Consider the following 57671-nt stretch of genomic DNA (forward strand, 5'->3'; position numbering starts at 1 on the left):
TTCGGTTGATTTCCGAAGCGCGCCACTCCGGCCGCGAGAAGGTGCTGGGTCCGGATTCCAAGAGCCAGGTCACCGTACAGTACGAGAACGGCAAGCCGGTCGGCGTGCGCGAGATCGTGGTCTCGCACCAGCATCTGGTCGAGGACCTCACCTCCAATCAGATTCGTGACATCGTCGAACCCTATGTCCGCGAGGCGCTGCCGAAGGAATGGATCAACGGCAAGACCATCTGGCACATCAATCCGACCGGAAAATTCTACATCGGCGGTCCCGACGGCGATTCCGGTCTTACCGGCCGAAAGATCATCGTCGATACGTATGGCGGCGCGGCCCCGCATGGCGGCGGCGCCTTCTCCGGCAAGGACCCGACCAAGGTCGACCGTTCGGCCGCCTATGCCGCGCGTTATGTCGCCAAGAACATCGTCGCCGCCGGTCTCGCCGACCGCTGCACCCTGCAGCTCGCTTACGCGATCGGTGTGGCGCGTCCGCTGTCGATCTATATCGATACCCACGGCACTGGAAAGGTGCCGGAAGACCAGCTCGAGCAGGCAGCCGCGAAGGCGATGGATTTGACGCCGCGCGGCATCCGCACCCATCTCGATCTCAATCGCCCGATTTACGCGCGTACCGCAGCCTACGGCCATTTCGGTCGCACGCCCGATAATGAAGGCGGCTTCTCCTGGGAGAAGACCGATCTGGTCGAACCGCTCAAGCGCGCGGTTTAGTCTTAACAGCATCATTCCGGGGCACCGCGATAGCGGTGAACCCGGAATCTTTTTCCATGATTTCGAGATTCCGGGTTCGCGGCTCACGCGCGCCCCGGAATGACGAGCTCAAACAGAGGGAAACTCCCCATGACCACCGCCGCCGCCAAGAAGCCCGCCTTCACCGACTACATCGTCAAGGACATTTCGCTCGCCGAATTCGGCCGCAAGGAAATCTCGCTGGCCGAGACCGAGATGCCGGGCCTGATGGCGACGCGCGAGGAATACGGTCCGAAGCAGCCGCTGAAGGGCGCTCGCATCGCCGGCTCCCTGCACATGACGATCCAGACCGCGGTCTTGATCGAGACGCTGGCCGCACTCGGCGCCGACATCCGCTGGGTGTCGTGCAACATCTATTCGACGCAGGACCATGCGGCTGCCGCGATCGCCGCCGCCGGCATTCCGGTGTTTGCGGTGAAGGGCGAGACGCTCGCCGAATACTGGGACTACACCGCAAAGCTGTTCGACTGGCACGGCGGCGGCACGCCCAACATGATCCTCGATGACGGCGGCGATGCCACCATGCTGGTGCATGCCGGCTTCCGCGCCGAGCAGGGCGATACCGCCTTCCTCGACAAGCCGACTTCGGAGGAGGAGGAAATCTTCTATGCGCTCGTCAAGCGCCTCCTGAAGGAGAAGCCGAAGGGTTACTTCGCCGAGATCGCCAAGAACATCAAGGGCGTCTCGGAGGAGACCACCACGGGCGTGCACCGCCTCTACGATATGGCGAACAAGGGTACGCTGTTGTTCCCCGCCATCAACGTCAACGACAGCGTGACGAAATCGAAATTCGACAATCTCTACGGTTGCCGCGAGTCGCTGGTCGACGGCATCCGCCGCGGCACCGACGTCATGATGTCCGGCAAGACCGCGATGGTGGCGGGCTTCGGCGATGTCGGCAAGGGCTCGGCGGCGTCGCTGCGCCAGGCCGGCTGCCGCGTCATGGTCTCCGAAGTCGATCCGATCTGCGCGCTCCAGGCGGCGATGGAAGGCTATGAAGTCACGACGATGGAAGACGCAGCGCCCCGCGCCGACATCTTCGTTACCGCGACCGGCAACAAGGACATCATCACCATCGACCACATGCGCGCGATGAAGGATCGCGCCATCGTCTGCAACATCGGTCACTTCGATAACGAAATCCAGATCGCTGGCTTGCGTAACCTGAAGTGGACCAACATCAAGCCGCAGGTCGACGAGATCGAATTCCCCGACAAGCACCGCATCATCCTGCTGTCGGAAGGTCGCCTCGTAAACCTCGGCAACGCCATGGGTCATCCGTCCTTCGTGATGTCGGCGTCCTTCACCAACCAGACGCTGGCGCAGATCGAACTGTTCGCCAACAACAAGGACGGCAAGTACGAGAAGAAGGTCTACGTGCTGCCGAAGACGCTCGACGAGAAGGTGGCGCGGCTGCATCTCGCCAAGATCGGCGTCAAGCTGACCGAACTGCGCAAGGACCAGGCCGACTATATCGGCGTCAAGCCGGAAGGCCCGTTCAAGTCGGATCATTACCGCTACTGACTTCTCGTCGCGGGCGACGTCCTGAAGCACTACCAAGCCCCGGAGCGATCCGGGGCTTTTTGCTGATCGGTCGCACAACCTGCGACGGTTGAAGTTCAACAGTAAATTCCGATACAGCCTGTATCGTCGCAGCAACCTGACAATGCGAGTTGCAATTTCTGCCTGCTGGCCATTACATCTGAAAGCAGGGAGATCGCCATGACCGATACGGCAGAGCATTTCGACGTCCTCATTGTCGGCGCGGGACTGTCCGGCATCGGCGCGGGCTATCATTTGCAGGAGAAGTGCCCCGGCAAGAGCTACGTCATCCTCGAGGGGCGCGACTGCATCGGCGGCACCTGGGATCTCTTCCGCTATCCCGGCATCCGCTCCGACTCGGACATGTACACGCTCGGCTATTCGTTTCGGCCGTGGACCGAACCGAAGGCGATCGCCGACGGACCGCGGATCCTGAACTACGTGCGCCAGACCGCTGCCGACAACGGCATCGACAAGCACGTCCGCTTCCACCACCGCGTCAAACGCGCCGCGTGGTCGTCGCCGGATTCGCGCTGGACGGTGGAGGCCGAACGCAACGTGGGCGAGGGCGCGGCGGAGACCGTGCGCTTTACCTGCAATTTCCTGTTCATGTGCTCGGGCTATTACAAATACGAGGAAGGCTACACGCCGGATTTTTCGGGCACGGCGGACTTCGCCGGCCAGATCGTGCATCCGCAGAAGTGGCCCGAGGACCTCGACTATGCGGGAAAACGCGTGGTGGTGATCGGCTCGGGCGCGACCGCCGTGACGCTGGTGCCTGAGATGGCCAAGACCGCTGCGCACGTCACGATGCTGCAGCGTTCGCCGACCTATGTGGTGGCGCGGCCGGCGGAGGATGCGCTCGCCAACAAGCTGCGCCAAAAGCTCTCCGCCAAGCTCGCCTATCACCTGATCCGCTGGCGCAACGTGCTGTTCGGCATGTATTTCTTTCAGCTCTGCCGCCGCAAGCCCGAGCGCGCCAAGCAGTTGATCCTCGGCGGCGTCAAGATGGCGCTGGGGCCGGAATACGATGTCGGAAAGCACTTTACGCCGCGCTACAATCCGTGGGAGCAGCGGCTCTGCCTGGTGCCGGACGGCGATCTGTTCAAGTCGATCCGCGACAAGCGCGCCTCCGTCGTCACCAACGAGATCGACACTTTTACCAGGAGCGGCATCAAGCTGAAGGATGGCAGCGAGCTTGAAGCCGATATCATCGTCACCGCGACCGGACTGGTTCTGCAGGTGCTCGGCGGGCTCGAAGTCAGCGTCGACGGCCGCACGGTCGATTTCGCGCGAACGCTGAACTACAAGGGCATGATGTATTCGGACATTCCGAACCTGGCGGCCGCGTTCGGCTACACCAACGCGTCGTGGACGCTGAAATGCGATCTGACCTGCGAATATGTCTGCCGGCTGATCAACTATATGGACCGCAACGGCCACAAACAGTGCATGCCGCATAATGTCGATCCTGACGTCACCGAACTGCCGTCGCTCGATTTTTCCTCCGGCTATGTGCAGCGCTCGATCGCCAAACTGCCCAAGCAGGGCTCGAAGCGGCCGTGGCGGCTGTACCAGAACTACGCACTCGACATCGTCACGCTTCGTTACGGCAAGGTCGATGATGGCGTGATGCAGTATTCGTGAGCGATGCACCTTGCGAGGGTGCGTCCGGCCGTCCGATGCGTCGTTTCGCGTATACGTAGATGGCTTCGAATCGTCCAACATGTCCTCACGGTTAACGCCGGATTAACCGGCGTGTCGCACGCTGTGTAGCTTGCGGCCCCTGACAGCACGAGGACGCCCATGGACGCCCAACGAATTGCCGTCGACGCCATCGTGGCGCTGACCGATTGCGACCGCGATGCGGCGATCGCCTTCATCCGCAAGTTCTATCTGGCCGGGGTCCGCGACCCGAAGCGGCTGACGTTCAAGGGACTGCAGGCGCTGCGGGGTTGACGGCAGGGCGCTCTCTCCTCCGTCTTCCCTGGCTCCGTGCGCAATCGCGCACTCGGCGCAGGGACCCATAACCACCGGCCTACATTGTTGAAACGCAGCCGTCCCCCGAGTGCCCATTTCGCCGGTCGCGGCGTATGGGCCCCTGCGTTCGCAGGGGCGACAAGTTGAAGGGTTCTCGCCTCTATTCCGTCGTCCCTGCGCCGAGTGCGCGATTGCGCACGGAGGCAGGGACGAAGCGCATCAGAGAAGTACGATCGCCGAGAGATGGTGGGCACGGCGCAAGCGCGCCTTTGCCCACCCTATATCATTGCGAGCCGCGGCTGCGCCATCAGCCTACGACGACTTCGCTGATCTGGATCACCGGAGACTGGTCGGTATAGTTCGGGATGTCTGCCATGATCTCCTTGGCATGCGGCCCGAAGCCGGTCTGGAACGCCTCGATCGAGTCGCAGAAGATGTGGCACATGCCGACATAGGTGGCGGGAGCGCCGGGCGCGCCGCCGGCTAGGCCCTTGTCGACCGTGTAGGACTTGCAGGCGTCGCCCATGCGCGCTTTCACGAGCGGCATATGCTTGTCGCGGTAGTAGTCGTGATCGAAGCGCCCGCCGGGCGTATTGGGATACATCACGCTTACCTTGATCATGGACGTGCCCTCCGATTCTCGCGTTCGCCGTTATTCTCCGGCAATGCCCGAAATCTGTGTCAGTTTTGCGGATCTTGCAACCGGAAGACGGCATACCTTCGCCTCATCTTGCCGCTGCCGCACGTCTGCGCCGATATTCAGCGCGGGCAGGCCGGCCGATCGTTTCATTTGTAGGCAAATATTCTGCTGATGCTGGCGGGCGTATTCCGCACGTTCACGCCATCGCGCGCTTTCAAGCACGACTTTTCAAATCGTGGTGAGAGCCGCCGCATGGCTATCCGCTTTTGCGCTGCGATACCCAATTGGATGGAGTGATTTCACGATAAGAGGATATCACCAATGACCAAGTCTATCCCAGCACTCGCCGCCGCGTTTCTGATGACCGCGATCGCAACGCCCGTGTTCGCGCAACCCGCGATCCAGGAGCCCGGTGCCTATTCCTTCTATCATCCCAATGCCGACGTGCTCGGCGGCCGGCCGTCATACCGGTCATTCAATCAATCCAATGCCTATTACAACGAGGCCGCACCCGCGCCGGCGCCGCGAATGCGGCAGAGGTCCGTCACGCCGAGGAATCATCGCAGGGCGCAGTAGCCGTTAGCAGTAGCAGGATGAGCCGTCGGGCGCATTGGCGCGACACGCTACCATATCTGGCTACTTGGCTATTTGGCCTAGACAAGGGAATCGGGCTTAGCGAACAACGACAGATTTGGGCCATGGTGGCGCTTCCCATACCGTGGTCCATTCGGTGTTTTCGCCACGGCAGGGCTTTTCCCTGACTTCGACGCGGACGACCACGAAACTTGCGGCCCGGCTGACCCAGCCTTCGCTCAAGCCCAATCGATAGGTGTGCCGGAGCTCCGAATTGGGACACATGTCCGATCCGGTTACGGCTTCAAATACGCCGGCACCTCTTTTCCAGGTGATCAGGCCCGGTTTGGTTGTCGTGCCGAAACCGTCCTTCTTTGCAATGAACGGAAGCTCTACCAGCTTTGGCCTTCGCCGGTCCACAAAGTCGAATACGTGATGCGATCCAACGATCCCGGAACAATACACCAATGCAAGTTGGCGGTTTTCGGCGCTGATGAAACGGATCGGGAGCTCTTTGATGTCGGTCTTGTACTGGCAGCCTGACTGTTCGGCGGCAAGCACGAGTTGTCTCGGCACCAAAGCCGGGTCCGAAATGTCAAAGTCTCCTCCAACAAACGAGATGGCGTCGTATTTCTGGCGGACATCTTGTTGAACGTCAGCTCCCGAGCGGTCATCTCCGGGGGCGGCTGCAATCGACGCGCACAGCAAAATCGCAGTGAGGAGTAGTGACAGAATGGTAGGCTGGAAACGCATGAATCGACTCTACTACAACGCGAAATAAACTCAACAATCGCGTCGGGGAATGAAAACTCCGCGCCACGTTCCATCGCGCAGCTATTTGCGCCCATCCTCCAGGATCATCGTCGCACCTTTCTCCGCGATCATCGCCGTCGGCGTGTTGGTGTTGCCCGACGTGATCGTCGGCATTACCGACGCGTCGGCGACGCGCAATCCGCCGATGCCGTAAAACCGCAACCGCTCGTCGACCACGGCCATCGGATCGTTGACCGTGCCCATCTTCGCGGTGCCGACGGGATGGAAGATCGTGGTGCCGATATCGCCGGCGGCCTTTGCCAATGACGCATCGTCGTCGCCGACCGAAGGACCGGGCAGGTATTCGACCGGGTGATAGCGTTCGAGCCGCTTCTGCTTCATCAGCCGGCGCGTGGTGCGGATAGCATCGGCCGCGACCTGGCGGTCGTCGTCGGTCGACAGATAATTTGGTGCGATCGACGGCGCTTCGTCAGGATTGGCCGAGCGGATGCGCACGGTGCCGCGCGAGGTCGGCTGCAGATTGCAGGCGCTCACGGTAATCGCGGGGAAGCGGTGCAGGGGATCGCCGAACTTGTCGAGCGACAGCGGCTGCACGTGAAACTGGATGTTGGCGCGCGCGCGGCGTGGATCGGAGCGCGTGAAGATGCCGAGCTGCGACGGCGCCATCGTCAGCGGTCCGCGGCGGCGGAAGGCATAGTCGAGTCCCATCATCCCGCGCCGGACCAGCGACCAGTAGGTTTCGTTCAGCGTGCGCACACCCTCGACCTTGTAGATCGCGCGCTGCTGCAGATGGTCCTGCAGATTGCGCCCCACACCCGGTCTGTCGAGCACAACATCGATGCCGAGCGGTGACAGCCAGTCGGCCGGCCCGATGCCGGAGCGGTGCAGCACCTGCGTCGAGCCGATCGATCCCGCACACAACACGACCTCGCCTTTGGTGCGGGCCTCGATCATCTCATTGCCCTGGATGAAGCGCACGCCGACGGCGCGGCCGTTCTCGATGATGAGCCGGTCGACCAGCACGTGCTTTTCCAGCCGCAGATTGGCGCGGTTCAGTACCGGCTTGAGAAAACCGCGCGCGGACGACCAGCGCCGGCCGCGCTTCTGGTTGACGTGAAAATAGCTGATGCCTTCGTTGTCGCCGGTGTTGAAATCCGCAATGCGTTTGATGCCCATCTCCTCGGCGGCATCGCCGACCGCGTCGAGAACCTCCCAGGACAGCCGCGGCGCCTCGATGCGCCAGCCGCCGCCAACGCCGTGATGTTCGCTCTCACCGAGGAAATGGTCCTCCAGCCGCTTGAACAGCGGCTTTACGTCGTCATAGCCCCAGCCGGTGAGGCCGAGCTGGCGCCAGTGATCGTAATCGGCGGATTGGCCCCGCATCGAGATCATCGCATTGATGGCGGAGCAGCCGCCGATCACCTTGCCGCGTGGATAGGCGAGCGACCGCCCATTGAGCCCGGGCTCCGGTTCGGTCCGAAACATCCAGTCCGAGCGGGGATTGCCGATCGCGAAGAGGTAGCCGACGGGGATGTGAAACCAGATCCAGTTGTCGTTGCCGCCGGCCTCCAGGATCAGCACGCGGTTTTTGGGATCGGCCGACAGCCGGTTGGCCATGATGCAGCCGGCGGTGCCCGCGCCCACCACGATATAATCGAAATCGCCTTCAAGCCTTTTCGGCATGCCCAGTTTCCGCCCATCACGCGCCCCTTGTGCCTAATAGTCAGACGTGGATGGCTCGGACAAGTCCCGGCCATGACGTCCGGGAATGGGCGGCGTCTCCAGGCTCTGTTGGGTGGACCGCCGCTTGCATGCTACAGAGGTCTAACGTTCCAACCTGAGGTTCGAGAATTCCCATGCCCATCGTCAACCGCGTCGCCGATCTGCAACCCGATATCCAGGCCTGGCGCCGCGTTATCCATCAAAATCCCGAGTTGCTGTACGACGTGCACCGCACTGCAGCATTCGTGGCCGATCGGCTGCGCGAATTCGGCTGCGACGAGGTCGCCACCGGCCTTGGCCGTACCGGCGTTGTTGGCGTCATCAAGGGCAAGCAGCCCGGCAAGGGCGAGATCAAGGTGATCGGGCTTCGCGCCGACATGGACGCGCTGCCGATCGAGGAGGCGACCAACCTTCCTCATGCGTCCAGGACGCCGGGCCTGATGCACGCCTGCGGCCATGACGGTCATACCGCGATGCTTTTGGGTGCAGCGCGGTACCTCGCCGAAACCCGCAATTTCGCCGGCGATGCGGTCGTGATTTTTCAGCCGGCCGAGGAGGGCGGCGCGGGCGCCGCCGCCATGATCCAGGACGGGCTGATGGACCGGTTCGGCATCGAGCAGGTCTACGGCATGCATAACGGTCCGGGCATTCCGGTCGGCCAGTTCGCCATCCGCTCCGGCCCGGTTATGGCGGCAACCGACTCGATCGACATCAAGATCGAGGGGCTCGGCGGGCACGCCGCGCGCCCCAACAAATGCATCGATTCCGTCTTCGTCGGCTCACAGCTCATTACTGCCCTGCAGTCGATCGTCTCGCGGACCATTGATCCGCTGGAGTCGGCGGTGATCTCGATCTGCGAGTTCCACGCCGGCAACGCCCGCAACGTGATCCCGCACACCGCGGAACTCCGGGGCACCGTGCGGACGCTAACGCCTGAAGTCCGCGAGACCGTCGAGAAGCGGGTGCGCGAGGTGTGTGAAGGCGTAGCCAGGATGACCGGGGCCAAGATCGACCTCGTCTATGAGCGCGGCTATCCCGTGACCAAGAACCACGCCGAGCAGACCGAGTTCGCCACGCAAGTGGCCAAGGAGGTGGCCGGTGCCCAGAACGTCCACGAGATGCCACCGCTGATGGGCGCGGAAGATTTTTCCTACATGCTGGAAGCGCGGCCGGGCGCGTTCATCTTCTGCGGCAACGGCGACAGCGCAGGGCTTCATCACCCCGCCTACGATTTCAACGACGAGGCGATCGTGTACGGCACCTCCTACTGGATCAAGCTGGTCGAGAACAAGCTGGCGGCGTCGTAACGCGCGCGACGCCACTTCAACTTCGATCGCACATGACGTGCGAGAGAGCATCAAGGAAGGCCTGTATCTCCAATACAGGCCTTCATTATTTGCCGTTCAGCCGCAACTTGAAGTGCGGGGAGGGCTCTCCGCCTTCAGTATGAGGACGGTGGTCACGCGGCGCTCAATAGCGCTCCGGTACGTACATTTCGCGGGGAATCGGCCCGCGGCTATATTCCGGATGGCGAACCCGCGGCGGCAGTACCACCGGTTCTAGCTTGATTTCATGGTAGGGAATTTGTTCGAGCAGATGCGCGATGCAGTTCAGCCGTGCCTTCTTCTTGTCGTCGGCTTCGACCAGCCACCAGGGAGCTTCCGGAATGTGGGTACGCTCCAGCATCGCTTCCTTGGCCTTGGTATATAGCTCCCAACGGCGGCGCGATTCCACATCCATCGGGCTGAGCTTCCACTGCTTGAGCGGATCGTGGATCCGCATCATGAAGCGCAAATGCTGCTCTTCGTCAGTGATGGAAAACCAGTACTTGATGAGGGTTATTCCGGAGCGCACGAGCATGCGCTCGAATTCCGGCACCGACCGGAAGAATTCCTCGACTTCGTCTTCAGTGCAGAAGCCCATCACACGCTCGACGCCGGCGCGGTTGTACCAGCTGCGGTCGAACAGCACGATCTCACCGCCGGCCGGCAAATGCGAAACGTAACGCTGGAAGTACCATTGGGTGCGCTCACGCTCGTTCGGTGCCGGCAGCGCCGCGACGCGGCATACCCGCGGATTGAGCCTCTGGGTGATGCGCTTGATGACGCCGCCCTTGCCGGCGGAATCGCGCCCCTCGAAAATCACCACCACCTTGAGCTGGTGGTGCTGCACCCAAGTCTGCAATTTTACCAATTCACCCTGCAGACGGAATAATTCCTTGAAGTATACGCGACGATCGATCGTCTCTTCTGCCGTATAGTCGGCAAATTCATTGGTCAGCGCATCGAGGCGATCGTCGTCGATCTCAAGTTCTAGTTCCTCATCGAAACTGTCCAGCATTTCCTCCCGAATCGGGTCGTGGATCAGCTTGGTGCCCTTCGGGTGCTTTTTGGTCATGGCGGGCTCCGGCTGCAGAGCTGTTGGGGTCGCGTGATGTGTGAATGTCGGTGTCCTTGCCGTATCATCCGTCACTTTGCTGAAAGTAGAAGGCCGCAGTTTGGTTCCGGTCTCCCGCCATCCGTCGGGGCCTGCCACGGCAGCGTCCCGGCCGCATCGCCGATGGCGTCAGGTTCGAGAACAGTACGTAGAGGCACCGACAGGCAGATGGCGGCCGGCAAGGTTCAAGGAAATTCCACAATATTTTTATTAGCCCCTGTCGGAACGCCGCCTCTCCCATCCGTCCTTGTCACAGGAGCGGCAGCGCGCCGGCCAGTAACTGATAGAGAAAGGCAGCGTCGATGAGGGTCACACAGCATCTCTGGTTCGAAAAGGATATGGAGGCCGCGATCGGCTTCTACACCTCGCTGATCCGCGGCTCATCAGTCCAGTGGGTCTCGTCGCTGCCTGCCGAGAGCCCGAGCGGCCCGCCCGGCAGCGTCAAGATCGCGGCCTTTACCCTGGGCGACCAGCGCTACATGGCGATCGAGGCGGGGCCCCTCGACCCGTTCAACCACAGTTTTTCGATCATGGTTGAATGCGACACGCAGGCCGAGATCGACCATTTGTGGGACGCTTTGAGGGAGGGCGGCAAGATCGAACAATGCGGCTGGCTGCAGGACCGCTGGGGCCTATCCTGGCAGATCGCGCCCAGACGGCTCGGCGAATTGATGAACGATCCCGATCCCGCGAAAGCCAAGCGCGTTGCCGAGGCCATGCTGAAGATGGTCAAGTTCGATATTGCTGAACTGGAGGCCGTGGCGAGAGGCTAAACGTATGACGGCCTTTTCGAAGCGCTATCGCATGTCCCGGACGCGGTGCAGCGTGTAACGCTGCGCCGCAGAGCCGGGACCCACAAGCGGTGGACCCCGGATCAGCAGCGCACCACGCCGCAAGTGCGGCGCGCTGCGCAGCATCCGGGGAACGTCGCCATGCGGTGCAACGCTAAGAGGTTCTTGAATGAAGAGGGTCGCGCGCTGCACGGCGCCGGGGCTGGAGGTAGGGAACCGCGCAGCGCGTCGACCATGTGGGAGCATCATCGCGTGAGCAGACGTCCCACATTCCCTTGCCACATTCCCTTGAGAATGCGATTGTGTCTTCTATCAATTAATAGTTGCAGGCGGGATTGTCAATTTTTCCCGTTATGTTTCACCAGAAATTGCGACTATCGGATTGGCGGAATTCAGGCCGCATGTGCCGATTTTCGCAGCACATCGGCGGCGATTTTGAGGTCCTGGACGAAGCGCCGGTATTCGCGCGCCTTGGCGTCGGCGTCCGGCAATCGCAGCAGATAGGACGGGTGCACCGTCACCAGCGCCGTGGTGCCGTCGTCGAGATCGATCGCGCGGCCGCGGTTCTTGTTGATCGGCGTAATTTTCCCGAACACGCTTTGCGCTGCGGTTGCGCCCATTGCCACCACCAGATCGGGTTTGATCGCGGCCAGCTCGCGCTCGTACCACTGCCGGCAGGCCTTGATCTCCGGCGTGTTCGGCTTCTGGTGCAGGCGGATTTTTCCGCGCGGCACGAACTTGAAATGCTTGACCGCATTGGTGACGTAGACCGTGCGGCGGTCGATGCCGGCTTCTTCCAGTGCGCGGTCGAGCATTTGCCCCGCGGGCCCGACGAACGGTTTGCCGGCGAGGTCTTCCTTGTCGCCGGGCTGCTCGCCAACCAGCATGATCCGCGCGGTTTGCCGGCCTTCGCCGAACACGGTCTGGGTGGCATTCTTGTAAAGATGACAGGCGCGGCAATCGGCGGCTTCTTCGCGCAGCGTCTCGATGTCGTCCTGAACTCTTCTGCGCACCATGGGCGGCTCCGGCCGTTTTGGCGCCTGGTGTGGTTCCGTAGCGTCGCGTTCCGCACGCTTGACTGCAGGCTTAATTATTGAACCCTCTTGCAGGTTCCTCGTCTTCACCGTCAGCCGCGCCGGGTTGAAGATGCTGGCTGAATAGCGCCGCCAGGTTTCCTCCAGCCGGTCGGCGCTGGGGGCTTCGCTTCTGCTGACGCCCGGCGTAAACGAGATGACATGGCCATCCCAATGCGCGCAGAGATCAGGCGTCAGGATCGACCAGGGCATGTCGGCGAAACGGCGCGCGAAGAACGGGGCGGCCAGTTCGACGATGTGATGCTCCGGCTCGAACCAGGCGACGAAGTGGGATTTCTGCTCGCGGCCTATTTCGCGGAAGCGGACAAGGACATGCATCCTGTGCTCGTCGCGGCGCACGGCCTTGGCCATCGCGGTGATCTCGGCCACGTCAGGATCGGTCGTGAGTTCAAGCAGATCGTGATGCGTCCGCAACCGCCATAGCAGGCGATAGAGCAGGGCGAAGCGCTCGGGGTTGCGGTGCAGGATCGCAACCTCCGCCAGTTCGACGAACCTGGCCGGCACGTTGAAGGTGCCCTGTGGCGGCTCGAGCGGCGGCGCGGTCGGTGCGAACAGTTCGGGCGCATCATCAGCCACGCGCCAGCTCACGTCGGACGGTTTCACGTCATTCAGCGCCAGCGCGCGGGCCGCTTTACGCCAGCCATCAAAATCAGTTTGGCTATCTAGGATGATGTGGTGCATGTGCTTACTCCACACTCTCTGCCCGCATCCCCGCGCAACGGCTTTGCGGTCGTCTGGAGGGGCCCGCGAATCCCTTTGATTCCGCTCATGAATCGCCAAAGCGTCGATCTCGATTGACTCTGCCGGCGCTGTTAGCTTTATATTAGAACATATCATGAACAAATGAGCCAGCCGCGCGTTCACTTAGGGAAAAAGCGGTAAAGGCCAATTTTCTGAAGGAACGGCGGATGAGCACCGCACGCACAAGCACGCTTGCGAGTTTGCGCGGAAGCATCGAGCGCCTGGAGGCGCATGGCGATGCGCATGACCTCAACAAGATTACGCTTGGCCATAAGGCGGCAGATACTGTGCTGCACGGCGGGCTTGCGCTCGCGGCGGTGCATGAAGTGTTCGCCGAGGGACACCAGAGCGCGACCGCAACCGGCTTCATCGCAGGGCTGGCGGGAAGGGTGTCGCAGCGCCGGCCGCTGGTCTGGGTACGGCAGGATTTTTCGGAAATTGAATCGGGCGCGCTGTCGATGAGCGGGCTCGCCGAACTCGGGCTCGATCCGCGATTGCTCGTCACCGTGCGCGCCACCGACACTGACGCTGCGCTGCGGACCGCCGCCGACGCGCTGGCCTGCGACGCGCTCGGCGCCGTCGTGCTGGAAGTCTGGGGGCAGGCGCGTCAGCTCGATCTCGTCGCCAGCCGCAAGCTCACGCTGGCCGCAGCAGCCTCCGGCGTCACCGCATTGCTGCTGCGGGTGGCGGCGGAGCCGCGCCCCTCGACCGCGGAGACCCGATGGATCGTGCGCGCGGCGCATTCGCCGCCGGGCGCGCCTCCAAAGCCTGCGGCGGCTCCAAAGCCTGCGGCGCCTTGGAGCGCCTGGGGCGCGCCGGTGTTCGACGCGCAACTCGTTCGTAACCGTCATGGCCCGGTCGGCCGCTGGATCATGGAATGGAATTGTGATGAGTGCCTATTCAGAGAACCGTCGGCGTATCCTCAGCCTCTGGCTGCCACGCCTGCCCATCGACCGCATCAAGCGCAAGCTTTCGCCGGCCAGCGCCGCGCAAGCTGAAAATTGCCAAGCGGTTTCAAGCGAAATCTCTAACCACACGAACAGTGGGCTCCCTCCCCCCTTGCGGGGGAGGGCGGGGGAGAGGGGTGGCGGCAACGGCAGTGCTCGTGGCTTACCCCTCTCCCTAACCCTCCCCCGCAAGGGGGGAGGGAACGGCACCGCCGCCCCGGTTGATATCTCTCACGACACGAACAGTCGGCTCCCTCTCCCGCTTGCGGGGGAGGGTTGGGGTGGGGGTCTCGCCGCGAGTGACACTGTTCGTATGGAGAGAGCTCCCACCCGGATCGCATCTTGCGATGCGATCCGACCTCAGAGCGAGCTTCGCTCGTCTCGACCCCCGCAAGCGGGAGAGGTGAAGTACCCCTCCGTCGTCGTTGCCAAGCAGCACAATGCCATCCTGATCCATTCCCTCGACGAGGCCGCTGTCCAGGCCGGCCTCTCGATCGGCCTGCCGCTCGCCAATGCGCGCGCGATCTGTCCCGAGCTGACGGTGTTCGACGCGGATGAAGTCGCCGATCGCAAAACGCTCGAAGACATCGCCGACTGGTGCGACCGCTTCACCCCGCTGGTGGCGCTCGATCCGCCGTACGGCTTGTTCCTCGACATCACCGGCTGCGCCCATCTGTTCGGCGGCGAGCGTGCGTTGCTGCAGATCGTCAGCGGCGCGCTGAGCCGCCGCGGCTTTGCCGTTAGCGCCGCGATCGCGAGCACCTCGATCTGCGCCCGCACGCTGACGCGCCAGACTTCCGGAAAAATCATTGCCGAGGGCGAGGAGGCGGAGGCCGTCAGTCCGTTGCCGGTATCTGCGCTCGGCGCCGGTGATGCCATCACCGCCGGCCTGCGCCGTGCTGGGTTGAAGACCATCGGCGATGTCGCCTCGCGAGGACGCCACGAAATCACGGCGCGGTTCGGTGCGCCCTTCACGACGCTGTTGCAGCAGGCGCTGGGGCAGGGCGATGCGCCGATCAGCCCGCGCAAACCGCCGCCGGATTATATCGTCGAGAAACGCTTTCCCGAACCGGTCACGACCGGCACCGTGATCGCGATGAACCTGTCCGCGCTCGCTCAAATGCTGGTTACGGCGATGGACAAGCAGGGCAAGGGCGCGCGGCGGTTGGAGGCGAGCTTCTTCCGCACCGACGGCGCGGTGCGCACGATCTCGGTCGATACCGGGCGTCCGGTGACAAAAGCTGAAGTGATCGACCGCCTGTTTCGCGAACGGCTCGATGCGCTCAACGATCCCCTCGACCCCGGCTTCGGTTTCGATCTCATTCGTCTCTCCGCCAGCCGCACCGAAATCGTGGTGCAGCAGCAGCGCGATCTCGATGCCAATGTCCATGACAATGACGAATTGTCCGCGCTGATCGACCGCATCGCCGCGCGCATCGGCGGAAAACGCGTCGTCGTGCATCTGCCGGAGGATACGCATATTCCCGAACGCGCGGTGCTGTCCGTGCCAGCGCAGCATCATCTGGCGGTCGCAGCGCAGGCGGCCTGGCCCGAGCGTATCGAGGGCGAGCCGCCGCTGCGCCCGTTGCGCCTGTTCGACAAGCCGGAGCCGATAAAAGTGCCGTTCGCAACCGTGCCCGACGGCCCGCCGCATCAATTCACCTGGCGGCGCGTCACGCACGCGGTGGTGCGGGTGGAGGGGCCCGAACGCATCGCGATGGAGTGGTGGAAGCCAAACGGCGGTGGCCCGACGCGGGATTATTTCCGCATCGAGGATGAAGCGGGCCTGCGTTTCTGGATCTTTCGCGACGGCCTGTATGAGAGCGAACCGGCGGATGCGGAGGGCGAGCCCGCTTCTATCAGATGGTTCGTGCATGGATTGTTCGCATGAAAAATCCTGTGCCCGACTATGCCGAAATCGGCATCACCACCAATTTTTCGTTCCTGCGCGGCGGCTCGGACCCGCGCGCCTATGTGCATCAGGCGAGCGAGCTTGGTATTCCCGTGATCGGCATCGCCGACCACAACACGCTGGCCGGCGTGGTGCGCGCCTGGAGCGAGCTCGACAACCCTGCCGTCACGCATAAGCCAAAGCTCCTGATCGGCGCGCGGCTCGTCTTCATCGACGGCACGCCTGACATTCTGGTCTATCCGCGCGACCGCGCGGCTTACGGCCGGCTCTGCCAGTTACTCACCCGCGGCAAACGCGGCGACGACATCACGCGGATCGAAAAGGGCGAATGCCACCTGAAATTCGACGACCTCCTCGATTTCGCCGAGGGTCAGCTTCTGGTGCTGGCGCTGCCGCATCGCTTTGACGTGGCGAGCGCGCAGGCAACGCTGGAGCGCCTGAAGAACTCTGATGCCGATGGCGTGTGGCTCGCCGCAAGCCTGCTTTACCGTGGTGACGACAGGCGCCGGCTGGCGCGGCTGCATCGCTTGGCGCTCGCGGCAAAGGTGCCGCTGTTGGCGACCAATGAAGTGCTGTACCACCATCCCGCGCGTCGGCCGCTGCAGGACGTACTGACCTGTATCCGAGAAAAAACCACGATCGATGCGATCGGCAGGCGGCTCGAGGCCAATGCCGAACGCTATCTCAAGCCTGTCAATGAAATGGCACGGCTGTTTTGCGATCTGCCCGAGGCGATTGCGGAAACCATGCGTTTTGCGAAACGCATTTCGTTTTCGCTCGACCAGCTCAAATACCAGTATCCGGACGAGCCGGTACCGCCAGGTAAGACCGCGCAACAGCACCTGGAAGACCTGACCTGGGCCGGTGTCGACAAATATTTCGGTGGCGTAATCGACGACAAGCTGCGTGCCACCTTGCGCAAGGAGCTCGATCTGATCGCCGAGCTGAAATACGCGCATTATTTTCTCACCGTGCACGACATCGTCCGCTACGCGCGTAGCCAGAACATCCTGTGCCAGGGCCGGGGATCGGCGGCCAACTCCGCCGTCTGCTACGTGCTCGGCATTACCTCGGTCGATCCGACCAAGGTCGACCTGCTGTTCGAGCGCTTCATTTCCAAGGAGCGGCTGGAGCCGCCCGACATCGACGTCGATTTCGAGCATTCGCGGCGCGAGGAGGTGATGCAATATGTCTACCGCCGCTACGGCCGCCACCGCGCCGCGATCATTGCGACCGTCATCCACTATCGCCCGCGCAGCGCGATCCGCGACGTCGGCAAGGCGCTGGGGCTGACCGAGGACGTTACCGCAGCCCTCGCCGACACCGTGTGGGGAAGCTGGGGCAAGGGCCTCAACGAGATGCAGGTCCGCCAGGCCGGGCTGGATCCCCAAAATGCGATGGTCGAACTCGCGGTAGCTCTGGCCTCCGAGCTGATCGAATTCCCCCGCCATCTGTCGCAGCATGTCGGTGGCTACGTGCTGACGCAGGATAGGCTCGACACCTATGTGCCGATCGGCAACGCCGCGATGGACGACCGCACCTTCATCGAATGGGACAAGGACGACGTCGACGCGCTCAGCATGATGAAGGTCGACGTGCTGGCGCTGGGCATGCTGACCTGCATCCGCAAGAGCTTTGATCTGATCGCCGACCACAAGGGGCGACGTTACGAGCTGGCCGACATCAAGTCGCAGGATGACGACGAAGTTTATCAAATGCTGCAGCGGGGCGAATCCCTCGGCGTGTTCCAGGTCGAGAGCCGCGCGCAGATGAACATGCTGCCGCGCCTGAAGCCGCGCACCTTCTACGACCTCGTTATCGAAGTCGCGATCGTGCGGCCAGGCCCGATCCAGGGCGACATGGTGCATCCCTATTTGCGGCGGCGAAACGGCCAGGAAAAGGTGAGCTATCCCTCGCCAGCGCCCGAGCACGGCCCTTCGGACGAACTGTACCGCGTGCTGCACAAGACGCTTGGCGTGCCGCTGTTCCAGGAACAGGCGATGCGGATCGCGATCGAGGCCGCAAAATTCACGCCCGAGGAAGCCAACGGCTTGCGCCGCGCGATGGCGACGTTTCGTAACGTCGGCACCATCGGCAAGTTCGAGGCCAAGCTGATCAACAACATGATCGCGCGCGGCTACGACCCGGAATTCGCCCAAAGCTGTTTTGACCAGATCAAGGGTTTTGGCTCTTACGGCTTTCCGGAAAGCCACGCCGCAAGTTTTGCGCAACTCGTCTACGTCTCGTCATGGCTGAAGCATTATCACCCGGATGCGTTCTGCTGCGGCCTGCTCAATTCGCAGCCGATGGGCTTTTACGCCCCCGCACAGATCGTCGGCGACGCCTGCAAGAACGGCGTCGAGGTCCGCGAGATCGACGTGTCCTACAGCTTTGCCCAGAACACGCTGGAGGAGGGGAGTGGGAAGTATTGCGCGGTGCGCTTGGGCTTTCGCCAGATCGATGGGTTTCATTGGCTTGATGAGGATGAAGAGCGGTTGAAGCGAATACAGTCGTCATTCCGGGGCATATCAGAGGCAGAATCCGATTTGGTCAGCCGCAAAGGGACTGTGCTCCCTCTCCCGCTTGCGGGGGAGGGTTGGGGTGGGGGTGCCGCCGCGAGTCCCACTGCCCGTATGGAGAGAGCTTCCCACACCCGGATCGCATCTATCGATGCGATCCGGCCTCAGAGCGAGCTTCGCTCGTCTCGACCCCCGCAAGCGGGAGAGGTGAGGCGTCCCCGCGGACCGGCCACTGTGGAAGCAGCAGACTGGGCCGACCGCATCGTCGCCGCCCGCCAACGCCGGCCCTTCACCTCGCTGGAGGAATTCGCCCGCGACACCGGCCTGCCGAAGCGCACGCTGATCCTGCTTGCCGACGCCGATGCCTTCCGCTCGATCGGTCTCGATCGCCGCGCAGCACTCTGGGCGGTGCGGCGGCTGCCTGACGACGTGCCGCTGCCGCTGTTTCAGGCCGCGATCGCCCGCGAGCAGCCCGACGAGAACGCCAAGCCGCTGCCCCAGATGCCGCTGCCGGAGCAGGTGGTCGCCGACTACCAGACGATCCGGTTGTCACTGAAAGGCCACCCGATGGAATTCTTGCGCGAGATGTTTACCAAAGAGCGTGTCGTTGCCTGCAAGGATGTCAATTACAAGAACGACAAGCGCCGTATCCGCTGCGCCGGCGTGGTGCTGGTGCGGCAGCGGCCGGGCAGCGCCAAGGGCGTCGTCTTCATGACGCTGGAGGACGAGACCGGCATCGCCAATATCGTGGTGTGGCCCAAGGTGATGGAGCAGTACCGGAAAGAGGTGATGGGCGCTCGCCTGATCCTGGTCGAAGGCTATATCCAGAGCAGCCCGGAGCAGGTGACGCATCTGGTGGCGCAGCGGATGTTCGACCGCTCCCACGATTTGATCGGCCTCGCCAATGATGCGCTGAGCCGCAAGCACCCGGTGCCCGCAGGGCCCGCGCTGGTCGAACCGCTCAACGACGACCGCCGCGACCACGCCGAAACGCCAGCGCAAAAAATCCGCCACCCGCGCGACGTCCGCATCCTGCCGCCGTCTCGCGATTTTCATTGAGGTTGCGGCGGCCCATCCAACGATCCTGAGGAACGCGCGTCTCGAAGGATGGGGCGCGGGTGAGAGCGGGGCTATTGCGGAACGTACTTCGTCGCTACAATCGATACGATTTTCATTAAAGTTCTAAACAACCTTAAAGAGACGATCGCTTACGATCATCGCGCAGCCGGGCCTGACGTAGCGGGGTGACACTTGCAGTACTTGGAATTGCCGCAAAAATCCCGCGGTCTCGTCGTGGCAAAAAAGCCGGACCGAAATCACTCCTACGCCGATCTCATTGGACTCTGGCTATCAACGAGCAGAGACGTTGATGGGCTCTGGGTGGGCTCCATGGAAGATGAGCCCTATCCGGGCTTGCGTCGCGTCGAGGATGCGCTTCAACTGATCAAGCGCCACGACCCGCTCAACTATTTACGAGTCACCCGCAATCTCGACCGAATATGGGTGCATCTGATTCCAAGCGCTGAAGCGCACTATGAAAGGACATTGAACGCTTGTATCCTTGATGAGCGTTACCTTCTCAAGGAAGAGATGACGCTCGATAGGATAGCTTCCACCATTGTCCATGAAGCGACTCATGCAAGGCTCGAACGATGGGGAATCATCTATGAAGAGGAGAGCCGCTATCGGATCGAAGCCATCTGTCTCCGGCGCGAACTGAACTGTCTCGCAAAGCTACCAGATAGCGGTCCTCTACAGGAGGAGATTGCACGCACACTGGAGTGGTGCGCCACGGATCAGGACTATCTCTCCGATGCAAGCTTTCGAGACCGCGACGACCAAGGTCAGGTTGAAACATTGCGCTACTTGAAAGCGCCGGATTGGATCGTCAGATTTGCGATGTGGCTTATCCGGAGACGAAGGGCACGCGCTTCCGGATGAGTTTCGCAAGGAGGTGATGGGCGCCCGCCTGATCCTGGTCGAGGGCTACATCCAGAGCAGCCCGGAGCAGGTGACGCATCTGGTTGCGCAGCGGATGTTCGACCGCTCCCACGATTTGATCGGCCTCGCCAATGATGCGCTGAGCCGCAAGCACTCGGTGCCCGCAGGGCCCGCGCTGGTCGAACCGCTCAACGACGACCGCAGCGACCACGTCGAAACGCCAGCGCAAAAAATCCGCCACCCGCGCGACGTCCGCATCCTGCCGCCGTCCCGCGATTTTCATTGAGCCGCTCTCTTCGGACGGCGGTGATCGCTGTGCATCATCCAGGTGTTGCCGGCACACCGAGATGAAATCCGTCCCGGAGACGTATGTTTGGGGAACCGGGATTTCGGATGTGCGTTCGCTTCACATGACCTGCGGAGCGCGCTTTGCGCATCAGGGCTCAGATATGTCACGCCCGCCCGGCACCGGATCCTGCGCTCCAGCCGTAACAGTCAGGTTCACCTGCGAATGGCCACCTGGTTCTGACTGTTTCGTCGCGCAAGCTTTTGAGCGACTTACCATGGTGCACTTTCTTTACAGGCTTATTACCGTAGCATTGCTCGTACTTGGCCCCGGAACAGCACTTGGACAAAGTAGCGAGCCGGCGAACGTCGCCATTCTGCTGGATGTGGATGGAGCGATTGGGCCAGCGACTTCTGAATATATCCGCGATGGATTTGAGGAGTCGCGTCGGCGACAGGCGAAGGTCATCGTGCTGAGGCTGAATACGCCTGGTGGTCTCGACCCCTCCATGCGCGAGATCGTAGGAGAAATACTCAGGTCTCCCATTCCTGTGGTCTCCTACGTGACCCCGAGCGGTGCGCGAGCCGCCAGCGCCGGCACCTACATTGTCTATGCGACCCACCTCGCCGCGATGGCGCCGAGCACGCATCTCGGTGCCGCCACGCCCGTCCAGCTCGGCGGTGGCTCCGGCTGGCGCACCGATGACAAGAAAGATGATGACAAGAAAGACGGTGACAAGAAAGAGGGTGACAAGAAAGGAGCCTCGTCGCCGACCAGTGCAGGCGAGGCGAAGGCGATCAACGATGCGGTTGCCTATATCAGGGGACTGGCCGAGCTTCGGGGACGAAATGTTTCCTGGGCGGAGAAAGCCGTCCGGGAAGCCGCCACGCTCACCGCGAGCGAGGCCCAGTCGCAGCGTGTCGTCGAGATCGTTGCGAAGGATTTACCCGATCTGTTGTCCCAGGCCGAGGGTCGAACCGTAACGATCAATGATCAACAGGTCGCGCTGCATACCCGGAGCCTGAACACAACGGCAATCGAGGCCAATTGGCGCAACCGCATTCTGGCCACGATTACCAATCCGAACATCGCATACATACTCATGCTGATCGGGCTCTACGGACTTCTATTCGAGTTCATCAGTCCAGGCGCCGTTTTCCCCGGGGTGATCGGCGGAATCGCTCTCCTGGTCGGCCTCTACGCCTTGAATCTCCTGCCGATCAGCTACGCCGGTGCCGGCCTGCTGCTGCTAGGCATCGCGATGATGATTGCAGAAGCGTTTCTGCCCTCGTTTGGCGTGCTCGGAATTGGCGGCGTCATCTCGTTCGCCGTTGGCTCGCTGTTCCTGTTTCGCGGCGACGTGCCGGGTTTCCATCTCTCATGGGCGGTGGTCGCCACGGCCACCATTGCCAGCGCGGGATTCCTGGTGATTGCGCTCGCGGCGGTCTGGCGGGCGCATCGGCGCGACGTGGTCACAGGCGAAGCGGCTCTGCTCCGCAGCGCGGGGCAGGTGCTGTGGTGGGCCGACGGCAAAGGCGAGGTCCTGGTCAGAGGAGAACGCTGGGCGGCGAAATCGGAAAGCGAGTTCACCCGGGGTGACCGCGTGCGTGTTCTCGAACGCCAAAACCTGAAGCTGCTCGTCGAGCCAGATCCTGACGCCCCACCGAAATCATGAGGAGTGAAACCATGCCAGCATTCATAACAGACACCCTCCCATATGTCGTGATCGGAGCCATAATTATTGCGGTGTTTCTGTCGGCGATTCACATCATGCGGGAATACGAGCGTGCGGTAGTCTTCACATTGGGGCGCTTTTCCGGCGTGAAAGGTCCCGGGCTCATCATATTGGTGCCGATCGTCCAGCAATTCGTTCGGGTAGATCTTCGTACGCTCGTGCTCGACGTACCAAGCCAGGACGTGATTTCTCGCGACAACGTCTCGGTAAAGGTCAACGCGGTTATCTACTTCCGCGTGGTGGATGCGGACAAATCCGTTATCCAGGTGGAAAACTTCATGGCGGCCACCAGCCAGCTAGCACAGACCACACTCCGGTCCGTGCTTGGCAAGCACGAGCTGGATGAAATGCTGGCAGAGCGGGACAAGCTCAATCGAGACATTCAGGAAATTCTCGACAGCCAAACCGATGCGTGGGGCATCAAGGTCGCGAATGTCGAAATCAAGCACGTCGATATCAACGAGAGCATGATTCGAGCCATTGCACGTCAAGCCGAGGCCGAGCGGTATCGCCGCGCAAGAATCATAGGCGCCGAAGCAGAGCAGCAGGCTGCCGAGAAACTGGTGGAAGCAGGCGAGATGCTCGCAAGGAGGCCGGAGTCCATGCAATTGCGTTACCTGTCGACGCTGCAGGATATCGCGGGTGAGAAGAATTCGACGATCGTGTTCCCGGTGCCTGTGGAGTTTCTTCAAGCTCTGGCAGCGCCGGCGACAACACAGCGCGGGACCTCAAATCGCCGGACGGGATCAGAAGCCGCCCAGGCGTGACGCACTTCCGGTTCGTCCGAGATCGGACGCCGAAACCTGCGGCCTCTTTCGCCTGGACACGTCTCCCTTTACCAGTAGATCAATCCGCTCCGCGTCGCCCCGACCCCGTTTTTCGCAAATGCTGCTGCAAGTCTCTGCTTTTCGGCGCAATGTGCAGCAAGCTTTTCGTATATCCTTGCCTCCACGAATGGGGCGTGTTCTCTGTTGCCGGACACCGCATTAGCGGTCGCCGATATCAGAGCACTGATTTGGCGTATCAGCAGATCGTCTGTCGATGGCTGCATATCCTCCTCCTTCGATCTCGATCCCAATTGAATTCTCCTGACGCCACTTCACCGCAAGTCACACGCCTGAGATGTTGGTTGCGACAGCTTGCTCGCGCCACTAGTGTTCACTGCGAGAGGTGAATCCTGCGCATGTCCTTTAGCCGAGCCAGGCAATATTCCCGATATAGTATGTTGATGAGGTTCCACATGATCGAACTCCAGGTTTGATCATTGCGTCAACCTACCAACATGTTGTTTCCGGATTTCTTCGTCGGCCGGGAAAATGGCTTCGCCAGGAGGGCGAAACATTTTTTGCGCCCGCGGGCGACGAAACACCTTCACGGAGCCGTGACTGTTATTCCCCTTACGTGGCTGCCCAGCCCTTCCGTTGGACTTCAATCCATCTTCACGTCTTTTTCGTCCTTGACCAGCGTCAGCAGCGTCAGCGTCAGGAACGTAAGCACCGCGATCGTCACGGCGACATCGTAGCTGCCGAGGCCAACGGAGATCCCGATCGCGCCGGTGGCCCACAGGCTTGCCGCCGTCGCCGTGCCCTGCACGGTCGTGCCCTGCTTGAGGATCGCGCCGCCGCCGATGAAGCCGATGCCGGTGATCACCCCTTCTATCACCTTCGACATGCCATCGGGAGAATTCACCATCAACTGTTCGCTGGCCTGCACGAAACCGCAGCTTGCCAGCGCCACCAGCGGGAACGTTCGCAGGCCTGCGCTGCGCGCCCGCTTCTCGCGATCCCATCCGATCGGTACGGCCAGCGCGAAAGCCGCGGCCAGCGCCAGAAAATGGATGCCTGCCTGAGTCCAGTCCAAAATACGCCCTTCTGAAATAGAAGTCGCGCAACCCGCGACGCAGGCGTGTAACGCCGCAAAGCGGCGCAAGTTTCAGCGCGCCGGCGGTTGTGCTACCGGGTGCTGCCGACGACGGTCGTGCTCGGCGCTGCGCTCGTGATCGCAGCCTCGGTCCGGTACTGCTGCAAATGATGCTCGAGCGAATAGAAGACGCACAGCGCAAGGCTGGACCAGACAGCCAGGCTGAAATAAAGCGACATCCAGGCAATCTCGTCTTTCCACTCGGCCAGGTCGTGCGTCACGACCCAGCGCGTGCTGACGTCGCGCAGGCCCTCGCGCGGCGTCAGGCGCTTGTCGCCATCGGCCTCTCCGGTCCGCCAGCGGTTCAGGTACATCGGGACGTCGATCGTCATCAGAAACGCCAGGAAGCCCGCAATGCCCACGATGGCGACGACGAGGCCTATGCGAACCGCGCCATTGAATTCCGGAAGCAGGCGGCAAAGGCCGACGCCGACGGCGAAGAAGGCAACCGCCCACAGCGAATTTTCGATGGCGTTGCCGAGATAATTCCTGGTCAGCACCGCATACCATGAAAGGCATTCCGCGATCAGGATCAGCGGCACGATCACCCACGCGACATTTACGGTGGTTTCCGCCCCGGTCATCGTGCCAAGGTGGTGCAGGATAATCGCCCATTGCGCCACGAAGCAGATCTCAGCCACGGTCGCCACCGAACGTCCAACCATGACGCTCGACAGCCAGGTGTCGACCAGGCAGATCCGCTGCACATCGGCGCGCGGCAGAAACGACCTGAAGGCGCAGCCGAACACATAGGCCGCGCAGAACAGCAGCATCATCCCGATGCCGGACGAGCCGCCGGCAGCGCCGGTCGGCTGGACGGGAAGCTCGCGATACAGCGCGAACCAGATGGCGATATTGACGCCGCTCACCAGCGTCAGCACGCCCCACCACCAGGACACGGGATTCGACCAGGCCAGGGAACCTGACCGCGCCTGCCATTCCAAGCTCATTCGCCGCTCCGCCGTAATCGAACTGACATCTGACTGTAATAATACAGTCACATATCGAAGCCAATGGCGACGAGAGTAGGGCGGGGCGGGATGGCCACTCCGGCGGCGAGGAAGGCCATGAGGCGACAGCCTTCATCCTTCATCCTTCGAGACGCCGCTTACGCGGCTCCTCAGGATAAGGTTCTATGCCGGTGTTGCGGGTAAGATTAGCAGGCGGCTGTGGAATCTCCCCTCATGGTGAGGAGGCGCCGAGCGCCGTCTCCGGACGATGCTTCGCATCGCCGGGAGAACCATGAAGCCGTGCGGCGGAGACGCCGCTCCTCAAGACAGGAATTTCACGCCGTAGGTCTTGCCGCGGCGCCAGACCACTTCGCACGACTGGCGCGTCGCATGGTCGGGTACCAGCGCCAGTTGAAAGCTGTCCCTGACGTCGAACGCGACATCGGTAACGATCTTGGCGCCACCCGGTGAGACGTCCAGGACAAAGCATTCAATCCTCGTCGTCCCGTTGTCGGTCGTCATCCATGTCGGCCGTTTGCGGAGCTCGCGTCGCGGTTCGCGCTGCACCTTTGTCCTTTGCTCGTCGACAATCATCGTGGCCATCCGTCATTGGACCCAGTGGCTGGGTCATCGAAGCAGGCGTCACAATGAGGGGAAGTTCGTAAAGTTCAGTTAGCTTATCGATTCAAATTGACCGGTTTGGTTTGCGAGTTGTAAGCCGAGCTCTCACAACCTTGCCAATTCCGTCGGCACGTTAAGGCCTCCGCAATACGGCGCTCCGTCCGTCATTCCGGGGCGGCGCGCGCAGAATCGTAGGTGGGCAAAGCGCAAGCGTGCCCACCATTCACGACCGGGATGGATGGTGGGCGGCGCGATGCGCCTTTGTTTTGCCCACCCTACCAACTTCCTCAAAAATTCACGCGGTTCGAAATCGCGCCGTCGACGACGAGGTTCGAGCCGGTCGTGAACGAGGAGGCCGGGCTCGCCAGGAACACGGCTGCGTTGGCGATTTCCTGCGGCGTCGCCATGCGGCCGGTCGGGTTACGCGCCAGCGCATCCTGGTACCGTTTCGGCATATTCTGCTCGACCATGTTCCAGATGCCGCCCTTGAAATAGACCGTGCCCGGCGACACCACGTTGACGCGGATTTTCTTGTCCGCATATTGCCGCGCCAGTCCCTTGGCCATGTGGATCAGCGCCGCCTTGATCGGGCCGTAGGAGCTGGCGCTATCCGCCTGCGCCGCCGAGATCGACGATATGATGATGAAGGCCGCGTCGCCGGTCTTCTGCGCGCCCGCTTCGAGCAACGGCCGCGCGGCCTCGAACGCGTTGACGGCGCCGAGCACGTCGAGCCGGAAATTCTGCTCCCATGAGGCAGGATCGCCGCCTTGCGCCATGGCGCCGGCATTGGAAAACAGCATGTCGATGCCGCCCAGCTCGGCGGCCGCATCCGATACCCATGATTTCAGCGCGGCGGCGTCGGTGACATCAACCGGCGCGCCGGTGGCGCGCACGCCAAGCCCCTTCAGCTCAGCAACGGTGGCTGCGACCTGATCCGCATGGCGGGCGCACACGGCGACGCCCGAGCCTTCGCCCGCCAGCGTTTCCGCAATTGCCCGTCCAATGCCGCGCGTGCCGCCGAGCACGACGGCGTTTCTGCCTTTCAAACCCAAGTCCATCTTGTTCTTCCTTAGTTGATTCCGCAGCATTGTAGCGGCGACGGCGGTTACGGCGAAAGCTCAAACCGAGAAAGCCTCTTCCTTTCCGTCATTCGAGGGCGTTCTCAATGAACTCGTAGCCGGATGTGCGCACTACTCCGGCGCCGCACCCACCGGCGGGCCGCCGGGCGGACGGTGCAGGAAGGTGATCGTCGCGTAGGCACCGAGCCACGAACCGAGTGCGGCGAAGGCGACGTAAACCCAGTTCTCGGTGTAGCTGATGACGGCGAACGATGAGAGCAGATACCAGACGCTGCTCCAGGTTGCCGCCGGCACACGCTTGCGCGCCACCACCGCCGAGGTGAACATGACGTAGACCGCATCCGTTGCGGCGGTCGCAAGCAGAACGGCTCCCGCCGTCAGGGGATCGATGGTAGCCATTGCAACTCCTCTGGTGGTCGGGCAGAGCTTGAGAAAACTAGGGGAGAGACACGCCGATGCAAAGCCCCAGAGAAATCCTCTCCGATATCTGGACCTCCATTGGCGGCGATCCGTACGCGCTTGGCGCGCTCACGCTGACCGGTGACGAACCGCAATTGCCGTCGTCGTTTCGCGTCGCCGCCGCGGCGCAGGTCAGCGTCGCGGCAACCGGGCTTGCAGCCGCTGAGATCTGGAAAAGGCGCAGCGGCGAGACGCAGGACGTCGCGGTGGATATGCGCCATGCCGTGGTCGAATGCCGGAGCGAACGTTATCTGCGCGTCGACGGCAAGCCGCCACCGCCGGCCTGGGACGCCATCGCCGGTATCTACAAGATCCGCGACGGCTTCGTGCGCCTGCACACCAATTTTCCCCATCACCGCGACGCCGTCTGCAAGGTGCTGAACTGCAAGCCGGAGCGTGACGCGGTGCAGGCCGCGCTGTTGCAATGGGACGGCGAGGCGTTCGAGACCGCGGCCTATACGAGCGGTGGCGTCGTCGCCTTCATGCGCTCGCATGACGAATGGTTGGCGACACCACAGGCCGAGGCGCTCGCCGGATTGCCGCTGATCTCGATCACGAAGATTGGCGAGGCTCCGCCAAAGCCGTGGCCCAAGGGTGAGCGGCCGCTCGCAGGTATTCGTGTGCTTGATCTGTCGCGTGTCATCGCCGGCCCCGTTGCGGGGCGAACGCTCGCCGCGCATGGCGCCGACGTGCTGCTGGTCTCGGGGCCCGATTTGCCGGCGATCCCCTGGCTCGTCATCGACACCGGGAGGGGCAAGCTGACGAGCTTTGTCGAACTGAAGAGCGAGCAGGGGCGTGCGACCTTGCGCGATCTGCTGGCGCAGGCGGACATCTTTTCGCAAGGCTATCGACCTAGCGCACTCGCCGCCCTCGGCTTCTCGCCCGAGGATGCCGCGCGCATCAGTCCCGGTATCATTTACGTCACGTTGTCGGCCTATGGTCATGCCGGGCCATGGGCGGAACGTCGCGGCTTCGACTCGCTGGTGCAGACGGCGACCGGATTCAACCATGCCGAGGGGCAGGCCGCAGGTGTCGATGGACCGAAGGAATTGCCGGCGCAGATGCTCGACCACGCCACCGGTTACTTCATGGCATTCGGCGCCATGATGGCCAAGGCGCGCCAGGCGCGCGAAGGCGGCAGTTGGCACGTCCAGGTGTCGCTGGCGCAGACCGGACGCTGGCTGTGGAATCTCGGCCGGGTCGCCGACGGTCTTGCGATCGAGGATTTGAAGGGGGAAGTGGTGAAGCCGTTCATCGAGGAGGTGGGCTCCGGCTTCGGGCCACTGCGGTACGTGACGCACTCCGCACTGTTGTCGAAAACGCCAGCCTTCTGGGCTCGCCCGGCGATGCCACTCGGCAGCCACCCTCCGCAATGGCCCCTACGCGAATAGGTGATCCCCTCGCTCAGAGCCTGCCTCTCCAAATTTTAATCGCGTCCGGTACGGCTATTTTGCTTTTTTGGGTTGTGCGAGATGCCAATTGGGCACTATAGCGCCGGTGAGACAAATTGTCGCTGGAACCCATGTCGTATGTTTGGCAGATTTTGCAAGCGATTACAGATGGTTAACTCAAAGAAATGGGTCGTTGCCATTGCCCTGATGGTAGTACTGGCCGGGGCGGCCGTTTACGGCGGCGGCGCCTATCTCGGCGGCCCAAAACGCGGGCATTCGGAAATCTCGAGCCAGTCCCGCAAGCGCGGACTGCAGCGCTACACGCCGAGCCCAGCCGAATGGGCCAGCCTGACCATTCAGCCTGTCGCTGAACGCGACTTCCGCGCCGAGCGCGTCACCGAAGGCAAGATCGCAATCGACGAAGATCGCTCGACGCCGGTGTTCTCGCCCTATGCGGGCCGCGTCACCAGGTTGCTGGCCAAGCCAGGCGATAGCGTCGTCAAGGGCCAGCCGCTGTTCGTGATCGAGGCCGCTGATAACGTTCAGGCGCAAAACGATTTCATTGCGGCGATGAGCGCGATGAACAAGGCGAAGTCCGCGCTCGATCTGGCGCAGTTGCAAGGAGCGCGCGCCAAGGACCTGTTCGAGGGCAAGGCCGTTCCGCTGAAGGATTATCAGCAGAGCCAGGCGACGCTGATCCAGGCGCAGAATGACGTGCGCTCGTCGGAAACGGCGGTCCAGGCAGCGCGCAACAAATTGCGCCTTCTCGGCCTCACCGACGACGACATCGCGACCTTCCAGGAGAAGGGCCGCATCAATCCCGAAATCACCATCTTCGCACCGATCGCGGGCACCGTGGTCCAACGCAAGATCGGCCCGGGGCAATACGTCAACGCCGGTGCCAGCGACCCCGTCTATGTGATCGGCGATCTCTCCACCGTCTGGATGACGGCCTTCGTCCGCGAAAGCGATTGCGCGAACGTCGCGGTCGGGCAGGAGGTGACGTTCAATGTGCTGGCGCTGCCGGGCCGTTCGCTTTCGGCGCGGATCAACTACGTCGCAGCAGCAATCGACCCTGCGACGCGGCGGCTGCTCGTCCGCGCCACGATCGACAACAAGAACGGTACGCTGAAGCCTGAGATGTTCGCGAATGTCACGATCTATTCGGCAGGCGACCGTCCGGCGGTCGGCGTGCCGAAGCAGGCGTTGATCTATGAAGGCGATCAGGTCCGGATCTGGGTCGCGCATCCGGACAAGACGATTGAACTGCGTCAGGTCAAGCCTGGCCTCACCAACGGCGATCTCGTCGAGGTGGTCGGCAATCTCAAGCCCGGCGAGCAGATCGTCACCAAGGGCGCCCTGTTCATCGACCGCGCCGCGTCCGGTAGCTGACCCCTCATTGAAAGCTTCGATCTGAATGGACCGCCTGGTCGCCCTAGCTGTCAGCCGCCGCTATTTGATGGTCGGCATGTTCATCGCCGTGGTGGTCGGCGGCCTGATCGCGTTCAAGCAGCTCAATATCGAGGCTTATCCCGATCCGACCCCGCCGATGGTCGATATCGTGACGCAAAGCCCGGGACTGTCGTCGGAGGAGATCGAGCGCTACATCACGATCCCGATCGAAACCCAGGTCGCCGGCATCAAGAACCTGCGCACCATCCGCACCATCTCGCTGTACGGATTGTCCGACGTCAAGCTGCAGTTCTCGTTCGACTACACCTATGACGAAGCGCTGCAGCAGGTGTTGAACCGGCTGTCGCAGCTCGCGCCACTGCCGGGCAATGTGCAGCCGACCATCTCGCCGCTCAGCCCGACCGGCGAAATCTTCCGCTACCGGCTGAAGGGCCCGCCGAATTACAGCGTGCTCGACCTCAAGACGCTGCAGGACTGGGTGTTGCAACGCCGCTTCCGCGCGGTGCCCGGCGTCATCGACGTCACCGGCTGGGGCGGCAAGACCAAGACCTACGAGCTGCAGGTCGATTTCAACAAGCTCGTCGCCAACGGGCTGACGCTGCCGCAGGTGCTGCAGGCCGTTTCTAACGCCAACATCAACGTCGGCGGCAACACCGTCAATATCGGCGCGCAATCCGCCGTGGTGCGCGGCGTCGGGCTGATCCGCTCGATCGACGACCTCAACAACACCATGGTATCGCAGTCCGGCGGCAATCCGGTGCTGGTGCGCGACATCGCCCATGTCACGATCGGCGAGAAGCCGCGGCTCGGCATCGCCGGCCTCGACCAGGACGACGACATCGTGCAGGGCATCGTCCTGATGCGGCGCGGCGAGCAGAGTTCGCCGACCATTGCCCGGGTCGAAAAGCTCGTTCACGACATCAATCATTCCTCGATCCTGCCGCCCGGCGTGCAGATCGAGCGCATCTACGACCGCAAGGATCTGATCGACATCACCACGCATACGGTGCTGCACAACATGGTGGTCGGGATCATCCTGATCGTGTTGCTGCAATGGGTGTTTCTGGGCGATCTCCGCAGCGCGCTGATCGTCGGCGCAACGATCCCCTTCGCGCTGTTCTTCGCCGTGATCATCCTGGTGCTGCGCGGCGAATCCGCCAATCTGCTGTCGGTCGGCGCGATCGATTTCGGCCTGATCGTCGACGCCACCGTGATCATGGTGGAGGCGATCTTCCGGCGGTTGACGCAGACCACCGCGCTGTCGGAAGCCGAGCGCAGCGACATCTCGTCCGACACCACGATTGGGATGAAGAGCCACGCCATCCTGTCTGCGGCGGTCGACGTGTCGCGCTCGATCTTCTTCGCCGCCGCGATCATCATCGCAGCCTTCCTGCCGCTGTTCACGCTGAGCGGCGTCGAAGGCAATATCTTCGGGCCGATGGCGCGGACCTATGCCTATGCGCTGGCCGGCGGGCTGATCGCGACCTTCACGGTGACGCCGGCGTTGAGCGCGATCATCCTGCCCTCGCATCTGGATGAAGCCGAAACCTGGATCGTGAAACAGCTCGACCGGCTGTACGTGCCGGTGCTGAAATGGGCCCTCGTAAACCGCAGGATCGTGCTCACCGGCGCGGCAGTTCTAGTGCTCATGACCGTTGCTTTCGCGCGGCTGCTCGGACTGGAATTCCTGCCCAAGCTGGAAGAGGGCAATTTGTGGATCCGCGCCACGCTGCCGCCGACCATCTCGCTGCAGGAGGGCAATGCCTACGTCAACGAGATGCGCAAGATCATCCGCGCGCGTCCTGAGGTGGAATCGGTGGTGTCGCAACACGGCCGGCCCGACGACGGAACGGACGCCGCCGGTCTCTTCAATGCGGAGTTTTTCGCGCCGCTCAAGCCGAACAGCGAGTGGCCTGATACCCATGACAAGGACGAGCTGACAGCGCAATTGCTGGGGCAGTTGCAGGACAACTTCCCGGGTGTCGAGTTCAACTTCTCGCAATACCTGCAGGACAACGTCTCGGAGGCCGTCTCGGGCGTCAAGGGCGAGAACTCGATCAAGCTCTACGGCAACGACCTGCAGGCGCTGACGGACACCGCCAACAAGATCAAATCCGTGCTTGGCACGGTGCAGGGCGTTACCGACCTCGCAGTGTTCACTTCGCTCGGCCAACCGACAATCCAGATCGATATCGATCGTGCCCGCGCGGCACGCTATGGCCTATCGCCCGGTGATATCAACGCCACCATCAAGGTCGCCATCGGCGGCGACAGCGCCGGCGATCTCTATGAGCCCGGCAGCGACCGGCATTTCCCGATCATCGTTCGCCTCGCCCCGGAATACCGCAAGAGCGCGGAGGCGATCCATAACTTACGGATCGGCGTGGCGGGGCAGGGCGGCACGATCACGCAGATCCCGCTCAGTGAGGTCGCCTCGATCAACCTGATCTCGGGCGCCGCCTATATCTACCGCGAACAGCAGGAGCGTTATCTGCCGATCAAGTTCTCGGTCCGCAACCGCGATCTCGGCAGCGCGATCCATGAAGCGCAGGACAAGGTCGCCGCCGAGGTGCAATTGCCGCCGGGATCGCGGATCGAATGGGTCGGCGAATTCGGCAATCTGCAGGACGCCATCCGGCGGCTGTCGATCGTGGTGCCGATCAGCCTGGCGCTGATCGGTGTGCTGCTGTTCTTCAACTTCGGCTCGATGGTCGATACGCTGCTCGCGATGAGCGTGATCCCGATGGCGATCTTCGGCGGCGTGCTCGGGCTGTTGATCTCGGGAATTCCCTTCAGCGTGTCGGCGGCAATCGGATTCATCGCGCTGTTCGGAATCGCCGTGATGGACGGCATCATCATCCTGTCGCAGTACAATCAACTCATCGGCGAAGGCTATGAGCGGATGCGGGCGGTGATCCGCACCGGCGAACTGCAATTGCGGCCGGTGCTGATGACCTGCGTGGTGGCCGGCGTCGGCCTGCTGCCGGCGGCGGTGTCGGAGGGAATCGGTTCGCAGGTGCAAAAGCCGTTGGCGATCGTGGTCGTCACCGGCATGATGCTGGCGCCGCTGGTGATCCTGGTGACGCTGCCGGTGCTGATCTCGGTGTTTTCGCGCCGCGCGCGCTAGAATCCGTATGGGCATGTGCCCATGATTCCTGCCCACTCGGTTTGTGGTTGACGCGATCCGGCCGCCGTTCCTTGATGCTGGCAAGGACAACCGCGGGAGCAAGCCATGCGGATCGAGGAAAGCCAAGGATCTAGCCAAGGATCTAGCCAAGGATCCGCGGGGCAGCAAAACGGCCACGCGCCGCCGGCGAAATCGGCGCCCACGGCCGAACAGATCCTCGGAGAAATCCGCGACTATTGCCGCCAGACGCGCACGGCCGAATCGACCTTCGGGCGGCTGGTGGTCAATGACGGCAAGCTGGTGTCGCGGTTGCGCGATGGCGCCCGGATCACCACCGGCACGCTCGACAAGGTCCGCGCCTATCTCGCCGAGCACCGGCCGGAATCGGACGGCGCGCCAGCCAATTCGCTCTCGGCCAAACCGCTGAACGACGCGGCCACCGCCAATGCCGTCGCGCCGCCTGGCTTCCGATTTTTCGACAACCGCCAAAAATACCTGCTGTTCGTCTCGACCTGCAGCGAGAAGACCGAGGTCGGCAACCGCATTTCGCTCGAGCTCGGCAATCTGCAGCCGACACCGCCGGCGCTTCGTATCTTCGATGCCGGCGTCGGCGACGGCACCGTGCTGTCGCGGGTGATGCGGGCGGTACATGCGCGATTTCCCACCATGCCGCTCTATGTCGTGGCGAAGGAGATCTCTTACGAAGACGTCCGCCTGATGCTGGAGAAAATGGCGGACCGCCTGTTCGAGCATCCCGCCACCGTGCTGGTCGTGACCAACCTCTATTACGCCGAGGCGCCATGGCTGACGCCGCGTTCGGTCACGTCAGCGCAAGGCCTGATCTGGAAAGACGTCACGCTATCAGGGAACACCGCACACGGTTTCGCCGAGCAGATCGGGGAGCTCGAGAGCTTCCTGGCCGAGAACTGGCGCGCAGGCATCAGCCCGACCACGGGCAATCCGGTTTATCAGCGCCCGGTGATCCTGACGCTGCGGCGTGAGGATCATTCCTTCCTGCTCGATCCGATCATGCCGCGGCCCGGCCGCGTGATGGCCGATTACGATCTGGTCATCGCCTCGCAACCCTATCGGGCGCGGGCGAGCGTCGAGTTCAAGGCTTCGAAAGTGGTGACACCGCTGGTCAAGGCGCTGCGCCCGGGTGGGCGGCTGATCGGCATCCATTCGCATGGCAAGGATCCCGGCATCGAGATCATCGACCAGATTTGGCCTGACGATGATCCCTTCAAGACTGACCGCTACGCAATCCTGCGCCAGGTCAAGCACGAGCTTGGCGCGGCCGCACGCCACTACAATTTCAATGCGTCCTCGGATGCACGCTCGATCTTCCGCTACCACATGCACACGCTGCCGGACGAGGTCAGCGGCCCGATCGGCACCTCGACGCTGTTCGCCGCCTGGAACGCCGCGATCTATGTGGCACAGATCGAGGACAACAGGTTGTCGGAAGTGGTTCGCGATGGCCGCTATTTTGAAGCCACCGACCGCGTGCTGAAGAAACATGGCGGCCTCTGGTTCAACGACGAGACCTATGTGATCTCGCGCCGCCGAGCGCCGGCATGACAAAGGAGGCGCTCGTGATCGTCTCCGATCAAGCATCCGCCAGATTAGTCGCACTATTGCCGAAGGCCTCCGTCGAAATCTCCTCGCGCGGGCATCAGGTCGCGGAACTGAGCGATCATTTCGTTGGAGGCACCGACGTCACGATCACGTTCCTGCCCGGCGATAATTATCGCCACAACATTGAGACGGCTGCCGCGCTGCGCCGCGCCGGCTACAATCCGGTGCCCCATATCGCGGCGCGCGAAATGGCCTCGCGGGAAGCATTCAACGATTTCCTGGCGCGAGCGCGCGGCGAAGCCGATGTCTCGCGCATCCTCCTGATCGCCGGCGATGTCGCTGCTGCGAGAGGCCCGTTCAAATCGACACGCGATGTTGCTGGCAGCGGCTTGCTCGAGGCGCACGCGATTGCATCCGTCAGCGTGGCCGGTCATCCCGAGGGGCACCCCTATCTCGATCTGCCGGACGCGCTGAACAGCCTCAAGGTGTGGCGCGACTGGGGCCGGCGGACGGGAGCGCGGGTCGATGTCGTCACTCAATTCTGCTTCGAAAGCACGCCGATCCTGGAATGGATCGGCGCCCTCGATCGCGCGGGCATCGATCTGCCTGTCATCGTCGGCCTGGCAGGACCGGCAACGCCGGCGACATTGACAAAATTCGCGCTCCGCTGCGGCATCGGCAATTCCATGCGCGCGCTGCGGGCCCAGATCGGCCGGTTCGGCCGCCTGCTGACGGACACCGGACCTGACGACGTCGTCAGGGGATTGCGAGCGGCGCCTGCGGCGGCAACCGCGCCGATCGCCGGATTCCACCTGTTCCCGTTCGGCGGCCTGCACAAGGCCGGTGACTGGCTGCGCAATTACGACCGCGATCCGTTCGGACAGCAGCGGGCCGCGATGTCGAGTGCCGGGCTTCAGAACCCGTAGAGCTGTGCGGGATTGTCGACCAGAATCTTCTTGCGGATCGCCGCATCCGGCGCCCACACCGGAAGCTGATTCAACAGCAGTCCGTCGTCGATCTGAAACAGCGGCGTGACGTCGGTGATCTTCTTGTCGGCAGGCGTGACCGAGTTGGGGTGCGGCCAATCGGTGCCCCAGACGATGCGGTCGGGATTGGCGGATATCAGCGCCTTGGCGAGCGGGATGCAATCGGTGTAATCGGGCGCGAATTTGGAGGCGCGATAGGCCCCGGAAATCTTCACATAGGCCTTGCCCGATTTGACGAGATCCACAAGGTCGGCAAATCCCGGCTGCTCGACACCAAGGGCTGCCTTGGCGCCGCCGAAATGATCGAACACGACCGGCACCGGGGAGGTCATCACCAGATCCTTGATCGCGGTGATCATCGCCGCGTTGGTGTAAATCTGCACGTGCCAGCCGCGCGCCTTCATGCGTTCGACGGCGGTCGTAAATCGCGGACGGGCGACGCTCGGATCGTTGACGCCGCCGGTTGCGAGGTTGAGGCGGACACCGCGAATGCCGGCCTTGCCCATGACATCGAGATCGCCCTCCGACGTCTTGTCGTCGATCACCGCAACCCCGCGCGCGGTCGGCCTCCGTGCCGCCATGCCGAACAGCGTGGCCGAATTGTCGGTGCCGTAGATCGAGGGCGTGACGATCACTACGCGCTCCATGTGCAGCGCCTTGTGCAGGGCGGCCATTTCCTCGGGCGAGGCCAGTTCGGGCGTATAGACGCGGCCGGAGAAGAACGGGAATTTTTCGGGATCGGGGTGGATATGGGTGTGGCAGTCGCAGGCGCCCGCGGGAACGTCGAAATTCACCGGCGTCGCCGGCTGCGACGCTTTGGCCGAGACGGTTCTACTGTTCATGATCACTCCGGCTGCGATGGAGGCGAACATCATACTGCGTCGCGTCAGCATTGGTGTTCTCCCTGCGATTTGTGTTGTTGTTGGCGGTTCGGACAGGGGTGTTGCCGTCACCTTCAGCGTTTCCCAAGCGACCGGCATTGTTTCACCGCGGTCTGCGCGGAGAGAATATCGGGAGAAGTCGGCCGCGGGAAGGCGCCGCTCATGCCGGACCGCCGTCATGGCGGCCGATCGTTCCGCGAACTTCCGCGACCAGTTCGGGCAACAGCCGCGATCCATCCATCCGCAGCACGGGGCAGGGCAGTTTGGCGAGCCAGGCCTGATGCTTTGCCTGAGTGCGGCTCACATTGCCTTCCTCATAGCCTGACGCCCATTCGATGAATTCCTCGGTCTCTGCATGCCGGTGGCCACCGGGCGCCACCGCCTCAGTGCCAAATTGGGTAGCCTCGCGGGCGCGCAGCCGCTGCAATCGTATCTCGCGAGGGGTTGTGAGAAAGATCACCACGTCGAAATCCGGGATCAGCACGTCACCCCAACCGTTAAGCGACCCGCTCAATACCCAGGCCACGCGCGGCAGGAAGACATCCCGCATCAGCTTCAGGCGCTCCCCAACGTCGCGCATGTGCCGGTAGGGCGGATCGGTCGGCAGCCAGAAGTAATCGTCGGTGTCGTGATGCGGGATGGCCAACGCAGTGGCGAGAGCGCGGCCGAGGCTGGTGACGCCCGCGCCCGATGCTCCCATCACATGTATGCGACAGCTCTGCATTTGTTCGCTCCGGCTTATCGCTTCGGTAACGCAACCGGTCTATCGAACCAGAAGCCGCCCAAATTTGACTAAAGATCCGCTCGCCCGGAATATCTCGCAAATCCCCTGGAATCAATTCATGCAGAAATTTTCGCAAAAATTCAAAACCGGCGTCTCCGTGGCCGCCGTGGTCGTCGTGCTGCTCGGCGTTTACAGCTACCGCAAGCTTCAGGCGCTGGCCGCCGATCCTAACGGGGAAAAGGATTGTGGCCCGGCGGTCGGCGGCGAGCAGGCGAAAATCGATCTGGAGCGGATCAAGGCGATAGCGCCGCTCAAGGACGTGAAATGGTCGCAGCTTGGCGGCAGCATCAATGATGCGAGCTGTCTCAACAAGACCGAAATCTACGGCGTGGTCGCGGTGCGCAGCGTAGAGGATATTGCAAAGACGCTTGCCTTTGCGCGCGACAACAAGCTCTCCGTCACCACCGCCGGCGTCCGCCACAGCATGGGCGGGCACGCCTTCCGCAAGGGCGGCATTGTGCTCGACATGCGCGGCTTCAACAAGATCGTGCTGAACGAGAGCGCGCGGTCGATCACCGTGCAGCCGGGCGCGACCTGGCACGACATCCAGAACGTCTTGCATCCGCGCTTTGCGGTGCGCGCCATGCAGTCGACCGACATCTTCACCGTCGGCGGCTCGATCTCGGTCAATGCCCATGGCATGGACCATCAGGCCGGCGCGCTCGCGAAATCGATCAAGTCGATGAAGGTGATGCTGGCGGACGGTTCGCTGCGCACGGTATCGTCGGCCGAGAATGCGGATCTGTTCAACCTCGTGGTTGGCGGTTACGGCCTGTTCGGCGTGATCGTCGAGGCCGAGCTCGATATTGCCGACAACCTCGTCTACCAGACCGGCCGTCGTGTGATGGACTACAAGGAATTTCCGGCGCTGTTCGCCGGCGAGATCGAGAAGGACGCCAATATCGGCCTGATGTACGGCCATCTCTCGACCGCGCCGAGCACGTTCCTTAGGGAATTGCTGCTCTATACCTACACCAAAATCGACGGCACCGATTTCAAGCGCCAGCCGCTCGGCGAGGTCAGCGGCACCAAGCTGCGGCGGCTGACCATCAACCTGTCCAAGCAAGGGCCGCTGTTTCAGGAAATAAAGTGGCTGTCCGAGAAGCACATCGAGCATCGGATGGAAAACTGCACGGTGACGCGCGCGCAAGCGATCGGATCGGCGGAGGCCTGTCTAGTCAACCGCAATGACCCCATGCACGACTCCGTGCCCTATTTGCGTAACTCGCTGCCTGACGATACCGACATCCTGCACGAATATTTCATCCCGCGCAGCCAGTTCGTCTCGTTTGTCGATGGCATGCGCAAGGTGCTGACCGACAACAAAACCAATCTGCTGAATGCATCGGTGCGGGTCGTGCATCAGGAAAACAATTTCCTGACTTATTCGCCGGAGCCGGCGTTCTCGCTGGTGCTCTACATCAACCAGACCACGGACGACGAGGGCAACCGGCGGATGAAGAAGGCGACGGAGGAACTGATCGACCTCACCATCGCGCACAAGGGCCGGTTCTTCCTGCCTTACCAGCTCTACTATTCGAAAGACCAGTTGCAGCGCTCATACCCGGAGATCAGCAATTTCTTCGCAGCGAAGCGGAAATATGATCCGGGCGAGTTGTTCACGAATACGTTTTACCAGAAGTACGCGTCGTGATGCCTGCCTGCCATCCGGAGGCATCGTGCATCGCTCAGCAAAGCGAGATGGTAATCATGGACATCACAAGAAATCGCGCAGCCTCGCAAGTTCAACGACGAGTTCGGCGGAGATTGTTTTGGGGATCAAATCGCCCTGTGGGACGGTATGAATCTCGTAGAGATGACGTTGGCTGAGCGGTTGCTCCAGAAACTTGGTGATGCATTCATCCAAGGTGCCATCAAGCACCGAGTACGGGGCCGACCAAACAGCGCCTTTGACGCGTTCGTTGTTTTTCGAAGGCCATTTTTTTAGAACGGCAGGAGCATGAAAGTCCGTTTGAGCACTCCTTAAGGATTGGCTTCCTGGTTGGGAATGACAAAGGTCTGGCCGGGATAGATCAGGTTGGGATTGCGGATTTGCTCTCGGTTGGCCTTGTAAATCGTCGCATAGCGCGTGCCCGCGCCGAGGGTGGCCTGGCTGATGCGCCACAGGCTGTCACCGCGCGATACCGTGGTGGTGGTGATCTTCGGCACCACGACGCTGGAGGAGTTCGTGACGTCCGGCAGGGTGGCAGCCGTGGCATCCGCCACCTGAGACTTCGGCAGGGCGACGGAATCTGGTTTGGAAGGTGAGGCGCGCGGCGGTACCGACGCGGTAACCACCGGGTCGGGCGCGTTGAACGGCACCTCGGCGCGTCCACGCACCACGCCGGACTTCGAATCCACCTCGTCCAGCCTTACGCGATAGTTCCCGGGGCCGATTCCTTCATTGATCGTGACGGCAAAGCGTCCGTCCGCCGCCGCCGTTACCGACGCAATAAAGCTGTCGTTGAGATAGAGCCGCACCGGAGCGCCTGAGCGTGCGCGGCCGCTCACATGGAATTTGCCGCTGGCCTCGATCTCGACCGCCTCCACAACCACCGCAGCGGTTTCCGGCTTCGCCTGGGTCGGCTGTGACATCACGACGGTAGGCTTGTTTGGCGTCATCAGCGCCACGACCGGCCGTTCCTTCAGGTTCGGCTCAAGCGCCACCGTCACGCTCTGCTTGGACACGATCTCTCTGCCGTCGGGCTGCTTGGCGCGCAACGTCAGATCGTAGGTGCCTGGCGGAAGCGGGCGCGGGATCATAACGAATTGTCCGGATTGATCTGCGACCGCGCGATCATGCAGTTCGCCATTGCGCAGCAGTTCCACGGTGACGCCCGGCGCCGCGCGTCCCGCGATCACAGCTTCGCCGGTCGGCTCGACGCGTGCGACGTCGAACGCCGGTCCGCCATCGCCGCTCTCGGGCGCGGCGATCGATCCGGCCAGCACGGCTGCCACGGCGTTTGCCTCCGCCTGCACGCTTGCCAGTGCCGGCCCCTTAATGCGCTCGTCAGTGGCCGGTTTTGGCGCGACGCTTGCAGCCTTATCAGCAGTCGGCTCGCGCCCAATGTACTGCATGGCGACGATCGTTCCGATGCCAGTCGCCGCAACAAGCCCTATCAGGGGCACGACCAACCGGTTCATTGATGTCTTGATCATGGTCTTTAGCCCGTCGGCCGGAAGGTCGGCCCGCCGCCACTATACAGATATTTCGGCCGGAATGGGTACTCAAGCCGAGAGATAACCCGCAGGCACAGAAGGGTTAAGCCGTCTAGGGCAGGCCGGCCAGGCTGGAACCCTGATCCCTCAAAGCTGCGCGGTGAACCGCTTCGGCGGCAGGCCGCTGCAGCCGCCCGCCTGTTCGGCGTCGAGCACCAAGAGCGCGCCGGCCGCGTAGAGCTGGCCAACGAAATCGGCGTCGTCGGAACGCGCGATGGTGACATAGTTGTTCGACGCAAGAATGCGGCCGTTGGCCTTGGTGATCGCGGCCAGTGCCTGGGACGGCGGACCTATGATCGCCATTGACTTGCCGGGGGCTGAGCCGAAGGTCAACGCGGTGACAACGGCAAGCCAGCCGCACACGACGAGGGCGATCGCGCCGGCAATCTGGCCCCAACGCCCACCGCCGCGCTGACGTCCGTCAGTAGTCATAGAAGTGCTCAATGCTTGCGCCCCTGGCCCTGAGCTCGCGGTTGATATCGACAAGACGGTCGATCCTTGCCTTCAGGCCCGCCCGGCGGAAGCCGGGCGTCGCGTCGAGCTCCAGTGAAAACAGCTCCGCCGTACCCTTGATGTCGAGCTTGGCGGCGTCGGGCGCGATCACGGTGATAAGGATGTCGTGATTGCCAGCGATCTCTGCAACCCCATAACCCTGATCCAGCAGCCGCTGCAGGATGTCGGTGAACGCCTTGTAGCGCGGCGTCTGCACGAGCTGCCATTGTGCGTTGAGCGCGCGGATCGGCTTGATGCGCGGTTCTTTTGCCAGTACCTCCGGCGGCAGCGTCGCGACGGCAAACATGATGTCGCGTGGCTCGGTGTCATTGCTGGCATCGAGCGCCTTCTGAATCAGCGCGGCGTAACCGATCTTGACGAAGTATTCCGCGCCGAGCGCGAAGTCGCGCTCCCGGCTACGCAAGCTACTTGGCGTCGGCGCCGAAATTGCCATCAGGCCGTCGAGCTTCTCCTGGAACGGGTATTTGTACCAGGGAACGGTGTAGAGGAATGCGGCATAATCCTGCAGCACGGCGCGGCCGAATTCATCCTGCGGGGTGCGCTTCTCGCCCCTGATCCATTCGAACACGCGGCCGATGGTATTCTCGTAGAATCCCTTGACGGCGTATTCGACGGAATAGCTGATGCCGATCACGTAAATCATCGTCTTCACTTCGGCCAGCGATTCTCCTGTTGCGGGCACGGCGCGGTTGATGGTGCAGAAGCTGCGCCAGAAACCGAAGATGTGGCCAAGATAGTTGAAACGGCTTTCGCTGGAGCGGTCGAGGAAACGGCCGAAATCCTCGAAGGAGTAGACGATGTACCATTCGGGGAACGTGAAGAACGTGTTGTTCAGCTTGCGCCGGTAGCCGGGCTCATCGATCGCGGGCAGGGTGACGGCCGGCGCAATCGAGGTCGATGTGCTGGCCGCGGGCCGGCACGTGCCCTCGATATAGGCCAGTGGCAAAAGCACCGTCAGCGCAATCAGGATCGCGACGACAGCCAGGATGCGCCGCAGCCACTTAAGCATGAACGGCGGCCCGCGTCCGCGGCGCGAGCAGATAGCCGATCAGGATGGCCATGCCACCGAGGCCGAGATGCGGCGCGTTGGCGAAAAACCGCGTCGAGAGCGGCAGGTTGAGGACGCCGTTGATCAGGATGCCGAAGTCGAGATAGCCGCTGCCGGTGAGCAGGCCGAGTACGCCATCGGCAAAATAAAACACGCCGAACAATTGAAAAAACAATTCCGAGGCGCGGCGCGAGGTCATCGCCGCAATGGCGGCCCATAGCGCCGACACCAGATGCAGCCCATCGGCATACCAGGTGCGGCGAAACAGGCCGAAGATCATGTCGTTGGCATCGATGAACGCCGGGATGTAGCCGGTGAGGATGACGAAGCCGAGCAGGGCGGCGTAGCCCCAGGCGCACAATCTAATGATGTCCATGATGTCTCCGGCCGGTTCGAATCTCGGTCCAGTCTAGAGTTTTCCAATCGTCTTGAGCAGGGCGTCGTTGAACAGGCCGGGGTCCTCGATTTGCGGAATGTGACCGAGCCCCGGCAGCAACGTCAGGTCCGTATCTGATGGCAGCAGCGTTCGCAGATCGTGGGCCTGCTCGACCGGGGTGATGGTGTCCTTGTCGCCCCACAGGATCGCGACGGGGACTTCCAGCTTCGCATACGCATTGCGGTCCGCGCTCGCGGCGTTGGTGTCGGAGCCGAGGAAATAATATAGCCAGTCGGCGATATCGCTCGTGCTGTCGCGCTGCGCCAGCGGCCGTTGCAGGATCGCGACATATTCCGGCAGCGCGCGCTCCTTCTTTGCGATCATCGATTGGAGCAGCATTTGCGTCGCGATCGGATTGGTGATGGTCAGCGACACCAGGATTTCGCGGATCCATTGCGGCTGGATCACCCAGGGCGCCGCCGATGGCGCTGCCGTCAATCCGAGCGCCGCATCGACCAGCACCAGGGCCCGCGCCCGATCCGGATATCGCATCACGAGTTCGGTCGCCGCACCGGCACCGAACGAATGACCGACGATGATGGCGGGCGGGGCCTCCAGCGTATCGAGCACGTCGTTGATCCGGGAAGCCTGGTCCTGCCGCGTATAGCTGCCGGGACGATCCGAGAATCCAAACGGCGGCAGGTCAAGCGCGATCACATGAAAGCCGGCCGCGGCCAGCACGTCGGTGGTATGCCGCCATAGCTCGCTCCACGCCGCCGTGCCGTGAAACAGGACCACCGGAATGCCATTCGCCGGACCCTTCTCCTGCACGAACACACCGCCCGAACGCGTCGGCACCAGATGGCCGGTCCCTGGCGCCAATTGGGCGCGCGTGCTGGTTTCGCGTATCGACGCCGCCATTCGAAATGAGGTGATCAGGAGGATTACCGACAGGAACAGGACCAGCAGGCCGTTGGCCGACCAGCGCAGGATGTTTGAAACCACAGGGCCTCGCAAATCGATCATCAAAAGGGGGGCGGGAACGGACCCGAGTTTTAGGGCAAGGCGAGTTGCTGGCGACTGAAAATACCGGACATGATCAGCGTCCGGTTAATTGCATGATAGGCGAGAAGATCTGGCACGACCGTGGGGGAGGTAGCCACAGCATTTCTTGTAGTCGGTCTTTCTTACCCTACCCTGAAGGGCCCTGAAGGGGGAGGGTCGGCTCGCATTGAGCGCAGCGAAATGCGAGACCGGGTGGGGTGATCTCTCCACTCGGGCACTGTTGGATGTGGAGAGACCATCACCCCGCCCCGCCGCTCATTTCATGAGCGTCGACCCACGAGCTTCGCTCGTCTCGGGCCCCTCCAGGGAGGGTAAGTTACGGGGAGTACAACCTACTGACCGGACGGCGTCCGCAGGCCGTGCCAGGCGTCGCGCACCTGATGATAGTGCACTTCCGGCAGGTAGTCCGGCGTGTTGAGGCCGAGATTCTTGACGTCGAGCCGGCCGATTGCGCTCAGCAACGTATAGGAGGCGATGACGCGGTCGCGCTGCGCGCCGATCAGCCGCGCCTTGGCCAGGATCAGGTCCTGCTGCGCGTTCAGCACGTCGACCGTAGTTCGCTGGCCGCCCGCCGCCTCTCGCTGTACGCCCTGCAGCGCGACGGTGGCAGCGCGCACTTCAGCTTCGGATGCCGTGACCGCAATCTTGGCACCTTCATTGGCGACCCAGGCGCCGACCGCGGCGGTGCGGGCCTGATTGCGGACCTGGTCCAGCACCTGCCGGCTTTGGGCTGCGATTTCCTTGGCTTGTCGGGTCTGCGAGGCGGCCATGCCGCCATCATAGATCGGCTGCGTGAGCTGGCCGGTCACGGAAGCCTGGTCGGTCCCCAGGGTGCCGAGCGTGGGGTCCGACTGCTTGCTACGGCTGGCGCTGCCTTGCAGCGTGATCGTCGGCATCAGGCTGCCTTCGGCGACGCGGATGGAAGTCGTGGCGACGTCGAAATCGAAGCTTGCCGCCATCACGGCGGGATGCCCGCGGAAGGCCTGCCCGGTGGCGTCATCGCGGCTGCGCGGCAGCAGGCGGTCGACGGTGTCAGCGGGGCGGAGCAGGTTGGGCGCGTTGCCGATGACCTGGAGATAAGTCGCTTGGCTGACAGCCAGATTGACCTCAGCGGCATTCAAATCGGCGCGGCCCCGGCTCAGACGCGCCTCGGCCTGCGCAGCGTCGGTGGGCGTGACGTCGCCGGCATTCAGACGCTTCTGGGTGATGCCGAGCGTTTCCTGCAGAAACGCCACGTTGGCGCGCTGGGCTTCGACCAGCGATTGGTTGGCGAGAACGTTGGTGTAGACCGTGACCGCATCCAGCAGCACGCCCTGACCGACATTGCGCAGCGCCTCGCGACCCGCCTGCACCTGCAATTCCGCCACGCGTACACTGTTGGCGGTCCTGAAGCCGTTGAACAATGTCTGGGACACGGTCACGCCGATGGTCCAGGGCTTCAGGTTCGCCGACTGGACGGTGTTGTCGGGCAAGAGGTTGCGCACCGCCTGAAAGCCGGCGGAGAGAGTAGCGACGATCTGCGGCCGATAACCCGAAAGCGCTTGCGGCACGTTCTCGTCGGTGGCGCGCTGGCGGGCGCGTTCGGCATTGAGCGCGGGATTGGTCTGGTAGGCCTTGGCCAGCGCCTCGGGGAGGCTTTCACCACGCGCGGCTGGCGCGGCAAGCGCGAAGCAAGCCACAACAAGGCAAATGCCCGATCGAAGCAACCGTCTTTCAACGTAGCCAACCCTAGCGGCGCGCCTGGTCATTTGATTCCGTAGTCAACACAAGAACGTGAGCATGATCCGGAATGCCGGTTACCCGTCATGTCCGGATCATGCACTGTCCGTCCGCCCCCGCCGACATCCTCGGTTCGTCTACCTGTTTAGGGGGCACCATGGCCACAGGCAAACTGCCGCGCGACATCAGTACATTAATTCGGTGAAATCCGTGCTTGGCTGTTGCCCGTTCGTCACAGACGAATCTCCGGTGAAGATAGGCTATAGCTCTGGCGTCCGATTCCAGGACGGCTGCCTGCCAGCTACGCCCAGGTTCGCATTCGATGCCAAAGCTGTTTTCCGATCCCGAAGCGATCGCGGAGGATATCATCCGCGATGTCGGAACCAATCTCGTGGTTGGATTGCCGCTCGGGCTCGGCAAGGCGAACCACGTCGTCAACGCTCTGTATGCACGCGCACTGGCCGACCGTTCGATCAAGCTGACGTTATTTTCGGCACTGACGCTGGAAAAGCCGCGGCCCTCGAGCCTGCTCGAACAACGTTTCATCAGCCCGGTGATCGATCGCCTGTTTGGTGGTTATCCTGACCTCGCCTATGCGAATGCACTGCATGCCGGAGAACTGCCGCCCAACGTCAAGGTGATCGAGTTTTTCTTCCTGGCCGGCAAATGGCTGCACGTGCCGTTCGCGCAGCAGCATTACATCTCCGCGAACTATACCCATGCTGCATCGTATTTGCTGGCGCGCGGGCTCAATGTCGTCACGCCATTGGTGGCCAAGCGCGTCGTCGATGGCGCGACGCGTTACAGCCTGAGCTGCAACACCGACACAGCGCTTGATCTGCTGCGCGCCCGCGCCGAGGGGCGCGCTTCGTTCAAAGTGTTCGCGCAAGTCAATTCAGAACTGCCGTTCATGCCGGGTGCGGGCGATCTGCCAGGGGAAGAATTTTCCGCCGTGCTCGACAGCCCCGCGACGGATTTCCCGCTGTTCGCCCCGCCGGCCGAGCCGGTCAGCGACACCAAATACGCGATCGGGCTTCACGCCACTAGTCTCGTACCCGATGGCGGCACACTGCAGATCGGCATCGGGCAAGTCGGCGATGCGCTGGCGCGGGGGCTGATCGTCCGTCATCGGGACAGTGCGCAGTTCCGCGCCATCATGAAGCGGCTCGCGCCCGGCGTGGAGCCGATGGAGAGCGCGCCGTTCGCAAAGGGGCTGTATGGGGTCAGCGAAATGCTGATCGAGGCATTTCTCAGCCTGATCGAGGCTGATATTCTCAAGCGCGAGGTCGACGGCGTCGTGCTGCACGGCGCATTTTTCCTCGGGCCGAAATCGTTCTATCGCGCGTTGCGCGAGATGCCGCCCGAGCAACTCGCGCGCGTCCAGATGATGCCGGTATCGTTCACCAACGAGCTCTATGGCGACGAGGACGCCAAGCGCCGCGCGCGCATCGATGCCCGCTTCGTCAACAACGCGATGATGGCGACGCTGATGGGGGCGGCAGTCTCCGACGGTCTCGACAATGGCCAGGTCGTCAGCGGCGTCGGCGGCCAGTACAATTTCGTCGCGCAGGCGTTCGCGCTTCAAGGCGCACGCTCGGTCCTCACGCTGGAAGCGACGCGGCAGGCGGGCAGGAGGACGCACTCCAACATCCGCTGGAACTACGGTCACGAGACCATCCCGCGGCATCTGCGCGACGTGTTCGTCACCGAATACGGTGTTGCCGATGTCAGGGGCAAATCGGACGCCGAGACCATCGCGGCGATGCTCGCGGTGACGGATTCCCGTTTCCAGGATGAACTGGTGAAGATCGCCAAGGATGCCGGCAAGCTGCCGAAGGAGTTCGAAATTCCGCGCGCGCATCTCGAGAACTTTCCGGAGCGGATAGCGGATGCCTTGAAGCCTGCGCGCGAGGACGGACTGCTGCCGCCGTTTCCATTCGGTAGCGATTTTACTGAGGTCGAGCAGCGGCTGATACCGGCCTTGCAGTTGCTGCGGGAAGCGCAGCGGATGCCGCTGCTTCTACCCGGGTTGCTGTGGCAGGGGGTGACCCAGCCGCCGGATGCCTCGAACCGCGAATGCCTGGCGCGGTTAGGACTCGATCGCCCAACGACGTTTGCTGAACGGGGCTATCGCGCGCTGGTGAATGCGGCACTCGCGCGGAGTGGTGCTATGACGAACGTCGTCCCTGCGAACGCAGGGACCCATAACCACAGGGCGTAGTTGCTTAGAGAAGATGTCTGCCCATCGTCGCTTCAACACGACGGCCGCGGCGTATGGGTCCCTGCGTTCGCAGGGACGACTGCGGAGAGAGCTCGGCGTTACCTGTTCTTGTTCACCGGCTTGCGCTTCTCGATGAACGCCGCCATGCCTTCGGCGCGGTCTTCCAGCGCGAAGGTCGAGTGGAACAGGTTGCGCTCGACATTCATGCCCTCCGACAGCGGCGTCTCGAACGCGCGGTTGATGGCTTCCTTGGCCATCGCGGCCGCGGGCCGCGACATCGAGGCGATCTTTTCCGCGGCCGAGAGCGCTTCTTCCATCAGTTTGTCGGCCGGCACGACGCGGCTGACGAGGCCGGAACGCTCCGCTTCGGCCGCATCCATCATGCGTCCGGTGAGGCAGAGATCCATCGCCTTGGACTTGCCGATCGCACGCGTCAGCCGCTGGGTGCCGCCGATACCGGGGATGGTGCCGAGCGTGATTTCGGGCTGGCCGAATTTGGCGGTATCGGCGGCGATGATGATGTCGCACATCATGGCGAGCTCGCAGCCGCCGCCCAGCGCGTAGCCGCTAACGGCTGCAATCGTCGGTTTCCGGCAGGTGGCAACGCGATCGCCGCCGATGGCGGTGAAATCGCTGGAGAACATGTCGATGAAGCTTTTCGGCTGCATCTCCTTGATGTCGGCGCCGGCGGCGAACGCCTTTTCGCTGCCGGTGAGCAGGATGCAGCCGATCTTGTCGTCGGCCTCAAGGTCGTCGACCGCGGCAGCGATTTCACGAAATACGCCGAACGACAGCGCGTTGAGCATTTTCGGCCGGTTCAGCGTAATGATGCCGACCGCGCCCTTGCTCTCGACAATGATGTTTTCGAACGTTGCCATGATCCACCCCGGGGTAGTCCTTTTCGCGGGCAATGTGCCCGCTGCCGGGGTGGGCTTCAAGTGGGCTGGAACGGATCCCGGATGCGGGGGCGCCGCGTCCGGTATGCCGACAGCTACGCCATGAACATACGCGCGGCCGAGGCCATCGTCAGCAGGGCGCCGAAGGCGATGAAGATCTTTCCGATCAGCGAGGTCTTGTCCAGGGTGGAACTCTCGTTGTTGACGGCTTGATCGGAGGCTTCCGATGCAGGTTTGGTCGAGGCCATCGCGACCGTCTGCGTGGCGGAGTCCTCGGGCAGGGTCGCCTGCAGCGCACGATCGACATCGTTGAGCTGGTCGGAGGCAACTACGGTAGCATCGGCCGGCGCCTCGGCGTCAGCCGGCTTGTCCGTCGCAGCTTGCAGGACGGTGTTGGCCTTCTCGGACATCGCCGCCGACATCCCCTTGGCGCTGTCGGCCGGCGCATCGGCTGCCGTCATTTGTGCGTTGGCGTTTGCGAGCCATTCGGGCATCCCGGGCCGAGTGCCGCCGCTCGCATCGGCGACCTGCTTTTCCTCAGGCTGCTTGTCCTCGACGGGTTTCGATGCCGCACGCGTGGATTTGCGATGGGCGGAGCGCTTCTTCAGGGAACGCGAACCCTGCTTGGCGGACTTCTCGGACGTCGCGCTTTCCGGTTTCGACACCGCGGCGTCGTCGGCGGGGGCCGCCGTCGCCGGCGATGGTGCTGCGAAACCCAACAAAAGCCCTGCCGCAAGAATGAAGGCCGACCCCGCGCTGGCTCGGATCGTCATGTGGAATCTCCCCATTGGCCGCCGCCCGGCGGCGAAATGAGACCCCCCAGGTGTCCACAGCACGGCGGAAAATGGGAATCTTCGGGCAACACCGGGCAAAAGCTGGGCAATGTCAGTCAGCCGACGTACTGGCGGGCATTTTGCCGACCGGAATTAGCAAGCTACGCCGGATGCGAGCCTGCGCAATCGATGTTATGAGCCTGCCATCGCGCAGCCGGTTGTCCCCCGATTCCTTTGGATAGGGAGCCAGCCAAGCTGCCGACGGGACCTTTGATCACGAGTTCGTGATTGGATTGTCCTGACGTAACAAATTGAAAGATCGACCGAATTGCAGGGTAGGAGCGCGGGTGCGCGAACGGGATGACGAATGGACCGGCCTGATGCGGTCGGCCATTGCAGGCGATAGCTCAGCGTATCATCGCCTGCTCAAGGCCGTCACGCCCGTGCTCCGGGCCGCGGCGCGCCGCGGTCTGGCGCGGGCAGGGCAACCGGTCGATCAATCCGAGGACATCGTGCAGGACATTTTGCTGGCGGTCCATCTGAAGCGGCATACCTGGGATGTCACCGCCCCATTTGCCCCATGGCTGTTCGCGATCGCCCGCAACAAGCTGATCGATGCGCTGCGCCGCCGCGGCCGGCGCATTTTCGTCGATATTGACGATTTCGCCGAGACGCTGCCGGGCGAAGCGCCGGCCGAAACGGCTTCGCCGAGCGAGGTCGCTGCCCAGCTCCAGACGCTGCCGGCGCGGCAGCGCGAGGTGCTGCAGTCGATCGCGGTCGACAGCGCCTCGATCAAGGATACGGCCGCGAAATTTTCGATGAGCGAGGGCGCGGTGCGGGTGGCGCTGCACCGGGGGCTGACCAGCTTGACGGCGAAGTTGCGGGAAAATTGAGCATGGATACCGATCAGCTCATTCGAACGTTGGCGGCCGACAACGCGCACCGCGCGCGCCCGGTCGGCTTCGCGCTGATGCTGGCGCTCTTGGCCGCAGCACCGGTTTCGCTGTTGATGTTCTTCACCGAACTCGGCGTCAGGCCCGACGTGATGGCTGCAATGCGCAATCCGTTCTTCGACCTGAAGTTCGCGGTCACGCTGGCGCTCGCGATCTCGGCAATTGCCGTCAGCCTGCATCTGTCGCGACCCGAAGCATCGCTGCGGGGATTTGGTTGGCTGCTGCTGGCGCCGGTGGGAATTTTGACCGCTGGGATCGGCGGCGAAATGATAATGCCGCAACGGCTGCCGATGATGACGCGGCTGGTCGGCAAGAATTCGTGGGTCTGTCTGACGGCGATCCCGCTGATGTCGTTGCCGATCCTGGCCGGCGCGCTGCTCGGATTGCGTCACGGTGCCCCGTCGCGGCCTGCATTGGCGGGCGCCATCGCCGGACTATTGTCGGCGGGATTGGCGGCGACGCTCTATGCCTCGCATTGCACGGATGATTCACCGCTGTTCGTCGCGACCTGGTACACGATCGCGACCGCGCTGGTGACTGCGATCGGCGCGCTCGCCGGAGCGAAGCTGCTGAAATACTGAAGCAGGGTACGAACTTACGCCGGTACGTTCTGCTGCATGCGATGGAAGCGCAGCACCTGCTGTGCCGTCGAAGGTCGCAACCGTTCATAGGTGTCCTTGCAGGCGGCAAGATCCGTCGGCTCCGCGCCGGACAGTTCGTCGCGCATCCTGATGATGGTCTTGACCGTCGACCATGACAGCCCTGCGACCTTCGCCAAAATCATCACGCCTTCGGCCCGGCTTTCGATCATCATGTTCTCGGCGATTGCGACCGGCACGTTGGCAAGCGCCGCAATCGAGGCGTTGGCCTCGTCGAATTTCCCGGCATCGGCAAACGACGCCACTTCGGATTCGTCGAGCCGGCCGTCCTCGTACAGGGACTTGACCAGCGCGTGCGCAATCTCAGTGTCCTTGGTGATATCAGAGGTCGCGGAGCGCGCGCGCCGCGTTGCCTCCTTGACCACGTTCGGCACCTCGGCCGCCTGCTGGGGATTGGCGGCCTCCAGCCGCTGCCGCACCGTATCGGAGGCCTTGGCGAGCAGTTTCAGGTAGAGATGCCGCGGCACGGACGGACGCATGCCGATGCAGGCGGTGAGATCGTCGTCGCCTTCGGCGCGGCTGACGAGGCGGGTAAAGCCGCGCTCGGTGAATTCCGCGCCGGGATTGTTGACGGTCGACTGGATCACCTGATCGTTGCCGCGCTGGACCAGGACCTCGGTAACCGCGCCGCTCAGCGTCTTGCGGGTCGAGATCGCCATCAAATGCGCCTGGCTCTTGCTGCGCGCATTCTCGATCAAGGTCTTGTCGTCGAGCCGCATCGATTGCGACAGCACAGGACCCGCCACCTCGATGACGTCGTCGAATGCAAGCGCGCGGATGGTGAGCGGCGGGGCAGTGTCGATCGGGGCGAGACGGTTGGCCAGCAGCATCTTGGCCGAGGTTTCGATGTGGCCGATCAGGCACTGGAAGACGTCGTCGAATAGCCCGACCTGCTCGTCCGAATAATCCACCGCGCCGTTGATGAAGAGATCGGTCACCCGGCGGAGCGTCTCTACCCGGCGAGCGACGGTTCCGTGCGCAAGCGTGGACTGCAGCTCGTCGAGCAGGTTTCCGGGGGAAGGAGAGGTGGCGGTCTTCGAAATCATGACTCTGTCCTGGAGCAAAAAGCGGCGGAGCTTCTTCGCCGCCGGAGCTGAAATATGTCGGATCAGGCGCTGGTAATCCGGTTACGTCCTTGCGCCTTGGCTGCATAAAGCGCGCTATCGGCGCGCGCGAGAAATGTGTCTGATGTTTCGTTCGGGTTCAGCGTTGCAACGCCTGCCGACATCGTCACCTTCATGCCGTGCGAGAATGCGCTCCAGTCGAGATCGGCAATAATGGCGCGCAACCGGTCGAGTGCGTGCATGGCTTGGTCGATGTCCATGTCGGGCAGCACCAGCAGGAATTCCTCGCCGCCATATCGGCCGAACCGGTCGATGCTGCGGATGTTGGCAAACATGGTGATCGAGAATGTCCGCAGCACCTCGTCGCCGGTCGGGTGACCGTAGGCGTCGTTGATGCGCTTGAACCAGTCGAGGTCGATCAGCGCGATCGAGCAGGGCGATCCGCTGCGGCTCGCGCGGGCAATCTCCTCCTCCAGCATCCGCATGATGCTGCGACGGTTGGACGACCCGGTCAGTTCGTCGAGTTCGGCAAGCTCCTCGATCCGCTTGTACGCCGCCTTCAGTTCGAAGCTGCGGTCGTAGAGCATCTTGCGCATGGTAGAGCCATACAGTCCCACGAAGGCGCATTGTCCGATGGTGAGGACAAAGGAAAGCATGGCCGCAACGCGTTCGGTCTGGGTGGTAATCGGCAGGCCGATCGGGGTGCTGGCAAACAGGAAGATCGGCGCTAGGCCTACGATGGTGAGGGTCCAGGTGATGATCGCCTGCCGGGACGTCATTCGCAGCGCGCCGAATCCAAAGATGAGGAATACGACGCTCAGGAAGGCAAATCCGATCTGTGGCGCGGCCAGCAGAAAACAGAGCTGGAGCGCGACGTGGCCGGCGACCTGGAAGATCGTGAGATAATGGTCCTCGAACCGGTCGTTGAAGTGGGCTTCCGACAACACGACAAAGACCGACACCAATCCGATGCCGGAAAGGAAATAGGTCGATGGAATGATGATCGGGACGGTGCCGGCGTAGCAATAGACCAGCAGGACCGAGGTGATGAGCAAATAGCTGACGCCTTGCACGGCCAGCATCTGGCGGCGCTGGCCGGCCCGGCGCGTCAATACTTCCAGCGGCAGGCGGGCGACGCGCGCGGTCGCATTGTGGGAGCCTTGCTCCTGAAGCAATGATGCCGCGCTGCTCATGTCCCGCCGCTGTTGGTGATGCCGGACGAAACTTTAGGGAATAAAGCCTTTAGGTTTGGTATCTTTTGAGGTCGATCGGCTCCGTTAAAACCCTGCCATTGCACTGATTTCGCAACGGAAATCTGCCGAATTCCGATAGTGCGGAACCTGCCTGCGCGGGAACCCCAGGGGGCGTCACGTGGATGCTGCCCTGCCGGCGAAGCCTTGCTAAGGTCGGGCTCGCGTTTCAGGAAAGTGTTTCCGTAATATGGTACCAATTCTGGGGTTTAGCTCCTTTCTGGCGGCAAAATGGCCTGGCACTGGCCATCTGTGGGGTAGATCACACATGCGATCCGGGCATTGCCGTAATGTGAAGAATCTCACTCTTCGCATCGAACCGCCGGCCACCCCCGTCAGACCAATCTTGCGAGACGGCCATTGAGCGCGACACAGGCGGCTTCAGACGAAATTCTGATCGCTCGGATCGCCCAAGGCGACCGGCTCGCCATGCAGGTGCTTTACGGAAGGCACCATGTCAGGGTGTTCCGTTTCGGGCTTCGGCTCGTAAGGGACGAACAGGTCGCGGAAGATCTCATCAGCGAGGTTTTTCTCGATGTGTGGCGTCAGGCTGGCAAGTTCGAAGGCCGATCCGCCGTTACCACCTGGCTCTTGGCGATTACGCGGTTCAAAGCCCTTTCGGCACTTAGGCGCCGCAAGGACGTTGGGCTGGACGAGGAGACCGCGAACGCGATCGAGGATACGTCCGACGATCCGGAAGTGGTGGCGCAGAAGAAGGATACGGGTGAAGCGCTGCGCAAGTGCCTGACGGCACTTTCGCCAGAGCATCGGGAGATCGTCGATCTCGTCTACTACCACGAGAAGTCCGTGGAAGAGGTAGCCGAAATCGTCGGCATTCCGGAGAATACCGTCAAGACGCGCCTGTTTTATGCGCGCAAGAAATTGGCCGAGTTGCTCAAAGCAGCAGGCGTAGAGCGAGGTTGGCCATGATGGCAGCGAGCAAAAAAATGCTGGATCACGAGCCCAGCGAAATAGAGACGCTGTTGCCCTTCCACGCGGCCGGCACCCTGAGCGCGCGCGATGCACGCCGCGTCGAGGAAGCGCTTGCCGGGGATTCCGAGCTTGCCCGGCAGTATGCCGTCATCCGCGAAGAATACGCCGAGACGATCAGCCTCAACGAGAGCCTGGGTGCACCGTCCACGCGCGCCATGCAGAAGCTGTTTGCCGCAATCGACGCGGAGCCTGCGCGTGAGCCCTCGCGCTCGGTGAGCCTGTCCGCGCGGGTATCGGAGTTTTTCGCAAGCCTGTCGCCGCGTACGCTCGCCTGGTCGGCGAGCCTTGGCGCCGTGGCGCTCGTGCTGCAGGCCGGCGTGATCGGCGCCGTACTGATGAAGAACCAGACCGCGTTGTTCGAGACGGCGTCGCTAAGCCTGAACGAGCGGCCATCGGCGCCGATTACGCGCGATCTCGCAGGCAGCGTCGCGCCGCCGCGCGCGCTGGTGCGGTTCGCGCCTGAAGCGCGCATCGCCGACATCACGGCGCTGCTCGACAACTACCAGGCCTCGATCGACGGCGCCAAGGGCGGCATGTTCCGGCTGCAGTTCGGCAACAAGGCGATGAGCAAGGACGAAGTTGCTGGTCTGCTGAGCAGGCTGCAGCGTGAGAAAATCGTCAGCCTGGCGGTGGCAACGCCATAAGGCCGCCTGGGCCGGGCAAGCTGAGGTCCCATGGTTCATGATGGCGTGAGTTGGCGGGCAAGGATCCAGCGTGCGGCATGGGTGTTGTCGACCGCGCTGCTTCCGCTGATCGCTTTCGGACCCTCGGCGGTGCATGCGCAAAGCATCATGCGCACCCCCAGTCTGAACGTCGGCTCGCGGATGCCCACCATCAGTCCGACGGTGACCCCGCGGATCAGTCCGACGGTTGCGGCGCGGCCGGCCATGCGCGCCGATACCGTCGCACGGACGCCGCCGTCCCGGATTGGCACCATGAGTTCGACCCTGCGAGTCCGTCCGGGCGCCGGCGTGCGGTCGACGCTGCCCCATGCGCGGTTTTCGCCCAACCTCTATCCGGCTTGCGCATATGCGCTTCGCGGTCCCGACGGTGAGTGCTTCGATCGTCCGGTGATGTCGGCCGGCGGCGGCAAAGGCACCTCGGCCAAGAAGGGCAAGGGCGGATCGGGCAACAACAACGCACAGGAAGCGGTCAATCTGCGCGCGGTCAAGAACGAACTCGTCGCCGAAATCGACGGCGCGTTATCCACCGCCGAAGCCGACCAACTGGCGCGGCGTCACGGCCTGGAGCGCATCGCGTCTCAAAACTTCCCGTTGCTCGGCGGCACCATCGGTCTGTTCCGCATCGTCGATAACCGGCCCGTGGACACCGTGCGCCGCGAACTCGCGGCCGACGCCAGCGTGCGTTCGGTGCAGCTCAATTTCCGTTACTTGCTGCAGGATCAGAAGAAGGCTTCGACCGCGGGCGATGCCGCGCAATACGCCGTCGCACAGCTTCGGCTGCCACAGGCGCACGCGCTCGTCCGCGGCATGAACGTCACCATTGCGGTGATCGATTCAGGCGTCGACATCAAGCATCCCGAACTCGCCAACTCGGTTGCCGACAGTTTCGATGCGCTCGGAAGCAAGGAAGGTCCGCATGTCCATGGCACGGGCATTGCCGGCGCGATCGTGGCGCATGCCAAGCTGATGGGGAGCGCACCGGAGGCGAGGTTGATCGCGATCCGCGCGTTCGGCGCGGGATCGAAGGGCGCGGAGAGCACGTCCTATGTGATCCTCCGGGGACTGGACTACGCGGCCGAGCACGGCGCGCAGATCGTCAACATGAGCTTTGCCGGTCCGAAGGATCCGCTGATCGAGCGGGGCATCGCCGCTACCGCAGCCCGTGGCATCCTGATGGTGGCTGCGGCCGGCAATGCCGGAGCGAAATCGCCGCCGCTCTATCCGGCCGCCAATCCCAATGTCATCGCGGTGAGTGGCACCGACGCGCAGGAAAGACTGTTTGCGGCATCGAACCGGGGCAACCACATCGCGGTTGCAGCACCGGGCGCGGATATCTTCCTGCCGGCGCCCGATGAAAAATACCAGATCACGTCGGGCACCTCGTTCTCCGCCGCCTATATCAGCGGCGTCGCGGCGCTGATGATGGAGCGCAATCCTTCGTTGAAGCCGGGCGATGTTCGCGCAATTCTGACCGGGACCGCCCGCGATCTCGGCACTCCCGGCCGCGACGATCAGTTTGGGGCAGGTGGGGCCGATGCCTTTGCTGCCGTCACGGCCGCCGGACCGGCGGTTCCGCTTGCCTCGGTTTCCGGCAAGCCTGCGGGGGAGAAAGCGCCGGCGCATGACCCGGCCGCGGATAACACTTCCGTGAGCCGCGCATTGAACGACGCCTCGCCCTCGATGGCGGCGGACAAATCGGCCGCAAACGCCGCAAAATAGCCTGCCGCGCAGCGATTTTCCGACGATCATCCCTGAAGACAAGGTTAAAAAAATCGTCCGGCGTTTTGAACGTCCGGAGAGGGTGTCGCGACTTATCAACGTGGGAGCGGTAATCCCTCCCCATAGGCTGTATTCGGCGCGAGCGCCCATCCACCCCAAGCGCCCATATAGCTTGACCCGTCCGGTTGTCCCCCCGGACGGGTCTTTCATTTTCAGCGCGGGTTTTTGGACGAAGCTACGTTTCGTGCGGCACCGCGACGGCTTGCGGCTGCAAGTTTTCCGACTCGTCTGAACGATGCGCAATTTTCCCGTGCATCTTCTCAACTGAAAGGATCGAGGCTCGCCGCGCAACGCGACCATGCTGCTGTGCGGCTTGACCGCGAAGAGCGGATTAACCCGTATTTGTGCGGGTTTCTTCGATTGCTGCGCGCTCCCGTCGCTTCACGCACTGGACAACGAAAAAGTTTTCCACAGAATATCCCAGTCACATCCCACTGATTCGTCTCGGTTGCGTCTGCGTCCGTCCCCCTCTTACGGGCTGATTTATGGCACATCCTGCAGACGTGGCACGTGGCCGCAACATCGTTGCGCGCTGGTGCAGCCTTGCCGAGCAACGGTTGGAATACCTCACTGAACTGTTCGAGACCGGACGCTGGCGCCGCTTTCACACCGAACGCGAGTTCCTCGAAAACATCCAGGAAGCCAAGGCCGCCGTCGCCACCTGGCGTGACCTGTTGAGCCGCGAAGCCTCGCTCGACAACACGCAGATCGACATGGCCTGGCTCGGCCGCCGTCGAACGACGCCGCTGCTCTTGACGCCGCTGCCGCGCGACGAGGGCTATCGCCCGCCGGTCGTGCAGCTTCAGCCGCAACCGGCTCCGATGGCCGTAACGCCACCGCCGATCGCGGCCGCGCCCCCGCCCGATATCCCTGA

Annotated in this window: 49 protein-coding genes and 1 pseudogene (2 of these 50 cut by a window edge); 27 read left to right on the top strand and 23 right to left on the bottom strand. The window is 62.6% G+C overall.

Annotation, left to right across the window (positions count from 1 at the left end; translation table 11 throughout):
• The 4 genes from metK to V1290_RS30770 form a co-directional block, all read left to right on the top strand.
• Positions 1 to 725 carry the 3' portion of a methionine adenosyltransferase gene (gene metK, locus V1290_RS30755; RefSeq protein ID WP_334367844.1) on the top strand. Its footprint begins 469 nt before the window's first position, so 725 of the gene's 1194 nt are visible here — the last part of the coding sequence; the start codon falls outside the window, past its left edge; it ends in the stop codon at positions 723 to 725.
• Positions 726 to 854: 129 nt separating this feature from the next.
• The gene (gene ahcY, locus V1290_RS30760; RefSeq protein WP_334367845.1) at positions 855 to 2288 is read left to right on the top strand and encodes an adenosylhomocysteinase; all 1434 of its coding nucleotides are present in this window, start codon (positions 855 to 857) and stop codon (positions 2286 to 2288) included.
• A gap of 198 nt (positions 2289 to 2486) precedes the next feature.
• Positions 2487 to 3953 (top strand): flavin-containing monooxygenase, encoded by a 1467-nt coding sequence (locus V1290_RS30765; protein ID WP_334367846.1) that lies wholly within the window; start codon positions 2487 to 2489, stop codon positions 3951 to 3953.
• A 159-nt stretch (positions 3954 to 4112) separates the two neighbouring features.
• On the top strand, positions 4113 to 4265 hold the full coding sequence (locus V1290_RS30770) for a hypothetical protein (protein WP_334367847.1): 153 nt from the start codon (positions 4113 to 4115) through the stop codon (positions 4263 to 4265).
• A gap of 328 nt (positions 4266 to 4593) precedes the next feature.
• On the opposite strand, the gene V1290_RS30775 is transcribed toward V1290_RS30770, so the two are convergent.
• Positions 4594 to 4908: an EthD family reductase gene (locus V1290_RS30775; RefSeq protein ID WP_057848059.1), complete on the bottom strand. Its 315-nt coding sequence runs from the start codon at positions 4906 to 4908 to the stop codon at positions 4594 to 4596.
• 339 nt (positions 4909 to 5247) lie between these two features.
• Here V1290_RS30775 and V1290_RS30780 point away from each other — a divergent pair, with 339 nt between their 5' ends.
• Entirely contained in the window at positions 5248 to 5502 is a 255-nt protein-coding gene (locus V1290_RS30780; RefSeq protein ID WP_334367848.1) for a hypothetical protein, read from the top strand.
• A 96-nt stretch (positions 5503 to 5598) separates the two neighbouring features.
• On the opposite strand, the gene V1290_RS30785 is transcribed toward V1290_RS30780, so the two are convergent.
• Together V1290_RS30785 and V1290_RS30790 are read right to left on the bottom strand one after the other, a co-directional pair.
• Positions 5599 to 6252, bottom strand: coding sequence for a hypothetical protein (locus tag V1290_RS30785; protein ID WP_334367849.1), 654 nt, complete (start codon positions 6250 to 6252; stop codon positions 5599 to 5601).
• Positions 6253 to 6333: 81 nt separating this feature from the next.
• Positions 6334 to 7956 (bottom strand): GMC family oxidoreductase, encoded by a 1623-nt coding sequence (locus tag V1290_RS30790; RefSeq protein WP_334367850.1) that lies wholly within the window; start codon positions 7954 to 7956, stop codon positions 6334 to 6336.
• Between the two features lie 173 nt (positions 7957 to 8129).
• Here V1290_RS30790 and V1290_RS30795 point away from each other — a divergent pair, with 173 nt between their 5' ends.
• The gene (locus tag V1290_RS30795; protein ID WP_334367851.1) at positions 8130 to 9302 is read left to right on the top strand and encodes a M20 aminoacylase family protein; all 1173 of its coding nucleotides are present in this window, start codon (positions 8130 to 8132) and stop codon (positions 9300 to 9302) included.
• A 163-nt stretch (positions 9303 to 9465) separates the two neighbouring features.
• Here the strand turns inward: V1290_RS30795 and ppk2 are convergent, their stop codons facing one another.
• A complete protein-coding gene (ppk2, locus tag V1290_RS30800; RefSeq protein WP_334369226.1) occupies positions 9466 to 10392 on the bottom strand; it encodes a polyphosphate kinase 2 in 927 nt (308 codons plus the stop codon).
• Between the two features lie 341 nt (positions 10393 to 10733).
• Here ppk2 and V1290_RS30805 point away from each other — a divergent pair, with 341 nt between their 5' ends.
• A complete protein-coding gene (locus V1290_RS30805; RefSeq protein WP_334367852.1) occupies positions 10734 to 11204 on the top strand; it encodes a VOC family protein in 471 nt (156 codons plus the stop codon).
• 410 nt (positions 11205 to 11614) lie between these two features.
• Here the strand turns inward: V1290_RS30805 and V1290_RS30810 are convergent, their stop codons facing one another.
• The gene (locus tag V1290_RS30810; protein ID WP_334367853.1) at positions 11615 to 12997 is read right to left on the bottom strand and encodes a UdgX family uracil-DNA binding protein; all 1383 of its coding nucleotides are present in this window, start codon (positions 12995 to 12997) and stop codon (positions 11615 to 11617) included.
• 227 nt (positions 12998 to 13224) lie between these two features.
• Between V1290_RS30810 and V1290_RS30815 the strand changes: the two genes are divergently transcribed.
• From V1290_RS30815 to V1290_RS30845, 7 genes and pseudogenes are all read left to right on the top strand, one after another.
• Positions 13225 to 14055: an ImuA family protein gene (locus V1290_RS30815; RefSeq protein ID WP_334367854.1), complete on the top strand. Its 831-nt coding sequence runs from the start codon at positions 13225 to 13227 to the stop codon at positions 14053 to 14055.
• A 262-nt stretch (positions 14056 to 14317) separates the two neighbouring features.
• A complete protein-coding gene (locus V1290_RS30820) occupies positions 14318 to 15895 on the top strand; it encodes a Y-family DNA polymerase (protein ID WP_442895025.1) in 1578 nt (525 codons plus the stop codon).
• Positions 15892 to 19494, top strand: a complete 3603-nt coding sequence (locus tag V1290_RS30825; RefSeq protein ID WP_334367855.1) for an error-prone DNA polymerase — start codon at positions 15892 to 15894, stop codon at positions 19492 to 19494. Before V1290_RS30820 ends, V1290_RS30825 begins: the two co-directional genes overlap by 4 nt.
• Positions 19495 to 19824: 330 nt before the next feature.
• Entirely contained in the window at positions 19825 to 20376 is a 552-nt protein-coding gene (locus V1290_RS30830) for a hypothetical protein (protein ID WP_334367856.1), read from the top strand.
• A pseudogene (locus V1290_RS30835) lies at positions 20372 to 20662 on the top strand (hypothetical protein); the annotation flags it as partial. The gene V1290_RS30830 and the pseudogene V1290_RS30835, both read left to right, overlap by 5 nt.
• Positions 20663 to 20939: 277 nt before the next feature.
• Positions 20940 to 22337, top strand: a complete 1398-nt coding sequence (locus V1290_RS30840) for an NfeD family protein (protein WP_334367858.1) — start codon at positions 20940 to 20942, stop codon at positions 22335 to 22337.
• Positions 22338 to 22348: 11 nt separating this feature from the next.
• On the top strand, positions 22349 to 23164 hold the full coding sequence (locus V1290_RS30845) for a slipin family protein (RefSeq protein WP_334367859.1): 816 nt from the start codon (positions 22349 to 22351) through the stop codon (positions 23162 to 23164).
• A 661-nt stretch (positions 23165 to 23825) separates the two neighbouring features.
• On the opposite strand, the gene V1290_RS30850 is transcribed toward V1290_RS30845, so the two are convergent.
• From V1290_RS30850 to V1290_RS30870, 5 genes are all read right to left on the bottom strand, one after another.
• A complete protein-coding gene (locus V1290_RS30850; RefSeq protein ID WP_334369228.1) occupies positions 23826 to 24257 on the bottom strand; it encodes an MgtC/SapB family protein in 432 nt (143 codons plus the stop codon).
• Positions 24258 to 24349: 92 nt separating this feature from the next.
• Positions 24350 to 25267, bottom strand: a complete 918-nt coding sequence (locus V1290_RS30855) for a hypothetical protein (protein WP_334367860.1) — start codon at positions 25265 to 25267, stop codon at positions 24350 to 24352.
• Between the two features lie 321 nt (positions 25268 to 25588).
• On the bottom strand, positions 25589 to 25861 hold the full coding sequence (locus V1290_RS30860) for a PilZ domain-containing protein (protein WP_334367861.1): 273 nt from the start codon (positions 25859 to 25861) through the stop codon (positions 25589 to 25591).
• 314 nt (positions 25862 to 26175) lie between these two features.
• Complete coding sequence (locus V1290_RS30865) at positions 26176 to 26946, bottom strand: SDR family NAD(P)-dependent oxidoreductase (protein WP_334367862.1); 771 nt, start codon at positions 26944 to 26946, stop codon at positions 26176 to 26178.
• 132 nt (positions 26947 to 27078) lie between these two features.
• Positions 27079 to 27366, bottom strand: a complete 288-nt coding sequence (locus V1290_RS30870) for a hypothetical protein (protein WP_334367863.1) — start codon at positions 27364 to 27366, stop codon at positions 27079 to 27081.
• Between the two features lie 56 nt (positions 27367 to 27422).
• Between V1290_RS30870 and V1290_RS30875 the strand changes: the two genes are divergently transcribed.
• The 5 genes from V1290_RS30875 (at position 27423) to V1290_RS30895 (ending at position 35861) form a co-directional block, all read left to right on the top strand.
• Complete coding sequence (locus V1290_RS30875) at positions 27423 to 28817, top strand: CoA transferase (protein ID WP_334367864.1); 1395 nt, start codon at positions 27423 to 27425, stop codon at positions 28815 to 28817.
• A gap of 168 nt (positions 28818 to 28985) precedes the next feature.
• The gene (locus V1290_RS30880) at positions 28986 to 30209 is read left to right on the top strand and encodes an efflux RND transporter periplasmic adaptor subunit (protein ID WP_442893720.1); all 1224 of its coding nucleotides are present in this window, start codon (positions 28986 to 28988) and stop codon (positions 30207 to 30209) included.
• Between the two features lie 25 nt (positions 30210 to 30234).
• Complete coding sequence (locus tag V1290_RS30885; RefSeq protein ID WP_334367866.1) at positions 30235 to 33357, top strand: efflux RND transporter permease subunit; 3123 nt, start codon at positions 30235 to 30237, stop codon at positions 33355 to 33357.
• A 105-nt stretch (positions 33358 to 33462) separates the two neighbouring features.
• A complete protein-coding gene (locus V1290_RS30890; protein ID WP_334367867.1) occupies positions 33463 to 34938 on the top strand; it encodes a hypothetical protein in 1476 nt (491 codons plus the stop codon).
• A complete protein-coding gene (locus V1290_RS30895) occupies positions 34935 to 35861 on the top strand; it encodes a hypothetical protein (RefSeq protein WP_334367868.1) in 927 nt (308 codons plus the stop codon). Before V1290_RS30890 ends, V1290_RS30895 begins: the two co-directional genes overlap by 4 nt.
• Here V1290_RS30895 and V1290_RS30900 read toward each other — a convergent pair.
• Together V1290_RS30900 and V1290_RS30905 are read right to left on the bottom strand one after the other, a co-directional pair.
• The gene (locus V1290_RS30900) at positions 35849 to 36814 is read right to left on the bottom strand and encodes an amidohydrolase family protein (RefSeq protein ID WP_334367869.1); all 966 of its coding nucleotides are present in this window, start codon (positions 36812 to 36814) and stop codon (positions 35849 to 35851) included. The two genes, V1290_RS30895 and V1290_RS30900, sit on opposite strands and share 13 nt — an antisense overlap.
• A 148-nt stretch (positions 36815 to 36962) precedes the next feature.
• Complete coding sequence (locus tag V1290_RS30905; protein ID WP_334367870.1) at positions 36963 to 37526, bottom strand: hypothetical protein; 564 nt, start codon at positions 37524 to 37526, stop codon at positions 36963 to 36965.
• A 118-nt stretch (positions 37527 to 37644) separates the two neighbouring features.
• On the opposite strand from V1290_RS30905, the gene V1290_RS30910 reads away from it, so the two are divergent.
• The gene (locus V1290_RS30910) at positions 37645 to 39240 is read left to right on the top strand and encodes an FAD-binding oxidoreductase (RefSeq protein ID WP_334367871.1); all 1596 of its coding nucleotides are present in this window, start codon (positions 37645 to 37647) and stop codon (positions 39238 to 39240) included.
• A gap of 329 nt (positions 39241 to 39569) precedes the next feature.
• On the opposite strand, the gene V1290_RS30915 is transcribed toward V1290_RS30910, so the two are convergent.
• The 6 genes from V1290_RS30915 to V1290_RS30940 all read right to left on the bottom strand — a co-directional run bounded on the left by V1290_RS30915 (position 39570) and on the right by V1290_RS30940 (position 45555).
• On the bottom strand, positions 39570 to 40745 hold the full coding sequence (locus V1290_RS30915) for a LysM peptidoglycan-binding domain-containing protein (protein WP_334367872.1): 1176 nt from the start codon (positions 40743 to 40745) through the stop codon (positions 39570 to 39572).
• 147 nt (positions 40746 to 40892) lie between these two features.
• Entirely contained in the window at positions 40893 to 41237 is a 345-nt protein-coding gene (locus V1290_RS30920; RefSeq protein WP_334367873.1) for a hypothetical protein, read from the bottom strand.
• Positions 41227 to 42327, bottom strand: a complete 1101-nt coding sequence (locus V1290_RS30925) for a hypothetical protein (protein WP_334367874.1) — start codon at positions 42325 to 42327, stop codon at positions 41227 to 41229. Before V1290_RS30925 ends, V1290_RS30920 begins: the two co-directional genes overlap by 11 nt.
• On the bottom strand, positions 42320 to 42742 hold the full coding sequence (locus V1290_RS30930) for a hypothetical protein (protein ID WP_334367875.1): 423 nt from the start codon (positions 42740 to 42742) through the stop codon (positions 42320 to 42322). Before V1290_RS30930 ends, V1290_RS30925 begins: the two co-directional genes overlap by 8 nt.
• Before the next feature lie 33 nt (positions 42743 to 42775).
• The gene (locus tag V1290_RS30935; protein ID WP_334367876.1) at positions 42776 to 43747 is read right to left on the bottom strand and encodes an alpha/beta fold hydrolase; all 972 of its coding nucleotides are present in this window, start codon (positions 43745 to 43747) and stop codon (positions 42776 to 42778) included.
• Between the two features lie 392 nt (positions 43748 to 44139).
• Entirely contained in the window at positions 44140 to 45555 is a 1416-nt protein-coding gene (locus V1290_RS30940) for a TolC family outer membrane protein (RefSeq protein WP_334367877.1), read from the bottom strand.
• Positions 45556 to 45848: 293 nt separating this feature from the next.
• On the opposite strand from V1290_RS30940, the gene V1290_RS30945 reads away from it, so the two are divergent.
• Complete coding sequence (locus tag V1290_RS30945) at positions 45849 to 47747, top strand: acetyl-CoA hydrolase/transferase C-terminal domain-containing protein (RefSeq protein ID WP_334367878.1); 1899 nt, start codon at positions 45849 to 45851, stop codon at positions 47745 to 47747.
• A 98-nt stretch (positions 47748 to 47845) separates the two neighbouring features.
• Here V1290_RS30945 and V1290_RS30950 read toward each other — a convergent pair whose 3' ends face one another.
• Together V1290_RS30950 and V1290_RS30955 are read right to left on the bottom strand one after the other, a co-directional pair.
• Positions 47846 to 48625, bottom strand: coding sequence for an enoyl-CoA hydratase (locus V1290_RS30950; RefSeq protein ID WP_334367879.1), 780 nt, complete (start codon positions 48623 to 48625; stop codon positions 47846 to 47848).
• Between the two features lie 113 nt (positions 48626 to 48738).
• Positions 48739 to 49416, bottom strand: coding sequence for a hypothetical protein (locus V1290_RS30955; RefSeq protein WP_334367880.1), 678 nt, complete (start codon positions 49414 to 49416; stop codon positions 48739 to 48741).
• A gap of 347 nt (positions 49417 to 49763) precedes the next feature.
• On the opposite strand from V1290_RS30955, the gene V1290_RS30960 reads away from it, so the two are divergent.
• Together V1290_RS30960 and V1290_RS30965 are read left to right on the top strand one after the other, a co-directional pair.
• Positions 49764 to 50309, top strand: coding sequence for a sigma-70 family RNA polymerase sigma factor (locus V1290_RS30960; RefSeq protein ID WP_334367881.1), 546 nt, complete (start codon positions 49764 to 49766; stop codon positions 50307 to 50309).
• A 2-nt stretch (positions 50310 to 50311) separates the two neighbouring features.
• Positions 50312 to 50950: a DUF1109 domain-containing protein gene (locus V1290_RS30965; protein WP_334367882.1), complete on the top strand. Its 639-nt coding sequence runs from the start codon at positions 50312 to 50314 to the stop codon at positions 50948 to 50950.
• Between the two features lie 14 nt (positions 50951 to 50964).
• On the opposite strand, the gene V1290_RS30970 is transcribed toward V1290_RS30965, so the two are convergent.
• Both V1290_RS30970 and V1290_RS30975 read right to left on the bottom strand, forming a co-directional pair.
• Positions 50965 to 52074, bottom strand: coding sequence for a DUF2336 domain-containing protein (locus tag V1290_RS30970; RefSeq protein WP_334367883.1), 1110 nt, complete (start codon positions 52072 to 52074; stop codon positions 50965 to 50967).
• A 62-nt stretch (positions 52075 to 52136) separates the two neighbouring features.
• Positions 52137 to 53285 (bottom strand): GGDEF domain-containing protein, encoded by a 1149-nt coding sequence (locus V1290_RS30975; RefSeq protein WP_334367884.1) that lies wholly within the window; start codon positions 53283 to 53285, stop codon positions 52137 to 52139.
• Positions 53286 to 53702: 417 nt separating this feature from the next.
• Here V1290_RS30975 and V1290_RS30980 point away from each other — a divergent pair, with 417 nt between their 5' ends.
• Together V1290_RS30980 and V1290_RS30985 are read left to right on the top strand one after the other, a co-directional pair.
• Positions 53703 to 54272 carry a sigma-70 family RNA polymerase sigma factor gene (locus V1290_RS30980; protein WP_334367885.1) on the top strand — a complete coding sequence of 190 codons (570 nt, stop codon included), beginning with the start codon at positions 53703 to 53705 and terminating at the stop codon, positions 54270 to 54272.
• On the top strand, positions 54269 to 54979 hold the full coding sequence (locus V1290_RS30985; RefSeq protein ID WP_334367886.1) for a hypothetical protein: 711 nt from the start codon (positions 54269 to 54271) through the stop codon (positions 54977 to 54979). Before V1290_RS30980 ends, V1290_RS30985 begins: the two co-directional genes overlap by 4 nt.
• Before the next feature lie 35 nt (positions 54980 to 55014).
• Here the strand turns inward: V1290_RS30985 and V1290_RS30990 are convergent, their stop codons facing one another.
• Positions 55015 to 55272 carry a hypothetical protein gene (locus V1290_RS30990; protein WP_334369297.1) on the bottom strand — a complete coding sequence of 86 codons (258 nt, stop codon included), beginning with the start codon at positions 55270 to 55272 and terminating at the stop codon, positions 55015 to 55017.
• Here V1290_RS30990 and V1290_RS30995 point away from each other — a divergent pair.
• Together V1290_RS30995 and V1290_RS31000 are read left to right on the top strand one after the other, a co-directional pair.
• Positions 55271 to 56737 carry a S8 family serine peptidase gene (locus V1290_RS30995; RefSeq protein WP_442895026.1) on the top strand — a complete coding sequence of 489 codons (1467 nt, stop codon included), beginning with the start codon at positions 55271 to 55273 and terminating at the stop codon, positions 56735 to 56737. The genes V1290_RS30990 and V1290_RS30995 overlap by 2 nt on opposite strands.
• 545 nt (positions 56738 to 57282) lie before the next feature.
• Positions 57283 to 57671 carry the 5' portion of a TIGR03809 family protein gene (locus tag V1290_RS31000; protein ID WP_334367887.1) on the top strand. 151 nt of this gene lie beyond the right edge of the window, so only the first 389 of its 540 coding nucleotides appear in the window; its start codon is at positions 57283 to 57285; its stop codon lies beyond the right edge, outside the window.

Source organism: Bradyrhizobium sp. AZCC 1578, assembly GCF_036924675.1.
Lineage (GTDB): Bacteria > Pseudomonadota > Alphaproteobacteria > Rhizobiales > Xanthobacteraceae > Bradyrhizobium.

Bases quoted from the DNA above. Each gene is read 5' to 3' on its own strand.
- ahcY (WP_334367845.1), top strand. From the start codon at position 855: ATGACCACCGCCGCCGCCAAGAAGCCCGCCTTCACCGACTACATCGTC.
- V1290_RS30765 (WP_334367846.1), top strand. From the start codon at position 2,487: ATGACCGATACGGCAGAGCATTTCGACGTCCTCATTGTCGGCGCGGGA.
- V1290_RS30770 (WP_334367847.1), top strand. From the start codon at position 4,113: ATGGACGCCCAACGAATTGCCGTCGACGCCATCGTGGCGCTGACCGAT.
- V1290_RS30775 (WP_057848059.1), bottom strand. From the start codon at position 4,908: ATGATCAAGGTAAGCGTGATGTATCCCAATACGCCCGGCGGGCGCTTC.
- V1290_RS30780 (WP_334367848.1), top strand. From the start codon at position 5,248: ATGACCAAGTCTATCCCAGCACTCGCCGCCGCGTTTCTGATGACCGCG.
- V1290_RS30785 (WP_334367849.1), bottom strand. From the start codon at position 6,252: ATGCGTTTCCAGCCTACCATTCTGTCACTACTCCTCACTGCGATTTTG.
- V1290_RS30790 (WP_334367850.1), bottom strand. From the start codon at position 7,956: ATGCCGAAAAGGCTTGAAGGCGATTTCGATTATATCGTGGTGGGCGCG.
- V1290_RS30795 (WP_334367851.1), top strand. From the start codon at position 8,130: ATGCCCATCGTCAACCGCGTCGCCGATCTGCAACCCGATATCCAGGCC.
- ppk2 (WP_334369226.1), bottom strand. From the start codon at position 10,392: ATGACCAAAAAGCACCCGAAGGGCACCAAGCTGATCCACGACCCGATT.
- V1290_RS30805 (WP_334367852.1), top strand. From the start codon at position 10,734: ATGAGGGTCACACAGCATCTCTGGTTCGAAAAGGATATGGAGGCCGCG.
- V1290_RS30810 (WP_334367853.1), bottom strand. From the start codon at position 12,997: ATGCACCACATCATCCTAGATAGCCAAACTGATTTTGATGGCTGGCGT.
- V1290_RS30815 (WP_334367854.1), top strand. From the start codon at position 13,225: ATGAGCACCGCACGCACAAGCACGCTTGCGAGTTTGCGCGGAAGCATC.
- V1290_RS30820 (WP_442895025.1), top strand. From the start codon at position 14,318: ATGGAGAGAGCTCCCACCCGGATCGCATCTTGCGATGCGATCCGACCT.
- V1290_RS30825 (WP_334367855.1), top strand. From the start codon at position 15,892: ATGAAAAATCCTGTGCCCGACTATGCCGAAATCGGCATCACCACCAAT.
- V1290_RS30830 (WP_334367856.1), top strand. From the start codon at position 19,825: ATGGAAGATGAGCCCTATCCGGGCTTGCGTCGCGTCGAGGATGCGCTT.
- V1290_RS30840 (WP_334367858.1), top strand. From the start codon at position 20,940: ATGGTGCACTTTCTTTACAGGCTTATTACCGTAGCATTGCTCGTACTT.
- V1290_RS30845 (WP_334367859.1), top strand. From the start codon at position 22,349: ATGCCAGCATTCATAACAGACACCCTCCCATATGTCGTGATCGGAGCC.
- V1290_RS30855 (WP_334367860.1), bottom strand. From the start codon at position 25,267: ATGAGCTTGGAATGGCAGGCGCGGTCAGGTTCCCTGGCCTGGTCGAAT.
- V1290_RS30860 (WP_334367861.1), bottom strand. From the start codon at position 25,861: ATGATTGTCGACGAGCAAAGGACAAAGGTGCAGCGCGAACCGCGACGC.
- V1290_RS30865 (WP_334367862.1), bottom strand. From the start codon at position 26,946: ATGGACTTGGGTTTGAAAGGCAGAAACGCCGTCGTGCTCGGCGGCACG.
- V1290_RS30870 (WP_334367863.1), bottom strand. From the start codon at position 27,366: ATGGCTACCATCGATCCCCTGACGGCGGGAGCCGTTCTGCTTGCGACC.
- V1290_RS30875 (WP_334367864.1), top strand. From the start codon at position 27,423: ATGCAAAGCCCCAGAGAAATCCTCTCCGATATCTGGACCTCCATTGGC.
- V1290_RS30880 (WP_442893720.1), top strand. From the start codon at position 28,986: ATGGTTAACTCAAAGAAATGGGTCGTTGCCATTGCCCTGATGGTAGTA.
- V1290_RS30885 (WP_334367866.1), top strand. From the start codon at position 30,235: ATGGACCGCCTGGTCGCCCTAGCTGTCAGCCGCCGCTATTTGATGGTC.
- V1290_RS30890 (WP_334367867.1), top strand. From the start codon at position 33,463: ATGCGGATCGAGGAAAGCCAAGGATCTAGCCAAGGATCTAGCCAAGGA.
- V1290_RS30895 (WP_334367868.1), top strand. From the start codon at position 34,935: ATGACAAAGGAGGCGCTCGTGATCGTCTCCGATCAAGCATCCGCCAGA.
- V1290_RS30900 (WP_334367869.1), bottom strand. From the start codon at position 36,814: ATGCTGACGCGACGCAGTATGATGTTCGCCTCCATCGCAGCCGGAGTG.
- V1290_RS30905 (WP_334367870.1), bottom strand. From the start codon at position 37,526: ATGCAGAGCTGTCGCATACATGTGATGGGAGCATCGGGCGCGGGCGTC.
- V1290_RS30910 (WP_334367871.1), top strand. From the start codon at position 37,645: ATGCAGAAATTTTCGCAAAAATTCAAAACCGGCGTCTCCGTGGCCGCC.
- V1290_RS30915 (WP_334367872.1), bottom strand. From the start codon at position 40,745: ATGATCAAGACATCAATGAACCGGTTGGTCGTGCCCCTGATAGGGCTT.
- V1290_RS30920 (WP_334367873.1), bottom strand. From the start codon at position 41,237: ATGACTACTGACGGACGTCAGCGCGGCGGTGGGCGTTGGGGCCAGATT.
- V1290_RS30925 (WP_334367874.1), bottom strand. From the start codon at position 42,327: ATGCTTAAGTGGCTGCGGCGCATCCTGGCTGTCGTCGCGATCCTGATT.
- V1290_RS30930 (WP_334367875.1), bottom strand. From the start codon at position 42,742: ATGGACATCATTAGATTGTGCGCCTGGGGCTACGCCGCCCTGCTCGGC.
- V1290_RS30940 (WP_334367877.1), bottom strand. From the start codon at position 45,555: ATGACCAGGCGCGCCGCTAGGGTTGGCTACGTTGAAAGACGGTTGCTT.
- V1290_RS30945 (WP_334367878.1), top strand. From the start codon at position 45,849: ATGCCAAAGCTGTTTTCCGATCCCGAAGCGATCGCGGAGGATATCATC.
- V1290_RS30950 (WP_334367879.1), bottom strand. From the start codon at position 48,625: ATGGCAACGTTCGAAAACATCATTGTCGAGAGCAAGGGCGCGGTCGGC.
- V1290_RS30955 (WP_334367880.1), bottom strand. From the start codon at position 49,416: ATGACGATCCGAGCCAGCGCGGGGTCGGCCTTCATTCTTGCGGCAGGG.
- V1290_RS30965 (WP_334367882.1), top strand. From the start codon at position 50,312: ATGGATACCGATCAGCTCATTCGAACGTTGGCGGCCGACAACGCGCAC.
- V1290_RS30970 (WP_334367883.1), bottom strand. From the start codon at position 52,074: ATGATTTCGAAGACCGCCACCTCTCCTTCCCCCGGAAACCTGCTCGAC.
- V1290_RS30975 (WP_334367884.1), bottom strand. From the start codon at position 53,285: ATGAGCAGCGCGGCATCATTGCTTCAGGAGCAAGGCTCCCACAATGCG.
- V1290_RS30985 (WP_334367886.1), top strand. From the start codon at position 54,269: ATGATGGCAGCGAGCAAAAAAATGCTGGATCACGAGCCCAGCGAAATA.
- V1290_RS30995 (WP_442895026.1), top strand. From the start codon at position 55,271: ATGAGTTCGACCCTGCGAGTCCGTCCGGGCGCCGGCGTGCGGTCGACG.
- V1290_RS30990 (WP_334369297.1), bottom strand. From the start codon at position 55,272: ATGGTGCCAATCCGGGACGGCGGCGTCCGTGCGACGGTATCGGCGCGC.